At 37.8% G+C, this 57671-nt stretch carries 30 protein-coding genes, 7 tRNA genes and 3 rRNA genes (2 of these 40 cut by a window edge); 29 read left to right on the top strand and 11 right to left on the bottom strand.

Annotated elements, in window-relative coordinates; translation table 11 throughout:
* From FHR29_RS16915 to FHR29_RS16870, 10 genes are all read right to left on the bottom strand, one after another.
* Positions 1–1507, bottom strand: partial view of an ABC transporter permease gene (locus tag FHR29_RS16915; RefSeq protein ID WP_183915926.1) — the 5' portion only. The gene continues 875 nt to the left of window position 1, outside the view; 1507 of the gene's 2382 nt are visible here — the first part of the coding sequence; the start codon lies at positions 1505–1507; its stop codon lies beyond the left edge, outside the window.
* Positions 1508–1643: 136 nt separating this feature from the next.
* Positions 1644–4016, bottom strand: a complete 2373-nt coding sequence (locus FHR29_RS16910; protein WP_183915924.1) for an ABC transporter permease — start codon at positions 4014–4016, stop codon at positions 1644–1646.
* A 158-nt stretch (positions 4017–4174) separates the two neighbouring features.
* Positions 4175–6580 (bottom strand): ABC transporter permease, encoded by a 2406-nt coding sequence (locus FHR29_RS16905; protein WP_183915922.1) that lies wholly within the window; start codon positions 6578–6580, stop codon positions 4175–4177.
* Positions 6581–6632: 52 nt separating this feature from the next.
* Positions 6633–9038, bottom strand: a complete 2406-nt coding sequence (locus tag FHR29_RS16900) for an ABC transporter permease (RefSeq protein ID WP_183915920.1) — start codon at positions 9036–9038, stop codon at positions 6633–6635.
* A gap of 46 nt (positions 9039–9084) precedes the next feature.
* Positions 9085–11484 carry an ABC transporter permease gene (locus FHR29_RS16895; protein ID WP_183915918.1) on the bottom strand — a complete coding sequence of 800 codons (2400 nt, stop codon included), beginning with the start codon at positions 11482–11484 and terminating at the stop codon, positions 9085–9087.
* Positions 11485–11556: 72 nt separating this feature from the next.
* Positions 11557–13956 carry an ABC transporter permease gene (locus FHR29_RS16890; RefSeq protein WP_183915916.1) on the bottom strand — a complete coding sequence of 800 codons (2400 nt, stop codon included), beginning with the start codon at positions 13954–13956 and terminating at the stop codon, positions 11557–11559.
* 54 nt (positions 13957–14010) lie between these two features.
* On the bottom strand, positions 14011–16410 hold the full coding sequence (locus FHR29_RS16885; RefSeq protein ID WP_183915913.1) for an ABC transporter permease: 2400 nt from the start codon (positions 16408–16410) through the stop codon (positions 14011–14013).
* Positions 16411–16503: 93 nt separating this feature from the next.
* Positions 16504–17181, bottom strand: a complete 678-nt coding sequence (locus FHR29_RS16880) for an ABC transporter ATP-binding protein (protein WP_132773513.1) — start codon at positions 17179–17181, stop codon at positions 16504–16506.
* Between the two features lie 49 nt (positions 17182–17230).
* A complete protein-coding gene (locus FHR29_RS16875) occupies positions 17231–19597 on the bottom strand; it encodes an ABC transporter permease (protein ID WP_183915911.1) in 2367 nt (788 codons plus the stop codon).
* A 104-nt stretch (positions 19598–19701) separates the two neighbouring features.
* Positions 19702–20955, bottom strand: coding sequence for an efflux RND transporter periplasmic adaptor subunit (locus FHR29_RS16870; protein WP_183915909.1), 1254 nt, complete (start codon positions 20953–20955; stop codon positions 19702–19704).
* Between the two features lie 312 nt (positions 20956–21267).
* Between FHR29_RS16870 and FHR29_RS16865 the strand changes: the two genes are divergently transcribed.
* The 4 genes from FHR29_RS16865 to FHR29_RS26665 all read left to right on the top strand — a co-directional run bounded on the left by FHR29_RS16865 (position 21268) and on the right by FHR29_RS26665 (position 26254).
* Positions 21268–22575: a TolC family protein gene (locus FHR29_RS16865; RefSeq protein ID WP_183915907.1), complete on the top strand. Its 1308-nt coding sequence runs from the start codon at positions 21268–21270 to the stop codon at positions 22573–22575.
* A gap of 104 nt (positions 22576–22679) precedes the next feature.
* Positions 22680–24041, top strand: a complete 1362-nt coding sequence (locus tag FHR29_RS16860; RefSeq protein WP_183915905.1) for a sigma-54 dependent transcriptional regulator — start codon at positions 22680–22682, stop codon at positions 24039–24041.
* Between the two features lie 3 nt (positions 24042–24044).
* Positions 24045–25364, top strand: coding sequence for a PAS domain-containing sensor histidine kinase (locus FHR29_RS16855; protein WP_132843677.1), 1320 nt, complete (start codon positions 24045–24047; stop codon positions 25362–25364).
* A 362-nt stretch (positions 25365–25726) separates the two neighbouring features.
* Complete coding sequence (locus tag FHR29_RS26665; protein WP_183915903.1) at positions 25727–26254, top strand: hypothetical protein; 528 nt, start codon at positions 25727–25729, stop codon at positions 26252–26254.
* Between the two features lie 72 nt (positions 26255–26326).
* On the opposite strand, the gene FHR29_RS16845 is transcribed toward FHR29_RS26665, so the two are convergent.
* Complete coding sequence (locus FHR29_RS16845; protein ID WP_183915901.1) at positions 26327–27490, bottom strand: BamA/TamA family outer membrane protein; 1164 nt, start codon at positions 27488–27490, stop codon at positions 26327–26329.
* Between the two features lie 458 nt (positions 27491–27948).
* On the opposite strand from FHR29_RS16845, the gene FHR29_RS16840 reads away from it, so the two are divergent.
* The 25 genes from FHR29_RS16840 to FHR29_RS16720 form a co-directional block, all read left to right on the top strand.
* A tRNA-Thr gene (locus FHR29_RS16840) sits at positions 27949–28021 on the top strand.
* A gap of 21 nt (positions 28022–28042) precedes the next feature.
* Positions 28043–28123: transfer RNA gene (locus FHR29_RS16835), tRNA-Tyr, on the top strand.
* A 56-nt stretch (positions 28124–28179) separates the two neighbouring features.
* Positions 28180–28252, top strand: a tRNA-Gly gene (locus tag FHR29_RS16830).
* A 94-nt stretch (positions 28253–28346) separates the two neighbouring features.
* Positions 28347–28418, top strand: a tRNA-Thr gene (locus FHR29_RS16825).
* 56 nt (positions 28419–28474) lie between these two features.
* Positions 28475–29659 (top strand): elongation factor Tu, encoded by a 1185-nt coding sequence (tuf, locus tag FHR29_RS16820; RefSeq protein ID WP_045752394.1) that lies wholly within the window; start codon positions 28475–28477, stop codon positions 29657–29659.
* A gap of 164 nt (positions 29660–29823) precedes the next feature.
* Positions 29824–29894, top strand: a tRNA-Trp gene (locus tag FHR29_RS16815).
* Positions 29895–29913: 19 nt separating this feature from the next.
* The gene (gene secE / locus FHR29_RS16810; RefSeq protein WP_031288930.1) at positions 29914–30108 is read left to right on the top strand and encodes a preprotein translocase subunit SecE; all 195 of its coding nucleotides are present in this window, start codon (positions 29914–29916) and stop codon (positions 30106–30108) included.
* A gap of 18 nt (positions 30109–30126) precedes the next feature.
* Entirely contained in the window at positions 30127–30672 is a 546-nt protein-coding gene (gene nusG, locus FHR29_RS16805) for a transcription termination/antitermination protein NusG (RefSeq protein ID WP_132773503.1), read from the top strand.
* Positions 30673–30858: 186 nt separating this feature from the next.
* Entirely contained in the window at positions 30859–31302 is a 444-nt protein-coding gene (gene rplK, locus FHR29_RS16800) for a 50S ribosomal protein L11 (protein ID WP_045752391.1), read from the top strand.
* Positions 31303–31324: 22 nt separating this feature from the next.
* Positions 31325–32023 (top strand): 50S ribosomal protein L1, encoded by a 699-nt coding sequence (gene rplA / locus FHR29_RS16795; RefSeq protein WP_021191049.1) that lies wholly within the window; start codon positions 31325–31327, stop codon positions 32021–32023.
* 2 nt (positions 32024–32025) lie between these two features.
* Positions 32026–32544, top strand: coding sequence for a 50S ribosomal protein L10 (gene rplJ / locus FHR29_RS16790; protein WP_183915899.1), 519 nt, complete (start codon positions 32026–32028; stop codon positions 32542–32544).
* Between the two features lie 80 nt (positions 32545–32624).
* Positions 32625–32996, top strand: a complete 372-nt coding sequence (gene rplL / locus FHR29_RS16785) for a 50S ribosomal protein L7/L12 (RefSeq protein WP_183915897.1) — start codon at positions 32625–32627, stop codon at positions 32994–32996.
* A 169-nt stretch (positions 32997–33165) separates the two neighbouring features.
* On the top strand, positions 33166–36975 hold the full coding sequence (rpoB, locus tag FHR29_RS16780) for a DNA-directed RNA polymerase subunit beta (RefSeq protein WP_183915895.1): 3810 nt from the start codon (positions 33166–33168) through the stop codon (positions 36973–36975).
* Positions 36976–37049: 74 nt separating this feature from the next.
* On the top strand, positions 37050–41327 hold the full coding sequence (gene rpoC, locus FHR29_RS16775) for a DNA-directed RNA polymerase subunit beta' (protein WP_183915894.1): 4278 nt from the start codon (positions 37050–37052) through the stop codon (positions 41325–41327).
* Between the two features lie 1231 nt (positions 41328–42558).
* A 16S ribosomal RNA gene (locus FHR29_RS16770) occupies positions 42559–44088 on the top strand.
* A gap of 121 nt (positions 44089–44209) precedes the next feature.
* Positions 44210–44286, top strand: a tRNA-Ile gene (locus FHR29_RS16765).
* Between the two features lie 79 nt (positions 44287–44365).
* A tRNA-Ala gene (locus FHR29_RS16760) sits at positions 44366–44439 on the top strand.
* Between the two features lie 223 nt (positions 44440–44662).
* Positions 44663–47550, top strand: a 23S ribosomal RNA gene (locus tag FHR29_RS16755).
* A 93-nt stretch (positions 47551–47643) separates the two neighbouring features.
* A 5S ribosomal RNA gene (gene rrf / locus FHR29_RS16750) occupies positions 47644–47755 on the top strand.
* Together the 16S, 23S and 5S rRNA genes with 2 tRNA genes alongside form the textbook arrangement of a ribosomal RNA operon.
* Positions 47756–47890: 135 nt before the next feature.
* On the top strand, positions 47891–48907 hold the full coding sequence (locus FHR29_RS16745) for a LacI family DNA-binding transcriptional regulator (RefSeq protein WP_021187795.1): 1017 nt from the start codon (positions 47891–47893) through the stop codon (positions 48905–48907).
* 184 nt (positions 48908–49091) lie between these two features.
* A complete protein-coding gene (locus FHR29_RS16740; RefSeq protein ID WP_183915892.1) occupies positions 49092–51683 on the top strand; it encodes an alpha-amylase family glycosyl hydrolase in 2592 nt (863 codons plus the stop codon).
* Between the two features lie 21 nt (positions 51684–51704).
* Complete coding sequence (locus FHR29_RS16735; protein WP_183915890.1) at positions 51705–54689, top strand: TonB-dependent receptor; 2985 nt, start codon at positions 51705–51707, stop codon at positions 54687–54689.
* A 19-nt stretch (positions 54690–54708) separates the two neighbouring features.
* Positions 54709–56265: a RagB/SusD family nutrient uptake outer membrane protein gene (locus tag FHR29_RS16730; RefSeq protein WP_132844687.1), complete on the top strand. Its 1557-nt coding sequence runs from the start codon at positions 54709–54711 to the stop codon at positions 56263–56265.
* Between the two features lie 26 nt (positions 56266–56291).
* A complete protein-coding gene (locus FHR29_RS16725; protein WP_183915887.1) occupies positions 56292–57266 on the top strand; it encodes a SusF/SusE family outer membrane protein in 975 nt (324 codons plus the stop codon).
* Between the two features lie 49 nt (positions 57267–57315).
* Positions 57316–57671, top strand: the start of a protein-coding gene (locus FHR29_RS16720; RefSeq protein ID WP_183915885.1) for a glycoside hydrolase family 13 protein. Its footprint extends 1492 nt past the window's final position; only the first 356 of its 1848 coding nucleotides appear in the window; its start codon is at positions 57316–57318; its stop codon lies beyond the right edge, outside the window.

The raw sequence follows: 57671 nt of genomic DNA, 5'->3' as shown, positions 1-57671 counted from the left end.
TATCACGCCCCAGTCGGATTACATCATTTATTCCTTCGCTTTTTATCAGTTCATTTCTGATGGCATCAAAATGTTCGCCCATTTTTGATCCCATAGGAACCGCGAAAATATGGCTTTTTTCGTAGCCAAGATTTTTGTTGCGGATAAACTCTAATTGACGACCAATAACAATTGTCATGGTTATTAAAACAATAGAAACCGTAAACTGTAATACAACTAATACCTTTCTGGAACTAGATTTTTTCATTCCCAGATTACCTTTTAAGACTTTGATAGGATCAAAAGTTGATAGCAGTAAAGCCGGATAGATGCTCACTAAGAGAAGTGTTCCAATCAGTAAGATGAAAATGTAGACCCATAAATTAATACTGGCGAGATCCAATGCTATTTGTTTTCCAGAGAAGTTATTAAAAGAAGGGAGAAAAATAAAAACGACCGTTATCGCAATGGTCACTGCAAAAAGAAACAACAATGTAGTTTCTATGATAAACTGAAAGAAAAGTTCCCTTTTGCCAGCTCCAATAATTTTTCGAATTCCGACCTCTTTGGCCCGATTTAAAGAACGGGCAGTCGAAAGATTAATATAATTAATACTAGCTATTGCTATAATCATCAGGGCAACTCCCATAAAAATATGTACAGCGCCGATTCCTCCATCACTACCATCCATGTGGTATAAGTGAACTTTAGATAGTGGTTGTGCTACGTAAGGTACAGGTGTATCTTCAGGTTTATTGCGTTCATGTATCTGTTGTAACTTTTTAGTTAAAGCAGTGAGGTTCGCTTGGGGAGTTAGCAGTAGATAAGTTTCAAATGAAAAACTGGACCAATCCATATCCATGGATGACAAATATGTTTTGTTGTCATAAGTGGTTTTATTTTTTACATATGCCTGCTCATTAAACCTAGAAAGGGGAAGAAGTACCTGCAATTGTAAACTCGAATTTTCGGGATATTCTGCGATAACACCCGATACCACACAAAGTTCATCTAGACCTATGGTGACCGTTTTACCAATGGGATCTTCATTTCCAAAATAGCGTTGGGCAGTACTGGCTGTGATGACAATCGAATTGTTGTCTGGAAAAGGTAACTTTTGATTGCCTTGAACCAAAGGAAAATTAAATACAGAAAAATAGCTGGGATCTACAAAAGCAAAGCTTTTCTCGATAAATATTTTCTCTTTATATTTGATGGGACCATCTCCAATTTTGAGGATACGTACGGCGTCTTTTACTTCCGGAATCTCTTTTTTTGCAAAAGTGCCAACAGGGGCAATGATATTCTCAAATATTTTTTTAGTTATTCCAGTTCCACCTTCAATACCAATTTTATAGATCTTACGCTCATTTTTATGGAATCTGTCAAAAGATAGCTCATCCTGAATCCAAAGTAGGAGGAATATCCCTACGACTAATCCCGCCGACAATCCTAAAATATTAATGCCTGTATAGAATTTATTAGCAAAAATACTTCGCCATGCGATTTTTATATAATTCTTTATCATGATTGAGTTGATTGCCAGTAGTTAGATTTAATTGGTCACCATACTTTTTTCGTTAACATAGAAAGCCGTCGATTTCACAAACCGACGACCTTCATTTTCACACTTAATACTTAACTTATAAAAACATGTATGTTAATTATTCATCCCGTAGGCTATTGATCACATTTACTTTTGCCGCACGAATGGCTTGATAACTAATGGTCAGCCCTGCAATTACTAGCGCTATACTTGCGCCGATTAAAAATATCCAAACATTCAATTCTGTTTTAAAGCTGAAATTAGCCAGCCATTCATTTGCAAAATACCAGGCAAGAGGACTTGCAATTAAAATTGCGATGATGAGTAAGCTCACAAACTCTTTACCTAATAACTGAACAATTTGTGGTATGCTAGCACCTAAGACTTTGCGGATTCCGATTTCTTTTACTTTAGTTTGTGCCGCATTGGTAGCCAAAGCTAAGAGACCAAGAGAAGAAACGAAAATAGCAATCGAAGCAAAAATGTTGAAAAGCAATCCTGTACGTAAGTCCGATTTATACATCTTATCAATTTTACTGTCCAAAAATGTGTATTCGAATGGCCTTTCCGAAGGATAGCTGTCATAAATAGTTTTCACCCTCTCAATTGCTTTTTGAGCATTTGAGGCTGTGGTCTTAACATATAAGGTACCTGCATAACGATGAGTCCAAAAGACTAGAGGTTCAATCTTATTCTTCAGATTACTGAAGTTGAAATCCTTTACAACACCAATCACCGTTCCGGGTACCTCATGTAATGACATTTGCGCGCCAACATACGGTTTTTCCAATCCCAATTGTTTTGCCATCGTTTCGTTGATGATATAACTTGATGAGTCGGCAGGTACACCTTTGATATTATTTCCTTCAATCAATTTTAAACCCATTAATGGAATAAAATTTTTGTCTATGGTTGCTTGGGTTACTATGAGTGATTGATCTTTAGTACGATTTGGCCAGTCGATATCTCCAGTTGAACTGCCATAGTCCATTGGATTATATATTCCATTAATGGAATAGGAAACAATGGAAGGATCTTCAGAAAGTTTGGACGCTACAGTAGATTTATTTTCAACGGCTCCTTCATTGAGCTCTACGGTAAAAATATATGAAGTGTCATATCCTAAGTTAAATTCGCGGATAAACTTCATCTGCTTTTCAATAACCAAGGTGCAGATGATTAAAATAATTGATGATACATATTGAAATACAACCAAGCCCTTTCGGAAAATACTATTTGTGGGTTTGGATGATTTGCCTTTAAGTGCTGCAATAGGTTTGAAAGATGACAGTTGAATAGCAGGGTATATGCTGGAAAATAAAACGGTCATTAGTAAAGAAGACCCTATTAAAAGCCAAAGCGTGGGATTATTCAGATTAAAAGCCATTGATTTTCCCGAAATACTGTTATAAGTAGAAAAGGATAATCCAATCCATATAACTGCAACGCAAGTTGCTAAGGTAAATGTCAGGAAGGTTTCGGCCATAAATTGAAAAAATAGTTGTTTACGGCTTGCGCCCACAATTTTTCGAATACTTACCTCCTTAGCACGGTCCATAGCCCGAGCTGTAGCAAGATTAACATAGTTAATAGCGCCAATAAAAAGTAGGAGTAAAGCTACTGCACCAAATATCTGCACCATGCGTAAGGCTGATTTGTTTCCGTCAGGATCGATTAAATGTTTATCAGCAAGTGATCCTAATTTAAAAATGGTATTTTTATTACCTTCTCTAGCTTTAATATAGCTATTATTTATTTGAGCAATTGCTTGATCAGGGTTTGCTTGTGGAGTTAATTTGAAATAGGTATCAAAGGAGTAATTACCCAGATCTTCATCAATTGTTTTCCATGAACCATTCCCTCCATTTTCAGTAAAAATTTTTGCACGATAGGTCATTGGAAAAATTGCATCGTATCTTAATGTTGAATTCTGCGGCATATCAACGAAAACTCCCGTGACGAAAAATGGTGTTTTCTCAAATAAAATCATTTTGCCAATGGCATCTTCTCCTTTAAATAGTTTTTGACTTAGCGCTTCGCTTATGGTCACTTCGTCTATATTTGTCAGTAAGTTTGGCTTACTGGATTGCAGTAGCGGAAAAGAGAAAAAATTAAAGAATGAACTATCTGCATAAGCCATGGATAAACCCGTATAAGAATCTTTTTGGTTCTTTAGGCGAATGATGCCAGAATACTCGCGGGCTATTCTCACAGATGATGCTATTGCAGGAACGTCTTTTGCATAGAATGCAACTGGCCCAGGTGTGTTACTAGAAATGTTTTCTTTACCACCTCCCTTCCAGATGTTATGGACATTGTATATCTGTTTATAATCTTTGTGGAAACGATCAAAACTGATTTCGTCCTGTACCCATAGCAATATCATAATTGCTGTGGCAATACTGATCGAAAGTCCTACGATATTGATGGCGGTGTAAAACTTGCTCTTTTTTAGATTTCGCCAGGCAGTTTTAATATATTTAAAAATCATAAAGGTTTAATTGATTATATTTTTGTTCCTTTTCTAATCTTAAAGTCCAATCCGTGAGCCATAATGTTAATTACCTATTTTACAGTTAATTATATAATTTTGTTTGGTCTTGTAAGTGTACGTTTCCGAACAGTTGGCGTTCGTAAACGTACACTAAATTACTGATCTCTTAAACTATCAACAGGATTCGCCTTTGCAGCTTTTAAAGCTTGATACCCTACAGTTGCTAAAGCAATGAATAATGCGCTCACCCCCGCTATACCAAACATCCACCATTGCATATCAATGTGATAAGCAAAATTATTGAGCCACTTACCCATTGCCCAATAGGCTACCGGTATGGCAATACATATAGCAATAATGACAAGTTTGATGAAGTCAAGAGATAATAATTGTATGATGCCAAAAACACTAGATCCGAGTACCTTACGGATGCCAATTTCTTTGGTACGTTGTTGAGCGGTATAAGTCACAAGCCCCAAGAGCCCTAAACAGGCAATAAAAATTGCAAATCCTGAAAATGTGGTGAAAATTCTTTGGAAACGATAATCTGCTTCATATTGACGTTTAAAACTCTGATCCAAAAATGTATAATTAAATGGAATATGCGGAGCGAGGCCTGTCCAGATCTTTTCGATCCGTGCAATAGTTTCTGGTAGATCAGCCTTTTGCAATTTAATTGTTATGAATCTACTGCTCCACGGTGATAATCGCAAAGCAAGTGGTTCAACCTTATTATGTAAAGACATATAGTTAAAGTCTTTTACAACGCCGATAACCTGTCCCTCTTGTCCCCATTGCGTAAAACGCTTTCCAATAATATCCTGTGGATTATTATAGCCCCAAAGTTTAGCTGCAGCTTCATTGATTATCATGGAGTGCGCAGTGTCGGCAGGAAAATCCCGGGAATAAGCCCGTCCTGCGACCATTTCAATCCCCATGTTCGGGATAAAATCAATATCCACCTCAAAAAGTGCAGGACCCAACATCGTCATTTTCCCTTCTTTAGTCTCTATCTCTGTGCCCGCATTAGGGAAAAATGTACCCGGAACACTGCGCGATGATGATACCGCTATGACGTCCTTATCTCTCTTAAACGTATTTTTAATTGCTTCTAAATTCTTGTTGACCCCATCGTCAAAATTATAATCGATAACCAGCATCTGATCTTTCTGAAAACCAAGATTCGTATGTTGCAGGTGATATAATTGTGAAAAGACAATACAGGTTCCTGCAATAAGTACAATGGATAAACCAAACTGAAAGATTACTAATCCCTTTCGTAAAAATTGCCCTCCAGCAGCAGTTTTAAATGTTCCCTTTAAAACTTCGATAGGTTTAAAACGCGCTAAAATAAAAGCCGGATAACTAGCAGCAACAATACCGGTTATTGTCACGATACCTAGAAAGATACTGAATGTTGTCAAATTGAATAGACTGCTCCATGCAAAATGTTTCCCTGCAAAGGCCTCCATGGAAGGAAGAAGTACGATAACCAATAGCAATGCCAGTAATGCAGCGATAAAAACTAAAGCTAACGACTCACACATAAATTGAAGAATCAAATTACGGTGGTTCGCGCCAATCGCTTTTCGCACACCTACTTCTTTCGCTCTCTCCATGGAACGAGATGTAGCCAAATTCATGAAATTTACACAGGCGATGAAAAGGATAAATAGACCTATGATAGCAAATATGTACAGATTCTGTACGCTCCCCGTTACACCAGGCTGTCTGCCTGCAGACGAATGCATATAGGCATCCAGTATAGGTTCGAGTTGGAAATTATACTTGCCCTCTGCAGAAGGAACATTCTTTTTGAGAAATTGCGGAATTTTCTTATTAAAATTAGAAAGGTTAAATTGATCGGATACCAGTATGTAAGTATAAAAATCGACATATCCCCAACTTTCAAAACGATCTGTAAAAGCTTTTCTAAAGGTACTCATCGAGAGCAAAGCATCAAATGTAAAATGGGAGTTGGAAGGAACATCTTCAATAACCGCTGTGACTTTGTATAGTCCCGGATCTGCCCGTCCGGCGGCAAGTCCCCCTTCTAGTGTTTTCCCAATCGGATTTTCATTCCCAAAATATTTTTTGGCTGTGCTTGCGGTTAAAACAACAGTATAAGGAGCAGTCAAAGCAGTTGTTGGACTACCAGCCAATACTTTCCAGCTAAAAATATCAAATGCCGTTGAGTCCATGAAAAATACACGCTCTTCCTGGAATACCTTTTCCTTATTCTTTAAAGAAATGGAGGTAACTCCTGAAAATTGGACCACATTCTTCACTTCTGGGAAATCAGCTTTTAAAGCTGGACCTATAGGGGCAACCCCCCATACATTTTTTCGGATTAATTTCTCGTTGTCTTCGAAAGAATTAATAACACGGTAAATGCGGTCTTTATTTACATGGTATTTATCATAGGATAATTCATCATGAATATATAAGACGATTAATAAACAGCAAGCTAAGCCTATGGCTAACCCAACGATGTTGATGGAAGAATAACCCTTGTTTTTCCAAAGATTTCTCCATGCGATTTTTATATAGTTCTTGATCATTGTTTATATTTTAGGTCTTTATTTCTTTTGAAGTATGTAAGCTTTAATTGTATTATTCATCTTTTAAACTATTGACTGGGTTAGCAACCGCCGCCCTTATTGCTTGTGAACTGACTGTAAATAGCGCAATGACGACAGCTAAAAATCCTGTAATAGCAAACATCCACCATTGAATGTCGATGCGATAAGCGAAATCTTCCAACCACATGTGCATCATCCACCAGGCAATAGGGGAGGCAATAATGATGGCAATGACCACTAATCGAATAAATTCAAAGGATAACATACGCGCAATATCAGGCACAGAAGCACCGATTACTTTTCGGATTCCAATTTCTTTTTTACGTTGATGCGTGGTGAAAATCGCCAATCCCAATAATCCAAGGCAGGCAACAAAAATGGTCAGTGAAGCAAAGATAGTCAGTAATTGTCCGGTCTTAAGTTCCGACTGATAGGTCTGATTATAACGATCATCAAGAAAAGAATAATCAAAGGGAAGATCCGAAGGATATGCATTGTAATACTGTTTTACTGTTGCCAGTAATTTTTCCATGTCTGTCGCCTTAGTTTTGATAATCAGATTTCCTGCCTGATCATTCAATACCATCACCAAAGGAGCAATAGTTTCATGCAGCGGTTTAAAATGAAAATCTTCAACAACACCGATCACCTGGAAGACTTTATTATCCTTATCGGTTAATGTTCGACCAATGATATTATCTTTCCAACCTAGATTTTTGGCAGCAGTTTCGTTGATCACAACTGATAGGCTATCGTTGCCATAGGTTGTTGAAAAATTGCGCCCTTCTTTCAACTTCATACCCATGGTAGGAATGTATTGCTCGTCAACATCATAACGGAGAGTTTTTACCCATTGGTTAGGGCTCTCTTTTGGATAGATAAAAAAATTGTTATTGTAGGTAGCTCCCGCAGGAAGATAAGACGAGTGTGAAACATGTAGTACGCGGCTATCCTGAGTTAGGCGTTCAGCGAAAGCTTTTTCGTTAGCTCCTAGAGGCCAGCTTTGAATAATGACAACATTTTCCTTGTCATAACCAAGTTTGATATGGCGCATGTAATCCAGCTGACGACTTACCACCACAGTGCTAAATATCAATCCGACTGAAACGATAAATTGAAATACTACAAGACCACTTCTTAATCCCAGACCATTTCCAGAGGCGTTGAACCTGTTTCTTAAGATCATTATAGGATTAAATGATGATAAGTATAAAGCAGGGTAACTACTGGAGAATAATCCGATCAGTAAACCAAAACCAAGTAATAAAGGAATTGTTGTGATAAAGGAAAGCTGTCCGATCTCTAATGATTTTCCAGAAAAGTGGTTGAATAAAGGGAGCGCAAGTAATACAATACCGATTGCCAATAGTAATGCAATATAAGTTGTAAGGATACCTTCTGTAAAAAACTGTATCAGCAATTTTTGTTTTCCAGCTCCTAATACTTTTCTTACGCCAATTTCTTTAAATCTTTTAGACCCACTGGCGGTCGATAGGTTCATAAAATTGATCGTAGCAATCAGGAGCATAAAGATGCCGATGACTCCAAAAATATAAAGGTATCTGATATTGCCAGACGGACTCAGGTCATATACAAAGTCAGAGTGTAGATGGATATCAGTTAAAGGCTGTAGATATAGTCCGATCTTATTCCCGGTTTTTTTGTAATCTTCATAACTCATTCCGAAACCTGCCATAAACTGAGGCCCCACATGCTTGTCAAATAAGGCCGCGAGTTTAGTCTCCACTTGTTTAACTGTTACATCTTTTTTTAATAGCGCATAGGTATAATATTCCGAAGTCATCCAGGAAGTAGATCGTGCATCTTCAAGCGCATCGATGGAAGTGAAAATATCAAAATTAAAATGAGAGTTTTTGGGTATATTTTTCATTACACCCGTTATTTTAAGAATTGTCCCATTTCCCTTTATTGGTAGTTCTTTCCCGATCACATCATTAGTATTGAAGTATTTACGTGCCATCGTTTCAGTAATAATAGCAGTATTCGGCTCCGCTAATGCGGTTAAAGGATCTCCTTTCAATAAAGGTAATGTGAATATCTTGAAGAAGGATGCATCAACGTATGCTAAATTGGCATCGTGAAAAACCTGGTTGCCTATTTGAAATAGCGGAACTCCTCCCATGCGTAAGCGAGCCGTTTCTTCGACATCTGATAATTCAGCCTTCATCGTTGAAGCAACAGGTGGCATGATATGAGCTTCCTTGATATCGCCACCCTTTACTTTTCCTTTAAAAACTACGCGAACGATGCGGTCAGCCTGTTTATTAAAACGATCATAGCTAAGTTCATCTGTGATATACAGACTGATGAGTAAGCAGGTCGCAATGCCTAAAGCTAATCCACATACATTGATTAATGAAATAGAAATATTTCGCTTTAAGTTTCTTATTGCTATTTTAATGTAGCTCTTGATCATGGCTGTAATTATTTAAGATGTTAACATTAATGTCTAAATTTTAGCTTTATTCATCGCGCAAACTCTCAACGGGATTGGCGTTTGCTGCTTTGATGGAATGATAGCTCATGGTAATAAATGCAATAAGCAAAGTAATCACTGCAGGAATTGTAAACATCCACCAGCTAAGCGTAATTTTGTAAGCAAAATCATTCAGCCAATGATTCATCGCCCACCAGGCAATTGGAGATGCTATCAGAATCGAAATGAAAATTAATTTGATGTATTCTTTGGATAGTAATGCAATGATTTCAGAAATTTTGCTACCCAATACCTTACGGATTCCAATCTCTTTTGTCCGTTGGGCTGTAGTAATCGTCACAAGACCAATCAGTCCTAAGCAACTTAATAAAATGGTTATTGAGGTAGACAAATTGATTATTTTTGAAAACTTCGTATCGTTTTCATATTGATTTTTTATTTGCTGATCATAAAATTCGTATTTAAATGGAGCATTTGGATAGTATTTTTTCCATTCCTTTTCAATCTGTTGCAAGGCAGATGGCCATTTTTCCTGATGATCCGGCAATTGAATACTCATATTCTTTAATTGTCCTTTTTTGTTTGAAGGTCTGAGCTCTAAAGGGCCAATTTTACTGTGCATATTTTTACTGTGAAAGTTATCAATCACGGTAACGATTTGTCGATCCTGATCATCTATTTTTACAAAATTACCAATAGCCTCTGATGCAGATTTAAATCCTAGTTTCTCAATAGCCACTAGATTTAGAGCAATACCTGAAGCTGTGTCCGATAGTTTAATCGCTCGACCAGCCAGTATATTGATATTGTATAATTTAAAATAGTCATCATCTATAAACTTAAATTGATGATCCACCCGTACTTCTCCGGTATCACTTTTTACAACGATCGAATTACCCCAATGATCACCGCTCATCGGGAGATGCCCCAAAGAAACGTGTTTGATGACAGAAAGTCCTTCCAAAGCATGCTTATAGGTGAAGGGATCCGTATCAGCATTTTGAAAGCTTTTATATGGAAGCTGTAGCGTAATAATTGCTTCTTTGTTGAAGCCAAGTTTACTATTTAAAGAATGTTTAAGTTGCATTCCGATGATAAACGTGGAGACAACAAATATTTGAGCAATCACAAATTGAAATACAATAAGTGTTTTTCGTAAAGACAGGCCGCCCATTTTCACTTTACTGCCTCCTGTAATTTTGATAACTTCGGAGATTTTAACTCGATTAATGAGCATGGCCGGATACCAACTTGATAGTAGTGTGATTAAAATTGTCGTCCCGGCTATAAATGATAGAACCGTTAAGTTGTCAGCAAAGCTGTACATCTGTTGCGGAATGTAGGAACTTAAACTGGATTGGATAATTTTAACTAGTGGCCATGATAACAAAAGTGCCAATATTGTGATGATAAATGTTTCAAGAAAGAAGATGACGGTTATTCTCTTTTGACTCTCTCCCAACGTTTTTCTGATACCTATTTCCTTTGCTCTATGTGGAACTTGGGCTGTAGTTAAATTGATATAGTTTATGCAAGCAAGTATCAGTAGAAAAATTCCGATGCCAATAATGCCATACATTGTTTTTTTGTCGCTACTTTTTTGTGCAAATGATGTGAAATGTAATTCAGATAGCGGAATTAAGTTTGATGACATACTGAAGCCGTATTTTTTAAATTCTTCATTGGTCATCTCATGGAATTTAGCATTAACCGATTTTAAAATAGGAGCAATAACGTTCGGTGATTTAACCTTAATAAACATCTGCCAATTGGAATTAGAATTTGTCCAAGTGGTACTTGTCCAATCCTTTGCCGGAATCTGCATAAATTCTTTACCGATAAAACTACTTGGGTAAGCTAGATCTTCCACGATTCCAGCAACTGTAAATAACGTACTGTCGTAGGATAAGTTTTTGCCAATAATATCTGCAAACGTGTTTTTCGGGAAATACAATTTTGCTCTTGATGCCGTCAAAACCACTTCATTAGGGTTCTTAAATACGATATCTTTATTTCCCTGCAACCAGCGATAATCGGTGAGTTTGAAATAATCTGGTGTAGTTCCAATAATTTCCTTTGGGTCTTCAAAAACTAATGCTTTACTATTCGGTAAACTGACCTTTTCAAAATATTCACTGAATACAGGAACAGATAATGCTACATCAGAAAAATTATCTTTTACAAAGGCGGGTAGTGGTGCAGGAATACCGTCGAAGTGATCTGTTTTGTTGTTTTCAAGATAGCTTGTGTGGACTTTATAAATCAATTCCTTATCAGGATGTTTCTGGTCAAAACTAAATTCATAATTGACAATACGGAATATCACCCAGCAGGCACTGATACCGATGGATAACCCTACAATATTAAGTAAGGTGAAGAGGCGGTTGCGCCATAATTGTCTAAATATTAATTTAAAATTGTTCATTATCGTAAGGTTTATTATTGATTTTACTAACAGAATCAATAGTGTTTTTTTTTAGTATTGATTAAAAACGGTTTACTCATCTCGCAAACTTTCTACAGGATTTATTAAAGCAGCTTTTAGAGCTTGATAACCTACGGTTACAAACGCGATTATCAGAGCAAATAAGCCAGCAATCGCGAATGACCATAATGGGAATGCAATTCTATCATTGAAATCTTGAAGCCAATGAGAAAATAGCCACCAAGCTACAGGTATTGCAATAAATAATGAAAGTATAATCAAATTTAGAAAGTGGCCGGAAAGCAATTGAACGATTTTAAAAGTACTTGAACCAAGTACTTTACGTACTCCAATTTCTTTTTTTCGCTGCTGAGCGGTAAATGCCGCTAAACCAAATAAACCCAAACAAGCAATAAAAATCGTTAAAATGGAGAATGTTGAAATGATATTATTTGTTCGGTTCTCGGCTGTGTAATATTTCTTGATGTGTTCATCTAAAAATTGATAATCAAATGCTGCCTCAGGAACCTGTTGTGTAAATAATTGTTGGACTTGGGTAATATAGGAAGATACGTTTTGCGTATCGTATCGAATAAGTAAATAACGATAACTTTCATTGGGGTTGTGCATACGGTAATACATATACCCACCAATGGATTCTTTTAAACTTTGAAAGTTAAAATTTCGAACTACTCCTACAATAGTCGTATTTGGAGTTATTTCAGTTGGAATATTTTGTCCTACAGCATCGCTTGGATTTTCATAGCCTAAATAGGCAGCAACGACTTCATTAATCAAAATATAACAGGTAGAATCTGTAGGAGCTAATACTTCCGGTAGATCCTTTCCTGCAATAAGCTGTAGTCCTAGTGTGGGAACTACAGCTCCAAGACTACTTGAAGTATTGATTGGTAGACCTTCATTCGTATCACCTGGTTTATGCATTGTTTTTCCACTTTCACCAAAACCAGGGAATGTTTGTAAAGTAGCGATACTAACAGTGCCTGTTAACTTTTGAATAGATTCTTTAATATTCTTTAATTTGTCCATAGAAGGCACGGAGCGTATTGGAATCGTAACAATGTTAGTCGGCTGATATCCGAGATCTTTTTTAGAAATATGTCTCATCTGTAGCGAAATAATGATAACGCCAATAATCAATATAATAGAGCAGGTGAATTGAAATATAACCAAACCCTTACGTAGGTATTGAGCAATCTTACCTTGTGTGATGACATTTTTCATAAGGGAAAGGCTCGGAATATTGGCCATCATAAAGGCAGGATAACTACCCCCTACAAGCGTTATAATTAACCATATAGTCAGGCAGATGCCTATATTTTCTAGGGTAAATAAATGAGGAACAGCGAGACCAGAGCCAATAATGTGATTAAATGTAGGTAGTGCTACAAGAGCCAAAATTATTCCAACAGTAATAGACAAAAATGCAATAATACCTGTTTCAATGTAAAAACGAAATTTAATCTGGTTGCGATGTGCTCCCAGAACTTTGTTAATTCCTACTTCTTTTGCATTTTTTTGCGAGCGAGCTGTCGCAAGATTCATATAATTAATGCACGCAATCATTATAATAAGAAAGGAAAGAAAAAATACTGTTTTAACAGTTTTTATATTTCCTTCTCGAGTAGACATATTATCGCGTAAATCCTGTGATTGTAAATAAACTTGGGATAAAGGTTGTAAGTAAAATTTTGTGAAATATTGATTGTCCTTTGGTACATACTTATCAATAAGGGCTGTTGCTTTTCTTTCGATTTGAGCAGGATCAGTATGAGTGCTTAATAAACAAAATGTATAGTAGCTTGCATTAGACCAATGCACATTTTTTCCCATCCAGGAATCCATTATATTTAAAAAAATGTCGCCCTCAAATGAACTATTCTCCGGAAAATCCTGAAACACACCCGAAATATTTAAAGTATCTCGTTGATTGATGATTATTTTTTTATTTAATGCAGATCCTTCACCAAATATTTTACTTTTCTTACTAGATGAAATAACAACATTTTTTGGATTTGAAAAGGCAGTAAGACTATTTCCTTCTATAAATTCAACATCAAATACATTAAATAATGAGGAGTCGGTTAGGTAAATATTTTTTTCGATGAGATTATTATCATTAGCACGGACAGAACCAAACCCTGTAAAATCTAGCCTTACCAATCGGGCGGTTGATTTTACTTCAGGAATATCATCTTGCATTGCAGGACCTACGGCATTAGGAAGATTGCTCCATTTCTCATAATTATTTTTCCCGTTGGACTCCAATAGAACACGATATATATTGGCTTCCTTCTTAAATTGCTTATTAAAACTTAATTCTTGGCGACCGTAAGTTATCAATAGGATAGCAACGGACAAGCTTATGGCTAAACCAAATATATTGAGAATACTGAAAAATCTATTCTTCCAAAGACTACGCCATGCGATTTTGATATAATTCTTTAACATAATATTTTTACAACACAGGCTATTAAAACCGGTAAGTACTTTATTTTTTATATACTACTCATTCCTTAGATTATCAGAGATATTTGAACGGGATGCTTTTACAATATGAATGCATATCGTACAGGCTGCGACAATAAGTAAGACAGCTGCCGATAGTACAAATTGCCACACACTAAGAGAGATTTTATAAGCAAAGCCTTGCAACCAAGCATTTGTCGCCCACCAACCAAGCGGGATCGCAATCAATACAGCTAAAGCAACTAGACGTAAAAAATCTTTACCGAGTAACATTCCTAAATCGCTTAAGTCTGCTCCCAGAATCTTACGGATACTGATTTCTTTTGTCCTACGTCCAATTAAAAATGCAGTTAGCGCGAATAGCCCAATAATGGCCATTGCAATGGCTGTAAATCCAAAGAAGGTGACGATGCGTTTTAAGCGCAGATGACTCGCAAATAGTTGTTGAAAATTTTCATCTAAAAAAGAGTGACGAATTCCTAAACCAGGTTCAATATCTTTCCATAGTTTCTCAATCCCTGCAACCGTTTTGTGCGAGTCACTGCCAGAAAGTTTAACCAAAATCGCACCTCCTGACTGAAAAACACAAGCATCATTACCTATAGTGAAGACAGTCGGTTGTATTTCCTGCTCAAAGCCCAGCACATTAAAGTTTTTCACAATTCCTACCACCTCGATTGGAACACTATCACAGTCAGGGTAACTGATATATGCTCCGCCAGCATGTTTAAGACCTAATTTTTGAGCTGCGGCCTCATTGATAATAGCCGATCTTGTATGCTGGTCAGCATGACTGTCATTGAATGACCTTCCGTCAACTAAATCAATGTTGAGTGTTTTAAAATAGTCCTGACTTACTTTGACCGACCCAAGGCGATAGGAAGCTCCTGCATGTTTAAAATTCATTGTCGATGTATCCGATAAAACATCACCAGGAACCTTGGTTGTTTTCGCGACAGATTCTACACCCGGTATACGAAGCAATTCTGTTTTGACCTGTTCAAAATTTTCTTCCCTGTTTTTCATCATTAATGCTTGCACACGTAGTACCTGTTCACTCGAGAACCCTTTGTCTGACTGCTGCATGTAAGTCAATTGCCGATTAACAACTACAATACTGATAATGAAGAAGGTCGCCACCACAAATTGAACCACAATTAATCCGTTTCGTAAAGCAAGTCCTTGTTTTCCGGTTGAGTAATCACCTTTAAGAACTTTTGTGGTGTTATAGCGCGAGAGGAAAACGGCCGGATAAAGTCCGGAAAGCAAGGTGACAGTAACAAGGCAACCGGCAATCTGAGCAATTATTGACCACGAAGATCCTATACCAAATAAATTTAAAGAGACTCCGAATTCCTGATTAAAATAAGGTATGGCTACGCTTAAAAGTAGGAAGGATAAGAATAATGCGATGGTACATTGCAGGGCAATTTCCACCATAAATTGCCAAAATAAATTAGCACGGCTAGAGCCTAGAACTTTTTTGATCCCGACCTCTTTAGCGCGTCTCAAAGAAGATGCGATCGAAAGGTTACTAAAATTAATTGCTCCAGTAAAGAGAAGCAGTATAGCTAAAACCAATAAGATTGAAATCGTGCCAATATTGCTAGTTCCGTGTTTAGGGAAATTATGGATATCATGAACGGCATCGACAAAAAGACTTGTGCGATTGGCAGATTTGATATACTGATCATACGTCTTTCCTGTTTCTTTCATAAGTCTTTCCGTATAATAAATACGGTCTATTGCTGTCTCCAAATCATTTCCAGCTAGGATATTTTTGGTTTTAACATACGTATGGAAGGACCAATTTTCCCAATGATAGTTTTGTTTTTCAAATGGTGAACGGTATACGATTTCAATATTCAGATGAGTCGGCCCTTCTGGATTTTCCATAATTGCAGTCACCTCGAAATCAAATGAATTGAATGTTTTAATACTCTTTCCTATTGGGTTTTCATTTCCGAAAAGTTTATTAGCCATCGATTCACTAATGACCATGGCATTTGGTTTCAGTAGAGGATTTAATGCATCTCCTGCTACAATCTTATATGGAAAGACTGAGAAAAAGAGTGAGTCTGCAGATATGGTACCACTTTGTGAAAATGTTTTTTCTCCTACAGAAAGAGGTATTTCAAAAGTAGCATCTGTTGAGATTTTAGTGCTAGATTCGATTTGAGAACCATTTTCACGCAATAAAGTCGCTAAAGGTGCCTGTGTATTGGGAGAAATATCATTCTCGGCGTCACGAAGCGATACTCTATATACTTTTTCAAGTTCCGGGTCCCAACGGTCATAATTAAGTTCATAGTTGAGGTATAATAAGATCATCAAGAAACTAGTTAGACCTACAGTGAGTCCAAGAATATTAATGGCTGAATACCCTTTGATTTTCCAAAGGCTACGAAAGGTTAGTTTTAAATAGTTCTTTATCATCTTAATTTATGTTGCTTCAACTGGTGTACTTTTTCTAACAGCCCTGATTCAGTTTTTAGACCTGTTATTATAATTATTTATTAAAGTGCTCAATTATAATGTTGCTGTTTCCATAATGACCTGTCCATCTAACATACGGATCACACGATCGGAAAACTTAGCATCATGCTCACTATGTGTTACCATAACGATCGTTGTTCCAGCTTCATTCAGCTCTGTTAATAATTGCATCACTTCGTTACCATTATTGGAATCTAAGTTACCCGTAGGCTCATCGGCAAGAATTAGTTTTGGATTATTGACAACAGCCCGAGCCACTGCAACACGTTGCTGCTGACCTCCAGACAGTTGTTGAGGGAAGTGATTGCGTCGATGCATGATCTGTACTTTCTCCAGCACCTCTTCAACACGACGTTTACGCTCTGCTGCAGGAACATTGGTATAAACTAGAGGTAATTCCACGTTTTCGAATACCGTCAGTTCATCGATCAGGTTAAAACTCTGAAAGACAAAACCAATATTATGCTTACGTAAATCCGAACGGCCACGTTCTTTGAATTTAGCGACTTCGATTTCATTAAATAAGTAGCTTCCTTCATCCAAATCATCCAGAAGCCCGATAATATTGAGCAACGTAGATTTACCACATCCAGAGGGTCCCATGACGGCAACAAATTCCCCCTCCTTAACATGGATATTCAAATTGTTGAGTGCCACGGTCTCTACTTCTTCTGTACGATAGTACTTTTGAAGGTTACTGATTTTGATCATATTTTTTGTGCTCATATCTTTATGTATTGTTTGTAATTGTTCTATTTTATTATTGATCTCTTAATGAGTTTGTAGGGTTAGATAATGCCGCCTTTAAAGCTTGGCCTGAAATCGTTATGATGGCGATAACAAGTGCAAGTGCTCCACTGAGTAAAAATACTAGCCAGGAGATATCAATGCGATAACCATAATTACCTAACCATTGATTCATCATGTACCAAGCTATCGGAAAAGCGATCAGGCAAGATAGAAAGATGAGTATAATGAATTCACGATTGAGCATATTGATCAGTCGCGTAACAGATGCTCCCAATACTTTTCGAATACCAATTTCTTTTGATCGCTGTGCTGTTGCAAAAGCTGACAGCCCAAATAGACCTAGGCAAGAGATGATAATAGAAAGGATGGAAAACACTGAGGCTAGTTTTTGAATAAACAGTTCAGATTGAAATGTATTATTAAAAGAATCATCTAAAAACCGATATTCAAAAGGATAAGAGGGATTATATTTTTTAATAATTTTTTCAATTTGCTGAATAACGACCGGAAAATCAACACCATTTTTAGTTTTAATATTTAAGATTCCATTAGATGCAGAAAAAGGAATAAAAATAAGTGGCATTGGCGATGAATAGACACTGTTATAAAGAAAGTTTTTAACAACACCCGCTATTCGAAAGGATTCTGTTCCATAGGTAATCGTACTTCCTGCAACCATTCCATCTTTTTTGATCATTTTTGCGAGAGTCTCATTTACGATAATAGATGTACTATCTCCTAAAAAGTGTGGATTAAAGTTACGTCCATCGATCATTTTCATGTCCATGCTTGGAATAAAACCATCATCAGTTCGCAACATACTAATTAGAATACTGGATTTGGGATCTTTCCCTTCCCATTCAAAGCCACTTGAATTGCTGCCGATATTTAAAACACTCATATCGCTAAGCCCTACATGTTCAATATTTCCTGTAGCTTTTAGCTGATCTTTTATTAAATCAATATGTTTAGATAAATCACCTTGGAGATTGGTGGTAATGACTTGACTGCGATTATAACCTAAATCTCGACCTTTAGCATGGTTTATCTGTTGATAAATGATAATCGTACTTATAATAAGAACAATTGATGCGGTATATTGCAAAACTACCAATCCTTTTCGAATGAAAATTGACGCACCAGCTTTCTGCTTGTGTCCTTTTAACGTCGAAATAGGATTGAATGACGAAAGATAAAATGCAGGATAACTTCCAGCAAATATGCCACATGATAATACAATAGTGAGTAAAAATAATAGATGGTTTGTACTCAATAGATTTACTTCGAGTTTTTGATTGATAATACTATTAAATGGTCCAATGGAGATGTAAACAAACAGAATAGCCAATAGTGCAGAAAGAAAGGCGAAAATCAAAGATTCTCCTAAAAATTGTGTAATTAGAGAATTTTTAGTAGCTCCAACCACTTTGCGCATACCAACTTCTTTGGCTCTTTTCTCAGATCTGGCTGTAGCCAGGTTCATGAAATTGATACAGGCGATTAGTAACACGATGCCAGCGACAAAACTAAATAGTTTAACATTTTTAATTCTTCCCTCTTTTTCGTTCCCATTTTGATCGAATGCATTGTAAAGACGCCAGCGGATCATCGGATAAAGGAAGTTCTTAGAAAATGTTACTTGACCATTTGTTTTATTTTTAACAAAGTCTAGTAGCTTAGCATTGATCTGATTAACATCGGCATTTTTCTCAAGCTGGATCAAGGTCATGATGCTGTTGTTTCCCCATTCTTTTAACGCTTCTTGTCCAGTTTCAAATTTTTTGAAAGGAATAATCCAATTGAATTTTAGACTGCTATTATTCGGAAAATCTTGGACAATACCAGAAACAATATACGATTCATTGTTACCGATACGAACAGACTTTCCAAGTGCAGGTTCATTACCAAATAATAGCTTCGCACCATCTTCACTGAGAATAATATTATTGGGTTCTTTTAGTGCTTCAGAACGATTGCCCTGTAGAAAATTTATTGATAATAAATCGAGAATTTCGGGTTCGGCATGATAACCATTTAAATAGAGATTATTCTCCCCATTTGAAAACAATAGGGAATTATTCCAACCGACTCTTATTGCATGTTTTATACCTGGAATTTCTTTTTCGATGGCTTGGCTTAAGGGGCCTGGTGTTGATTCGAATACGAAAGTAGCACCGTCATAAGTCTGTTTGGATTTAACAACATAGATGTCATCTATGTTCGTAAAGTTCTTATTATAGTTTACCTCATTTTCTACCCATAGAAAAATTAAGGCCGCTGCGGCAATGCCAATAGCAAGTCCAAAAATATTAAGAAAGCTGTAGCTTTTGGTTTTCCAAAGGTTACGAAAGGTGGCTTTTATAAAATTCTTAATCATGTCTTTAATGTATTAGAATGAGGTGTTAAACTATTGAATAACACCTCAGAATTTTCTCTTTATTTTTTTTGAGGACTAACGCTAGTATCCCACCATAAGTTTTATCAGCGTTTAATATTTAACTCCTGTACTTTATCATAAGTCTCATAGCTGGATACAATTACTTTATCACCAGGTTGTAGACCTTTAATGACTTCATAATATTCAGGATTCTGTCTTCCCAGTTGAATATCCACACGGTAAGCAGTATTTCCATTTTTATCCAGTTTAAAGATCCAATTACCACCGGTCTGCTGATAAAATCCTCCTTTTGCAAGTAATACTGCTTTGGTCTCGTCACTCAAAGCCAATCTGATCTGTAAAGTCTGCCCCCTACGTATACCTTTAGGAACTTCATTGATAAATTCCATATCGACCTGAAACCGTCCATTTGTTACTTGTGTATATACTTTTTTGATTCTTAACTTATATGCTTTATCACCAATTGTGAATTCACCTTGAAGATCCGGGAAAATTCTATTGATATAATGCTCGTCAATATCCGCACGAACCTTAAATCCCGTAAGTACGTCTATCTGTCCAAGACGTTCACCTGCATTTTTATTTTGTCCAATCTCAGCGTCAAATGATGTTAATTGACCATCTACAGGAGAACGAACGATCAAATCGCCGATTTTTCTCTTCATCAATTCAAGAGCACTTTGTGTACGTTGATATGTTTCTTTATCCTGATGCGCTTTTTGATTGGTCGAAACCTCATCCTGTTTTAGGATTTGTTTTGTTAAGTTAACCCGTTCTTTTTGGTAGTTATATTCATTTTTTGATTTTTCAAATTCTTGTGATCCTATCGCTTTTTCATTCAATAATTTTTTATTTAATTGATATACACGTTCGGCTTCTTTATAAGCTTGTTCTACATCTGCCATCTGGTTACGGTTATTGATCGAAACCTGTTGTGCATTGGTTTGAGCGATCTGCGATTGTGTCAAGAGGTTTAATACCTGTGTTTCCTGTTGAATAAGAGTAAGTTCCTGATCCGTATTGGACAACCGCATGATTGGATCTCCTTTTTTTAAAATTGTGCCATCTTCTACATATTTTTCCTCCACACGGCCTCCAACAGAAGCATCTAAATAAATACTGCTAATAGGAAGAACAGATCCATTAATTGGAATGAATTCCTGAAAATTGTCTTTTTTAATCTCAACGATGGAAATACGATCTGCTTCTACATTCAACTTGCTGTTACCGCTTGTAAAATAAAAGCTAGCGGCTATAAGGCCGACCAAACCTGTAATTCCGACTAAGGTTAATATGCGTTTGTTATTCCACTTCTTCTTTTCTAAAGGTCTGTCCATAATACGTTTCAATTTTGTTATTATCTATGAAAGATGTGCCATAAATGTAATGTGTTGATATTCATAATATTATTATCTTTTAGCTGTTTGTTTAGTGTTCGTAATCGAACACTTATTGTTCGGCTACGTACAACTTGATAATTGAGCCGTTTTTTTTCATATAAAATGAGTCTATTATTGAAGTGTTCGCTTTCGAACACCTGAATGTACGAAGATGAACATATATGATTACTGGTTATTGTTATTTGGTTGATAATTAGCGATTTGTTTGTTTGGCATGGCCTGTGGTTAAAGATTTGGAAAATATGAAATATGAAACGAATCTTTATATACGGTTTGTGTTTTCTTTATAGCTTGACTTTTGTCCGTGCGCAAGTTCAACAGCGCTCGTTGAATGAATGCATACAGTTGGCTATAAAAGCAAATCCGGCTTTAATGCAGAACGAACTAGATGTAAGAAGGGCGGACATTAATTTGAAACAGGCAAAAGCAAATCGACTGCCAGATGTCAATGCAGGTTTAAATCATGGTTTTAGTACTGGACGTATTCTGGATAAGGCTGTGAATCAATACACAACTACAAACAACTCTTCGGGAGGAGCTTCTTTAGGAGTAAATGTTCCTGTGTTTAACGGATTTCGAATTTTGCATGATGTACGTATGAAAGCTGATGCAAAAACTGCCAGCAAGTTGGAATTCGATTCGAGAATAAATACGCTTAAACTGGATGTGATCGAATCGTTTATTCAGATTTTGACGGCTCAAGATGTATTGAAACAGTCCGAATTGCAAACTGAGGTGACCAGGGAACAGGTGCGTAGGGCAGAAGTACTTCATAAAGAAGGTGCAATTGCACCGGGAGATTATTTTGATCTGAAAGGACAATTGGCGAATGATATCAATGCGATTGAAAATAATAAACAGATTTTGTATGTCAATAGACTGAGGTTATCTACTTTATTGAATGTAGATGAAACAAGTCTGGGCGAGTTGAAAGCAATCGAATTTAAACAGGATGCCGAAATTAAAACTGCAGCGCAATTGTTTGATGCTGCAAGTGAGAATTTGCCAATTATACCAGCACTGGATTGGCGGATCAAGGCTGCTGAACGCAATATTAAAGTGGTGAAATCAAATTATTGGCCATCCTTGTCTTTCAGTGCAGGTTTATCTACAAATTATTCAAACGGTGCTGATTTTGGTTATTTTAAGCAATTCAACAATAATTTAGGGAAGTCAATTGGACTCAATTTAAACATTCCGATCTTCAATCATCTCGCTGTATATAATCAAGTGAAATTAGCTAAATTAGATTTGGAATCTGCCAAATTTCAAAAAGATGTTAGTCTCAATGAATTACGTACCGAGACTGCTAAGGCTGTTTTTAATTTGAAAAATGTCAGTAATAACATCGTTCAATTGCAAGAACAGCAACAAAGTTATTCGGAATCATTTCGTATTGCACAGGTACATTTTGAGGCAGGAAATAGCAATTCCGTACTGTTCTTAACAGCAAAGAATAAATTGGACAGTAGTCAGATTCAGTTGCTTGTGAAGCAATATGAATGGTTGCTTCAAAAATATATCAATGATTATTATGCAGGCTCGTTGAATTTATAGTTATCTTAGTATCTGAATAAAAGCATGCATGAGTATTCTTTTATAATTATGAACAATAAATTACTCATGATAACCTCATTGCTAGTGCAGAACAAATTATTTTAATGAAAAAGTCAGCAGTTTTAGTCGTCGATGATGACCATGATTTATTAACAGCAGCACGTATATTACTCAAGCCCAAAGTGAGCCATGTGCAAGTAGAATCTAATCCAGAAAATCTCATGGGACATCTGGATAAGATGTCTTACGATCTGGTTTTACTGGATATGAATTTTAAAAGTACAATCAATACGGGTAATGAAGGATTGTTCTGGTTGTCACGGATAAAAGAAAAATATCCAAATATTCGGGTTATCATGATTACAGCGTATGGAGCTGTTGACCTAGCCGTGAAATCGCTCAAACAGGGAGCTTCAGATTTCGTGGTAAAACCATGGATTAACGAACATCTATTGGCTACAATAGAAAGTGCGCTGACAGAAAATAAAAATCAAGACAAAAAAGTTAAAAATTCGCTTTTAACGTTGGACGGTGTTCCCGATTTAATTGGGCAGTCGGTCGTAATGGATGAGTTGCAATATAAGTTAGAGAAGATTGCTCCGACAGATGCAAACATATTGATTTTAGGAGAAAATGGTACTGGAAAGGATCTGATCGCACAGGCCATTCAGAAACGTTCACTTCGTGCCAATGATGTCTATGTGAAAGTAGACATAGGCTCTTTAACGGAAAGTTTGTTTGAAAGCGAATTATTTGGATATAAAAAGGGAGCTTTTACGGATGCACGGGAGGATCGTCAAGGTCGGTTTGAAGCGGCCAATGGAGGGACTTTGTTTTTGGATGAAATTGGAAATATCTCGCTGCAGCAACAGTCTAAATTATTGACCGTCCTTCAAAATCGTTATGTGACGCCATTAGGATCACATCAGATGATTCCTGTCGATATCCGCCTCATAACAGCTACAAATGCAGGATTGAAAGTACTAGCTGATGAAAATAGATTCCGAAAAGATCTGATTTACCGGATCAATACCGTAGAAATACAGGTTCCACCTTTACGACATAGGGGACATGATATTCAGCTTCTCGCAGAACATTTTTTAAACGTTTATGCTAAGAAATATAATAAACGGATTGACGGATTTGAAGCAGATGCCATAAAAAAACTCTTTTCTTATCATTTTCCGGGTAATGTGCGAGAATTACAATACAGCATTGAACGCGCGGTGATTATGGCCGACCAAGCGAGTATTAGCGGTAACGATATCTTTTTTTCCCCAATTGAGCAACAGCCCGAAGAAAGTTCATTTGACACGAGCATTGCTGGTACAAATTTGGAAGAATTAGAAAGAAAAGCGATAAAAGCGGCGATAGACCGATTTAATGGAAATATAAGTAAAGCTGCAAAGGAGTTGGGACTGACACGGGCAGCCTTATACAGAAGATTGGAAAAATATGATATCTAAAGAATGAAAGGTAATCGATTCTTTAATCTAGTTAAATTACTGATTTTGTTGGCAGGATGTGTGATCGATGCCTTTCTGGTGTTTAAGGGTTTTTATACCTATGCTGTTTTGATTTTTCTTCTGCTTGCCTGCTTAGCTTACAGCATCTATCAGCAAATCCACTTTTTATCGCAGCAAGTGGTCGAGTTTTCCGAGGCGGTGAAATACCATGATTTTACACGTAGATTCGTTGTTAAAAATGCGAAATCAACGGAAGGTAGACTTTTTACCTCTTTTAATCAGATTAACGACACCTATAAGGAGATCAGCATGGATAAGGAGATCCAGCATCAATATCTCGATAGGGTTATTAATATGCTAAATTCGGCTATTATTTTCTATCAATTGGATAGCGGAAAAGTGATGTGGGTAAATGATGCTTTTAAGCAATTGTTTCATATGCCACATTTAGGAAATATTTCTGCCCTAAAGAAAAAACACGAAGAATTGTACGAAAAGACCATGCGTTTGGATGTTGGACAGCAACAAATGGAATCTGTACAGTCAAAAAAAGGAAAGATAAAGTTGCTTATTCAGAGTTCTAGCTTTGAAACGCAAGACGCGGTCTTTCGGATTGTCGTCTATCAAAACATCAATGAAGCGATGGATGAGACCGAAACGAAAGCCTGGCAAAAGCTTTTAAGGGTGTTGACGCATGAAATCATGAATTCAATTGCTCCGATCAGTTCGCTAGCAGAGACATTAAACGGAAGGCTAAATCATTTCAGAGGACAGGAAGATATAGAGGATTTAAAAGTAGGAATTTCGACCATCCAACGCAGAAGTCAGGGACTTTTGCATTTCGCTAAAAGTTACAGGATGATCAATAAGGTCGACGAACCTTCGCTGGTTCCCATTTCTGCAGCACAGCTTTTTGAACATATTTACCAATTATTGGAACCAACAATTCTTCAAAAGAATGTGGATGTAGATATTATTTTGAAGAATACCCGCTTGATTCTTCACGCTGATGTTAATCTGATTGAACAGGTTATCATCAATTTGATGTTAAATGCTATTGATGCCGTTAAATTAAATGACAACCCTTATATCAGTCTTTCTGCCATAGAAGCCGATGGTAAGATACAGGTGAGGATTGAAGATAATGGAATTGGTATACCCAGTGATCTGCAAGAACAAATTTTTACACCATTTTTTACAACAAAGAAGACCGGTACAGGTGTTGGCTTGACCCTGAGCAAGCAGATTATGCTGCTGCACAAAGGGACGATTTTTGTTAATAGTGAAGAAGGAAAAGGAAGTGTTTTTATCTTACAGTTTTAGATCATTCCTTGCTATTGACTTATTTTATTGCTAACAGTTCTACGCTGGTTAGCCTTATGCTTCTGTGTTTTATCATCAGTCATTCACGAATGTTCCATGTGAAATATTTCCTGTTTTATACTTTTTTAGAGAAACGAAGGTAGATCATGTTGTTTCTTAATAGGAAATATGTATAGACCATATTGTTATTTTCTAAAGGATTTATAGAGCTTTTATAGAGGTTTGATAGAGGGTTCATAGAGGTAAAGCTCTATAAACCCTCTATTAATGCTAAGTAAAATGAGTATAAAGGCTAAAGAAATATCCAATAAGCTACACAGGTGATCCAAATATGTATAACTCTATGTACATTTGTCCTCGAAATGCAGTTTTATCTAAAATATTTACGTCATTACTTAATTTCTCATAGCCGTCATGGGACTCATTCACCGTTTGTATATAAATTGGTTGATGAAGTTCTTTATCGAAAACCTACTGTTGAAGAATTGAATGCTGTGCCATTATTCTATAAGAGGGCAGGGAAGAAGGCTATCAAAAAATATTTATTTCTAGAACGTTTGTTGCGGACATTTGCCTTTAGAACCTTTAAAGTAAGAGGTAAAATGGTCCAGCAGGATCTTTTAGAATTATTTAGGCAAATAAGAAGTGATGACCTCCCTAGGGTTATTTATTATATTGATACCGATGAGGATTATCTATCTGTATTGGAGGATGTTGATGAACATGCTATTTTAATTATTGAAGAGCCACATGCTTCTAAAAACAATGAAAAATACTGGGACCTACTAAAACAAGCTGAAACGGTAGTCGTGACTATTGATCTTTTCCATTTAGGATTGGTCTTTTTTAAAAAAGGTCAAAGAAAAGAAGATTTTCTCATTCGTTTTTAAGAGAAGAAGTATTTATGAAATTGATCATCTCTTATTCGGAAAAGATGATCAATTAACTATTGGTATGTTATTTTAAAATGCTTCGCTAAGAGAAAGGTAGAATCCCGATTGTCTTTTTTCTCCAGGCCGCTGTTCGCCGTAAGCGTAATCAATTCGAATATTACTATTATGTTCTAAGCTGAAAAAATAACGAAAACCTCCTCCATAGGATGGAATAAATCGAGCATTATATTTCTTTGAAAAGACAGATCCCACACCTGTAAACGCTGCTGCTGCAAATCTGGGATGAAACCGGTAACGTAATTCTGCTTGTGATGCCAGATAGTTTTTATCTTTATACCGACCGATATAGTATCCACGCATCATCATATCACCACCTAAATCTCTATAGGCGTAATATGGAATGGTTTTGCCAAAGGTAGATCTATAAATAGCCTGAGCAGCCAATGTTAGTTTGGGATGAAGAGGAAAAAATGCACGCAGATCAGCGTCAAAATTGCCACCTTCGAAATCTTCTTTTGTCCATAGTTTTGGAGCATAAGCTAGTTTAGCTCTTGCATAATATCCTTGAGTCGTGTAGGATACATTGTTTCTGCTGTCAAAAAGCTGTGAAATACCCAGCAGTAACTGCTGGCCACCTTTTTTTCCTAGTAATAATGCGTCGTCAAAGATACCGTCGATTTCTTTGTCCCTAAATTGTACATAATCATATTGTATATTGACACCAGCGTAATATTTGGAAGCAATTCTTTTTTCTATCTCTAATTTGGCACGAAAAAGTTTCTGACTGATGAGATCTTCATCCGCTTTTTTTGTATCCATACCTATACCATAGTAATTCGAGGGCCAATTGCGGTATCGGAGCTCTGAAATAATGTGATAATCATTATTATCTGTCCAAATATCAGCTTGTAATTTAATATTGGATTGTTTTTTAGTTGTATAGGTACCCATTAATAAAATGTTTGATGACCTAATACTTGAATCTTTTTTGTTAAAATAGAAATTGTAATTGCTGGCGATTCCATATTCAGCACCTGTCTCTTGCGCATATCCCAAAGCCGGCAATACCATGAATACGCCCGATCTTGTTGAGTCCTTTGAGGTTGAAAAAACTTTTTTCGTAACTTTTTCTATTATATTTTGAGCTTTTACAATATGTGTATCGGTGATGAAAACAATGAATAGTATTGAAACTAGTATTTCGATCACTTTACGCTGATCTCGATTTTGCATGGCCAAACTTAGATAAATTTGTTTTATTTACAATTTTAATTGCGTCATATAGATAACAAATTTATCGATTAACATTTATTTTTTAGGCTTTATGATGGAAGCTCTGTTCTGGATCTCGATCTGTCAAGGATAATAATCTAGCCTATGCAATACTGAATTTTGCACCCGTGTTATTAATTGTCTTATTTCGCTTGAAATTTATTTATCTGCGTATCAGTAGTGTTGTGAAAAAGTAGCGTTTTTTTTAAAAAAATATTTTTGTAATGTGGGTTTAGTGTATATCTTTGCATCAGCAAACAAGGAAATAGCGATGCTAACACAGAAAGTTTGATAGTTCTTTTAAGAGTGAAAAAAAATAAAAAAAAGCTTGCAAGTGTCAAAATTAAAATAGATATTTGCACTCGCTAAACAAAAGAAATTGAGTTTAGAGATTAGAAAAAAAGCTTTTAAATAAAGACGCCTCTTTAGCTCAGCTGGTAGAGCAACTGACTTGTAATCAGTAGGTCATTGGTTCGATTCCGATAAGAGGCTCAAACATAACTTTATAGTTATGGGGGGGTTCCAGAGCGGTCAAATGGGACGGACTGTAAATCCGTTACTTCGGTTTCGAAGGTTCGAATCCTTCTCCCCCCACACTAAACAGTTTGCGTACTGTTGGTAGGTGAAAATCTAAATAAAACGCAAACAAAGCGGAAGTAGCTCAGTTGGTAGAGCGATAGCCTTCCAAGCTATAGGTCGCGAGTTCGAACCTCGTCTTCCGCTCAAATTTTTAAGTATTGATTTTTAGTCTCTGTCTTCTTTGATAATATTATATCTAAAGGTGGAGGCATTAATCTGTAAACAGGATTTTCGAAAAGCCGAAGTAGCTCAGGGGTAGAGCACTTCCTTGGTAAGGAAGAGGTCGTGGGTTCAAATCCCATCTTTGGCTCGTACAACATTGTATAACAAGTATAGAAATATTTATAATTACTAATTCGCATAAACATGGCAAAAGAGAAATTTGACCGTAGTAAACCACACTTAAACATTGGTACAATCGGTCACGTTGACCACGGTAAAACTACTACAACTGCAGCTATTACTAAAGTATTAGCAGACGCAGGTTTATCAGAAGCTCGTTCATTTGATTCAATTGACTCTGCTCCTGAAGAAAAAGAGCGTGGTATCACGATCAACACTGCACACGTTGAGTATTCAACAGCTAACCGTCACTATGCACACGTTGACTGTCCAGGTCACGCCGATTATGTGAAAAACATGGTTACTGGTGCTGCTCAAATGGATGGCGCTATCATCGTAGTTGCTGCTACTGATGGTCCTATGCCTCAAACACGTGAGCACATCTTATTAGGTCGTCAAGTAGGTATCCCTGCTTTAGTTGTTTTCTTAAACAAAACTGACTTAGTAGATGATGAAGAATTATTAGATTTAGTTGAAATGGAAGTTCGTGAATTATTATCATTCTACGATTATCCAGGAGATGATGTTCCAGTAATTAAAGGTTCTGCTTTAGGTGCTCTTAACGGTGAGCCTGAGTGGGTTGCTAAAATTATGGAATTAATGGATGCTGTTGATAACTACATTCCAATCCCTCCACGTTTAACTGAATTACCTTTCTTAATGCCAGTAGAGGATGTATTCTCGATCACAGGTCGTGGTACTGTTGCTACAGGTCGTATTGAAAGAGGTGTAATCAACTCTGGAGATCCAGTTGAAATCTTAGGTATGGGTGCTGAGAACTTAAAATCTACAGTAACTGGTGTTGAGATGTTCCGCAAAATTTTAGATTACGGTGAAGCTGGTGATAACGTAGGTTTATTGTTACGTGGTATTGAGAAAACTGATATCAAACGTGGTATGGTTATCTGTAAACCAGGATCAGTAACTCCTCACGATTATTTCAAAGCTGAGGTTTACGTTTTATCAAAAGCTGAAGGTGGTCGTCACACACCATTCTTTAACAAATACCGTCCTCAATTCTATTTCCGTACAACAGATGTAACTGGTGAGATTTCATTAGCTGAAGGTACTGAGATGGTAATGCCAGGTGATAACGTTACGATCACTGTTAAATTGATCTCTCCTATCGCTATGGAAAAAGGTCTACGTTTCGCTATCCGTGAAGGTGGTAGAACTGTAGGTGCTGGTCAGGTAACTGAAATTTTATAGTCTTTTAAGATTCTAAAATCACATATAATAAGCTAATCAGTTCATACTGATTAGCTTATTTTTTCAGTCCAGATTATTGATTAAAAAACAATAAAAAAAGATTAAAAAAATTTGCAGGGAATAGTTTAAAACACTATATTTGCATCATCAAAATAAGATAATACACGGGAATAGTTCAACGGTAGAATAGAGGTCTCCAAAACCTTTGATCAGGGTTCGAATCCTTGTTCCCGTGCTTAATAAATAAACTGAAAATGGCAAAAGTACTTGATTTTTTTAAAGACTCTTATGTCGAAATTACAGAGAAGGTTACTTGGCCTACTTGGGGTCAATTACAGAACTCCGCTGTAATTGTACTTGTTGCTTCTGTTATAATAGCGTTATTGGTTTTTGTAATGGATAAAGCTTCAAGTAACGTATTAGAGTTATTGTACGGTATTGCTTCTTAATTTCATCAAACATTATTTATGGCAGATCAAAGTTTAAAATGGTACGTAGTTCGTGCAGTGAGTGGTAAGGAGAAGAAGGTAAAGCAATATATCGATGCCGAAGTTAGCCGTTTAGGAATTGAGCATTTGATTACTCAAGTGTTGATTCCGATGGAGAAGTACTATTTGATGCGTGATGGAAAGAAAGTGGCTAAAGAGCGTAACTACTATCCTGGGTACGTTTTGCTAGAAGCTGCTTTAGATGGTGAGTTGGAACACATTATAAAAGGAGTTAATAGTGTCATTGGATTTTTAGGGGATAAAGCAGGTAATGCTATTCCGTTACGCCAAGCTGAGGTTAATCGTATTCTAGGTAAAGTAGATGAGATGGCTGAGCAGGGTGAGACAATTAATGTACCATATTACGTTGGTGAGACAGTGAAAGTGAATGATGGTCCATTTAATGGTTTCACAGGTGAGATCGAAGAAGTTCATGAAGATAAGAAAAAACTGATTGTAATGGTGAAAGTTTTCGGAAGAAAAACACCATTGGAATTAAACTACATGCAAGTAGAAAAAGAATAATAAAAAGAGCAAAGTACAACTTTGCTCTTTTTATGTTAAAATAAATTTGCAAATAGATTTAATTCTATATATCTTTGCACCTCATTTGGTGGTTAAACGCAAGTTAATAACCAGGTGAAATAATAAATGTTACGTTATTTGCTTCCAACTTACTAACAAACATTTAATAATTTAATTCAAAACAAGATGGCAAAAGAAGTCAGTGCGTTAGTAAAATTACAAGTTAAGGGCGGAGCTGCGAATCCATCTCCACCAGTAGGACCTGCTTTAGGTGCTAAAGGTGTGAACATTATGGATTTCTGTAAACAGTTCAACGCTCGTACGCAAGACAAACCAGGAAAAGTATTGCCTGTTGTCATTACAGTTTACGCTGATAAATCTTTTGATTTTATCATTAAAACTCCACCAGTTGCTATTCAATTGAAAGAAACTGCGGGTTTAAAAAGCGGTTCAGGTGAGCCTAACCGTAAAAAAGTAGCTTCAGTTACTTGGGAACAAGTAGAAGTTATTGCTAAAGATAAAATGGTAGATTTAAACGCGTTTACTTTAGATGCTGCTATGAGAATGGTAGCTGGGACAGCACGTAGTATGGGTATTACTGTATCAGGTAATGCTCCTTGGAACAATTAATTAAGAAATCAATTTAAGAAAAGTGGCTAGATTAACAAAAAATCAAAAAGCGGCACTATCCAAAATTGAAGCTGGTAAAGCATACTCTTTAAAAGAAGCTGCGGCTTTAGTTAAAGAAATCTCATTGACCAAATTCGATGCTTCTGTGGATATCGACGTTCGTTTAGGCGTAGATCCCCGTAAAGCAAATCAAATGGTTCGTGGTATTGCAACTTTACCTCACGGAACTGGTAAAACTGTACGTGTTTTAGTTTTATGTACTCCTGATAAGGAAGAAGAAGCTAAAGCAGCAGGTGCTGATTTCGTAGGTTTAGATGAGTATATCAGTAAAATTGAAGGCGGTTGGACTGACGTTGATATCATTATTACAATGCCTAGTGTGATGGCTAAAGTAGGTAAATTGGGTCGTATTTTAGGTCCAAGAAACTTAATGCCAAATCCTAAAACTGGTACTGTAACTACAGAAGTAGGTAAAGCAGTAACAGATGTTAAAGGCGGTAAGATTGATTTCAAAGTTGATAAAACTGGTATCATCCATACTTCAGTTGGTAAAGCGTCGTTCGATGCAGACAAAATTTATGAAAACGCATTAGAGGTATTACAAACTATCTCTCGTTTAAAACCGTCTGCAGCAAAAGGAACATACTTTAAAAGCATTCACATTTCATCAACTATGAGTCCTGGTATTCATATTGAGACTAAATCAGTAGCGGGTATTTAATCATGAGAAAAGAAGAAAAACAAGAAATTGTTCAAGCTTTGGCAGAGCAGATTAAATCTTACGGTAATTTCTATATTACTGACACTTCTGAATTATCGGTAGAGAAAGTGAATGGCATTCGTCGCAAATGTTTCGAAAGTGATATTGAAATTAAAGCTGTTAAAAACACTTTAATCAAAAAAGCATTAATCGAAGCTGGTGTTGATTCAGAAGAGATCTTAGGAGCATTGAAAGGTGCCTCTACAATGATGTTCTCTGAAGTAGCAAATGCTCCAGCGAAATTAATCCAAGCTTTACGTAAAGAAGGTGATAAACCTTTGTTAAAAGCTGCTTATATCCAAGAAACTGCATTTGTAGGTGACAATCAGTTGAAAGCATTAGTGAGTCTTAAATCTAAAAATGAACTCATCGCTGATGTTATCGCTGCATTGGAATCTCCTGCTAAGAATGTTATTTCAGCTCTTCAATCGGGTGGAAATACAATTTCAGGTTTAGTAAAAGCTTTAGAGCAAAGAGGTTAACGAATACTCTTTTATAATAAAACATTCGTACTATTATTAATAACAATTTTTCATAACGACATTCAAAAATTCAAAATAAAATGGCAGATTTAAAACAACTTGCTGAGCAGTTAGTAAACTTGACAGTAAAAGAAGTTAAAGAACTAGCTGATATCTTAAAAGACGAGTACGGTATCGAGCCTGCTGCTGCTGCTGTTGCAGTTGCTGCTGCTCCAGCTGAAGCTGCTGCTGCTGAAGAGAAAACATCTTTCGATGTTATCTTGAAAGAAGCTGGTGGTGCTAAATTAGCTGTAGTTAAATTAGTAAAAGATTTAGCTGGATTAGGCTTGAAAGAAGCTAAAGATTTAGTAGATGGCGCTCCTAAAGAAATCAAAACTGGTGTTTCTAAAGACGAAGCACAAGCGTTGAAACAACAATTAGAAGAAGCTGGAGCTGTTGTTGAGATTAAATAATCTTATCTAACAAGCCCTCAAAAGGTTTAGACTCTGACGTAATTTCGTTAGAGTCTATTCCTATTTATGATATTTGACTACTAGTCTATGTGTGTGCTGAACATAGTCGAGATGTAGTAATAACAGCATAGTTAAGCTCAGTTTTTTTAAAACTAAAATTCATATCCCCTTGGCAAACAATAATATTCAACAAGAAAGAGTAAATTTTGCGACAAGCAGGAAAGTTCTGGAATATCCAGATTTCTTAGATGTGCAATTGCAATCTTTCAAGGAGTTTTTTCAATTAGAAACTACTTCTGACAACCGCCATCAGGAAGGGCTGTTCAAGGTATTCTCGGAAAACTTCCCTATTTCTGATTCTAGAAACATTTTTGTGCTCGAGTTTTTGGATTATTTTATTGATCCTCCTCGCTATGATATACAAGAATGTATCGAACGTGGGTTAACTTATAGCGTTCCTCTAAAGGCGAAGTTAAAGTTATCATGTAATGATGAAGAACACGAAGATTTCGAAACTATTGTACAGGACGTATATTTGGGAACTATCCCATATATGACACCGAAAGGTACTTTCGTGATTAATGGTGCGGAGCGCGTAATCGTATCTCAATTACACCGTTCACCTGGCGTTTTCTTTGGTCAAAGTAGACACACAAATGGTACTAAACTATATTCTGCAAGGGTAATTCCTTTTAAAGGATCTTGGATCGAGTTTGCAACTGACGTTAATAACGTTATGTATGCTTATATCGACCGTAAGAAAAAATTCCCAGTTACTACTTTATTACGTGCTATCGGTTATGATTCGGATAAGGATATCTTAGAATTATTTGATCTTGCTGATGAAGTTAAAGTTAGTAAATCTGGTCTTAAGAAATACGTTGGTCGTCGTTTGGCGGCAAGGGTATTGAAAAAATGGATTGAAGATTTCGTTGATGAGGATACAGGTGAAGTTGTATCTATTGACCGTAATGAGATCATACTTGAACGTGAGACTGTTTTAGAAGAAGATCACATTGATTTGATCATCGACGCTGGAGTAAAATCTATTATTTTAGCGAAAGAAGATGCATCTAACAATGCGGACTATTCAATTATATATAACACATTACAAAAAGATACGTCTAACTCTGAGAAAGAGGCAGTAGAGCACATCTACCGTCAATTACGTAACGCTGAACCACCTGATGAGGAAACTGCTCGTGGTATCATCGACCGTTTATTCTTCTCGGACAAACGTTACGATTTAGGTGATGTTGGTCGTTACCGCATTAACCGTAAATTGAAATTAAATACTCCTGATGAAACGAAGGTATTGACTCGTGAAGATATCATCGCTATCGTGAAGTATTTGATTAACTTAATCAACTCTAAAGCTGAGGTGGATGATATTGACCACTTATCTAACCGTCGTGTACGTACTGTAGGTGAGCAATTATACGCGCAATTTGGAGTAGGTCTTTCTCGTATGGCACGTACTATTCGTGAACGTATGAACATTCGTGATAATGAGGTTTTCACACCGACAGATTTAATTAATGCACGTACGTTATCGTCTGTTATTAATTCTTTCTTTGGTACTAACCAGTTATCACAGTTCATGGATCAAACTAACCCTCTTGCAGAGATCACGCACAAGCGTCGTCTTTCAGCTTTAGGTCCAGGTGGTCTTTCTCGTGAGCGTGCTGGTTTCGAGGTTCGTGACGTTCACTATACGCACTACGGTCGTTTGTGTACAATCGAAACTCCTGAGGGACCAAATATTGGTTTGATTTCTTCATTAGCTGTTCACGCTAAGATTAATAATTTAGGTTTTATCGAAACGCCATACCGTCGTGTTGAAGATGGTCGTGTTGTGGTGGAAGAACCTGTACATTATTTATCTGCTGAGGACGAAGATGAGAAAACAATCGGTCAAGCTAATGCACAATATGATGATAATGGTAATTTTATCGATGCTAAAGTAAAAGCTAGATATTTTGGTGATTTCCCGGTAATCGAACCTACACGTTTGGATTATATGGATGTTGCACCTAACCAGATTACATCTATTGCGGCTTCATTAATTCCTTTCTTGGAGCATGATGATGCCAACCGTGCATTGATGGGATCAAACATGCAGCGTCAAGCTGTTCCAATTTTACGTCCACAAGCACCTATCGTAGGTACTGGTCTAGAAGGCCGTGTTGCGAAAGATTCTCGTACATTAATTAATGCAGAGGGTGATGGTGTGGTTGAGTATGTAGATGCGGATGAGATTAAAATTCGTTACGACCGTACTGATGATGACCGTTTAGTGTCATTTGATGACGACGTGAAAACATATAGATTGATCAAATTCAAGAAAACCAATCAGAATACTTGTATGAACTTAAAACCTATTGTAGGTAAAGGGCAACGTGTGACTAAAGGTCAGGTATTATGTGAAGGTTATGCAACTGAAAATGGTGAATTAGCATTAGGACGTAACTTGAAAGTTGCATTCATGCCTTGGCAAGGATATAACTTTGAGGATGCGATCGTAATTTCTGAGCGTGTAGCAAAAGAAGACTGGTTTACTTCTCTTCATATTGAAGAGTTTGAATTGGAAGTTCGTGATACAAAACGTGGTGAAGAAGAATTAACAGCAGATATCCCTAACGTTTCGGAAGAAGCGACTAAAGACTTAGACGAAAACGGTATCATCCGTATTGGTGCTGAGGTTAATGGTGGTGATATCTTGATTGGTAAAATCACTCCAAAAGGTGAATCTGATCCTTCTCCAGAAGAGAAATTATTACGTGCAATCTTTGGTGACAAAGCGGGTGACGTGAAAGATGCTTCATTAAAAGCTTCTCCTTCATTGAAAGGTGTTGTTATTGATACGAAGTTATTTGCACGCGCTAAGAAAATGTCAAAAGAAGTTGAGCGTAAAACATTAGAGAAATTAGAAACAGCACATGAAAGAGCTGTTAAGATTTTGAAAGAACGTTTAGTAGAGAAATTGTTTACAGTTGTAAATGGTAAAACTGCTCAAGGTATCTATAATGTATATAAAGAATTATTAGTAGCGAAGGGAGCTAAGTTTACACAAAAAATCTTAGCTGAATTAGACTACAATAATATCAACCCTACAGGTTGGACAACTGACGAAGATAAGAATGAAATGATTAAAGCTGCTTTACACTTCTATAACATTAAGTTAAACGAAGAGTTAGGTGCTTTCAAACGTGATAAATTCGCAGTTTCTGTCGGTGATGAATTGCCATCAGGTATCGTTCAAATGGCTAAAGTTTATGTTGCTAAGAAACGTAAATTGAAAGTAGGGGATAAGATGGCCGGTCGTCACGGTAATAAAGGTATTGTTGCACGTATTGTACGTGATGAAGATATGCCTTTCTTAGATGATGGAACACCAGTAGATATCGTGTTAAACCCATTAGGTGTACCTTCTCGTATGAACTTGGGACAGATTTACGAAACTGTTTTAGGTTGGGCTGGTCAAAAATTAGGTGTTAAATTTGCAACTCCTATTTTCGACGGTGCTGAAAAAGAAGAGGTAGAAGACTGGGTAGCTAAAGCTGGTTTACCTGCTTCAGGTAGAACTTACTTGTACAATGGTTTAACGGGTGAGCGTTTTGACCAACCAACTACAGTTGGTGTGATCTATATGTTGAAATTAGGACACATGGTTGATGATAAGATGCACGCTCGTTCGATCGGACCATACTCATTGATTACACAACAACCATTGGGTGGTAAAGCTCAATTCGGGGGTCAGCGTTTTGGTGAGATGGAGGTTTGGGCATTAGAGGCATTTGGTGCATCTAATATCCTACAAGAAATCTTGACTGTGAAATCGGATGATGTTGTTGGTCGTGCGAAAACTTACGAGGCTATCGTAAAAGGAAACAATTTACCAACTCCATCTGTACCAGAATCGTTTAACGTATTGGTACATGAGTTACGTGGTTTAGGTTTAGATATCACATTGGATTAATTAAGCAAAGTGAAGTTTTAGTGATCGCTATGATCACTAAAACTTCTTCATAAAGCTTTAACTTTTGAATAAGTATGTCTTACAAAAAAGATAATAAAATTAAAAGCAACTTTACATCAATTACTGTAAGCTTGGCGTCTCCAGAAACAATTTTAGAGCGTTCAAGTGGTGAAGTTGTAAAACCGGAAACGATTAACTATCGTACCTACAAACCAGAACGTGATGGTTTATTCTGTGAGCGTATCTTTGGTCCTGTAAAGGATTATGAATGTCACTGTGGTAAATACAAACGTATCCGTTACAAAGGTATCGTATGTGATCGTTGTGGTGTTGAAGTTACGGAAAAAAAAGTACGTCGTGAGCGTATGGGACACATTTCATTAGTGGTTCCTGTTGCTCATATCTGGTACTTCCGTTCTCTTCCAAATAAAATTGGTTATTTATTAGGTCTTCCTACCAAGAGACTAGACATGATTATCTACTACGAAAGATATGTAGTTATTCAGGCTGGTATTAAAGAGGATGATGGTATCAACTATATGGACTTCTTGACTGAAGAAGAATATTTAGATATTTTAGATACATTACCGAAAGAAAATCAATATTTAGATGACAACGATCCTCAAAAGTTCGTTGCTAAAATGGGTGCCGAAGCGTTAGAAGAATTATTGAAACGTATTGATTTAGATAAATTATCTTATGATTTGCGTCATCAAGCGGCTAACGAAACTTCTCAACAACGTAAAAATGAGGCTTTAAAGCGTCTTCACGTTGTAGAAGCATTCCGTGGTTCTAGAGATCGTATTGAGAATCGTCCGGAGTGGATGATTGTTAAAATCGTTCCTATTATTCCACCGGAATTGCGTCCATTAGTGCCTTTAGACGGTGGTCGTTTTGCGACTTCAGATTTAAATGATTTATACCGTCGTGTTATTATCCGTAATAACCGTTTGAAACGTTTAATTGAAATCAAAGCGCCAGAAGTAATTTTACGTAATGAAAAACGTATGTTACAAGAGGCTGTAGATTCATTATTCGATAACTCACGTAAAGTTAACGCAGTGAAAACTGAAGGTAACCGTGCGTTGAAATCATTATCTGATATCTTAAAAGGTAAACAAGGTCGTTTCCGTCAAAACTTATTGGGTAAACGTGTGGATTATTCGGCTCGTTCGGTAATCGTCGTTGGACCGCACTTGAAATTACACGAGTGTGGTATCCCTAAAGATATGGCAGCAGAACTTTACAAACCGTTTATCATTCGTAAGATGATCGAACGTGGTATCGTGAAAACTGTAAAATCGGCTAAGAAAATTGTAGATCGTAAAGATCCAGTTGTTTGGGATATTTTAGAAAACGTGTTGAAAGGTCACCCGGTATTATTAAACCGTGCACCTACGCTTCACAGATTGGGTATTCAAGCTTTCCAACCTACGTTAGTAGAGGGTAAAGCAATTCAATTACACCCATTAGTGTGTACAGCGTTCAACGCCGATTTTGATGGTGACCAAATGGCAGTCCACTTACCTTTAGGTAATGCTGCAGTTTTGGAAGCACAAGTTTTAATGTTGGCTGCCCACAATATCTTAAATCCTGCAAATGGTTCTCCAGTAACAGTACCATCTCAGGATATGGTTTTGGGTCTTTATTATATTACTAAAGGCCGTAAGAGCACACCAGACCATATCGTTCATGGTGAAGATATGATTTTCTATTCTGCTGAAGAGGTGATTATCGCTTTAAATGAGAAGAAAATTGATTTGCATGCTTTTATTAAGGTAAAAACTAAAATCAGAACAAAAGACGGTAGTATTGTTGATACGTTATTAGATACAACAGTTGGTCGTGTTATCTTCAACCAGGTTGTACCTCATGAAGTAGGTTTCATCAACGAGTTATTAACGAAGAAATCTTTGCGTAATATCATTGGAGAAATTGTGAAAACTACGGGTATGGCTCGTGCTGCACAGTTCTTGGACGATATGAAGGAATTAGGTTTCCAAACGGCCTTCAAAGGTGGTTTATCGTTTAACTTGCAAGATTTGAACATTCCTGCTGCTAAAACTGACTTAATTCAACAAGCTACTAACGAAGTTGAAGAAGTAATGAATAACTATAACATGGGTTTCATTACTAACAACGAACGTTATAATCAAATTATCGATATTTGGACACGTATCAACAATAAGTTGACATCACACGTAATGGATATCTTATCGAATGACAACCAAGGTTTCAACTCTGTATATATGATGCTTGATTCTGGGGCGCGTGGTTCGAAAGAGCAAATTCGTCAGTTGTGTGGTATGCGTGGTTTGATGGCTAAACCTCAGAAATCTGGTTCAGCTGGTGGTGAAATTATTGAGAATCCGATTTTATCAAACTTTAAAGAAGGACTTTCAGTATTAGAGTACTTTATCTCTACCCACGGTGCGCGTAAAGGTCTTGCCGATACGGCATTGAAAACTGCCGATGCGGGTTACTTAACACGTCGTTTACATGACGTTGCACAGGATATGATTGTTATTACGCAAGACTGTGGAGGTTTAAGAGGTATTTACACAACTGCATTAAAAGATAACGATGATATTGTAGAACCGTTATACGATCGTATTTTAGGTCGTGTTTCATTATACAATGTATATGATCCTGAAACAGGTGAATTACTCGTTTCTGAAAATGAAGATATTGAAGAAGCTGTTGCTGAACGTATTGAAGCTTCAGGTATTGAGGGTGTTGAGATCCGTACCGTATTAACATGTGAGTGTAAACGCGGTGTATGTGCTAGCTGTTACGGTCGTAACTTGGCATCTGGTAAACGTGTTCAATTGGGAGAGGCTGTCGGTGTAATTGCAGCGCAATCAATTGGTGAGCCAGGTACACAGTTAACGCTTCGTACGTTTCACGTCGGTGGTACGGCTTCTAACATTGCTGCTGAGTCACAAATCTCTTCTAAATATGCTGGTACTGTAGAATTTGAAAACCTACGTACAGTATCTCAAGAAGGTGAAGACGGTACGCATCAAGTAGTATTGGGTCGTTCAGGTGAGATTAAAATTTTGGATGAAACTAAGAAAATTGTATTCCAACAAAATATCCCTTACGGTTCTCAATTATTTGTAGAAGAAGGAAATCAAGTAGCGAAAGGTGATAAATTAGTAGCATGGGATCCATACAATGCTGTTATTATCTCTGAGTTTGCCGGTAAAGTTGAATTTGATGCAATTGTTGAAGGTGTAACTTTCCGCGAAGAGTCAGATGAGCAAACGGGTCACAAAGAGAAAGTAATTATTGAAACTCGTGATAAAACGAAGAACCCTGCGATTAAAATTTTAGATAAAAAAGGTGAAGTAATTCGTACATATAACATTCCAGTAGGAGCTCACGTTTCTGTATCGGACGGTGTAACTGTTAAAGAAGGTGGTATCTTGGTTAAGATTCCTCGTTCTACAGGTAAAACGCGAGATATTACAGGGGGTCTACCTCGTGTAACGGAATTATTCGAAGCGCGTAATCCTTCTAATCCAGCAGTTGTAACTGAGATTGATGGTGTTGTAACTTTAGGTGGTGTTAAACGTGGTAACCGTGAGATCTCTATTGAGTCACGCGATGGTCAAATTAAGAAATACCTAGTTCCACTTTCGAAACATATCTTAGTACAGGATAATGACTTTATTAAAGCAGGTATGCCTTTATCGGATGGTTCGATCTCTCCAGCAGATATCTTATCAATTAAAGGTCCTTCGGCAGTACAGCATTATATCGTAAATGGTATTCAAGAGGTATACCGTCTTCAAGGTGTAAAAATTAATGATAAACACTTTGAGACGATCGTTCACCAAATGATGCAAAAAGTGAATATTGAAGATCCAGGAGATACACGTTTCTTAGAAAAAGAAGCTGTTAACAAATGGGATTTCATGGAAGAAAATGATTCACTTTACGACAAGAAAGTTGTTGTTGATGCGGGTGACTCTAATGATTTACGTCCGGGACAGATCGTTTCATTACGTAGATTACGTGAAGAAAACTCTAGCTTGAGACGTCGTGATCAAAAACTAGTAGAGGTACGCGATGCTATTCCAGCAACTTCAAGTCCTTTATTACAAGGTATCACTAGAGCTTCGTTAGGAACGAAATCATTTATCTCTGCAGCATCATTCCAAGAGACTACTAAAGTCTTGAACGAAGCAGCTATTGCAGGTAAACGTGATAATTTATTAGGATTGAAAGAGAATGTAATTGTGGGTCACTTGATCCCTTCAGGTACAGGTCTTCGTCAATACGGTAATATTATCGTTGGTTCACGTGAAGAATATGATCAATTATTGGCTTCGAAAGAAGAAGATTAATAATTTATTAATAATACTTACAAGGGTTGCAAATTTTATTTGCAACCCTTTTTTTTTACAATATTATACTACGACTCTTGTATATATACAGGTTGTTGCTGCAACCTGGTTAAAGAATGAATACTATTTGGTTCCTGCTACCTTTTGGTGAATAGGTTTACTACTTTTTGAGAAACATCAGCAAAGCCTTAATCTACGCATAGTATACTGAATTCAGTTGCAACAGAGGTAACCGCTTAGTGTTGATGATCGTTCAACGTCAATTCGAATGTTTCGATGAAATAGTCATCATCAGGAGTGATTGAGTAGGGGAGACCCAAGAAAATAGCACGACATGGTACATCAGATAAATCGATGTGCCGTTCCAGATAAGATTTTCGTTCATTACGTAAAAGTTTTTGTTACGGATAAGCGGTAAGTGAAGATCTTTTGATGGTCCACATATCGGGTGCTAAAAGTTAATTTACCGAAATGTACATTCCTTATTAAATGATCGGATATTTTCCGTTATTGATAAAAGATTTGCATTAAATGCTTACCTGAGCAGATGTGTATTGGATCGCGAATCATTGTTTTTCTCAGATTAGCAATATTTTTTTGAGCATTATACCAATACATATTATGGTATTGCAGCAATTAGTCATTGAAATGGAGTTCAAGTATAGCAGTCCAAAACACCTTATAAAAGAAGGAACCAGTCCTTTTTTATTCCAGATGTCTTGCTATTGATCTATAGCTTATAAATGAATCATCCAATGTTACAGTTAGTTAACCTTATTATGGAGAAATAAGCGAAAAAAGATTAGGAAGTGATTATAAAAAGTCGCTATCTTTGCACCACTCCGCAAGGGAGGAGCGGCTGATCCGAAAGGGGAGGCACTGAAAAAAGAAGGGTTTAATTCAGGTTAAACGCAGAAACAGCAGGAAAACAAAAAAAATAAATTTTCACATTTATTTTGGAGAAACCAAAAAGATTTCTACCTTTGCAGTCCCAACGGAAACGAAGGGAAACAGAAACAAGATCGATACCGGCGCAATGCCGACATCATAAAAGCCGAAGCGAGATGCGGAAGCGACAGAAGTTCTTTAAAAATATAATCATGTAACGTAACGAGTAGTGTTGAGAAACGACGAAAGTTAAAAAAATCAACCTGTTCAATTTTAGAATTAGAAATTAAAATACAAGACAATTCTATTTATTATAAATAGTCTTGATCTTACACTTCATTTTACAATGGAGAGTTTGATCCTGGCTCAGGATGAACGCTAGCGGCAGGCCTAATACATGCAAGTCGGACGGGATTCAGGGAGTAGCTTGCTACGAACTGATGAGAGTGGCGCACGGGTGCGTAACGCGTGAGCAACCTACCCATATCAGGGGGATAGCCTCTCGAAAGAGAGATTAACACCGCATAACATCATTTACCGGCATCGGTTTGTGATCAAATATTTATAGGATATGGATGGGCTCGCGTGACATTAGCTAGTTGGAGAGGTAACGGCTCACCAAGGCTACGATGTCTAGGGGCTCTGAGAGGAGAATCCCCCACACTGGTACTGAGACACGGACCAGACTCCTACGGGAGGCAGCAGTAAGGAATATTGGTCAATGGAGGCAACTCTGAACCAGCCATGCCGCGTGCAGGATGACTGCCCTATGGGTTGTAAACTGCTTTTGTCAGGGAATAAACCTTTCTACGTGTAGGAAGCTGAATGTACCTGAAGAATAAGGATCGGCTAACTCCGTGCCAGCAGCCGCGGTAATACGGAGGATCCAAGCGTTATCCGGATTTATTGGGTTTAAAGGGTGCGTAGGCGGTCCTATAAGTCAGTGGTGAAAGACGGCAGCTTAACTGTCGCAGTGCCTTTGATACTGTAGGACTTGAATCTATTTGAAGTGGGCGGAATAAGACAAGTAGCGGTGAAATGCATAGATATGTCTTAGAACTCCGATTGCGAAGGCAGCTCACTAAGTTAGTATTGACGCTGATGCACGAAAGCGTGGGGATCAAACAGGATTAGATACCCTGGTAGTCCACGCCCTAAACGATGATAACTCGATGTTTGCGATACACAGTAAGCGTCCAAGCGAAAGCGTTAAGTTATCCACCTGGGGAGTACGGTCGCAAGATTGAAACTCAAAGGAATTGACGGGGGCCCGCACAAGCGGAGGAGCATGTGGTTTAATTCGATGATACGCGAGGAACCTTACCCGGGCTTGAAAGTTAGTGAATGATCCAGAGACGGATCAGTCCTTCGGGACACGAAACTAGGTGCTGCATGGCTGTCGTCAGCTCGTGCCGTGAGGTGTTGGGTTAAGTCCCGCAACGAGCGCAACCCCTATGTTTAGTTGCCAGCACATTAAGGTGGGGACTCTAAACAGACTGCCAGCGTAAGCTGTGAGGAAGGTGGGGACGACGTCAAGTCATCATGGCCCTTACGTCCGGGGCTACACACGTGCTACAATGGACGGTACAGCGGGCAGCTACATAGCAATATGATGCTAATCTCTAAAAGCCGTTCACAGTTCGGATTGAGGTCTGCAACTCGACCTCATGAAGTTGGATTCGCTAGTAATCGCGTATCAGCAATGACGCGGTGAATACGTTCCCGGGCCTTGTACACACCGCCCGTCAAGCCATGAAAGTTGGGGGTACCTAAAGCATGTAACCGCAAGGAGCGTGTTAGGGTAAAACCGATAATTGGGGCTAAGTCGTAACAAGGTAGCCGTACCGGAAGGTGCGGCTGGAATACCTCCTTTCTAGAGCATTCGGAATTGAAGCTCGTTACGGATACACATGATTTATATAAGAAACAAAAACATTTGAAGAAATGTGCCCATCCCTGAAAATGGATGGTCCAGAGAGATAGAATGATAAGCTAGTCCCGTAGCTCAGTTGGTTAGAGCACTACACTGATAATGTAGGGGTCAGCAGTTCAAATCTGCTCGGGACTACCATCTAGATGTGAGATGACAGACATGAGATCTGAGACGTAAAGTCTACTTTCTCTGTTCCTGAATCTATAATCTACACCACGGGGAATTAGCTCAGCTGGCTAGAGCACCTGCCTTGCACGCAGGGGGTCATCGGTTCGACTCCGATATTCTCCACACGTATGCCCGGACACTAAGATATTGTGTTCACGATAAGGCTACAAAGAGTTCTTTGACATATTGAAAGAAAAAAAATTACAAGAGAAGACAACAGTAGAGACAATACTGTGATGTGCTTGATGTATTATGAAGACCCTCGGTCAAGGCCGAACGGATTAATGCGTAGCATCACGGTTATATATCAAAAAGCAACCCATAGTAGCAAAAGGGCTATGAGGTGAAGAAAGTAAATAAGGGCACACGGGGGATGCCTAGGCTCTCAGAGGCGATGAAGGACGTGATAAGCTGCGATAAGCTTCGGGGATTAGCAAATGTGAGTTTGATCCGAAGATTTCCGAATGGGGCAACCTAGCATACTGAAGGTATGTTGTAAAATACGCGAACGCGCTGAACTGAAACATCTAAGTAGGCGTAGGAGAAGAAAATAATAATGATTTCCCAAGTAGTGGCGAGCGAACGGGAAAGAGCCCAAACCAATAATGTTACGGCATTGTTGGGGTTGTAGGGCTGCGATGTGGCATTAGCAAACAGAAGTGGAATGGGATGGGAAGCCCAGCGATACACGGTGATAGCCCTGTACACGTATAGAATGCTAGCCTAGCAGTACCCTGAGTACCGCGGGGTCGGAGACGCCCTGTGGGAATCTGTCAGCACCATCTGATAAGGCTAAATACTCCTGAGAGACCGATAGTGAACTAGTACCGTGAGGGAAAGGTGAAAAGAACCTCGAACAGAGGAGTGAAAAGAACCTGAAACCGTGTGCTTACAAGCGGTCGGAGCTGGCAGGTCCAGTGACGGCGTGCCTTTTGCATAATGAGCCTACGAGTTACTCTTGTCTGGCAAGGTTAAGTGGTTCAGCCACGCAGCCGAAGCGAAAGCGAGTCTTAATAGGGCGCATAGTCAGATGAGGTAGACGCGAAACCTTGTGATCTACCCTTGGGCAGGTTGAAGTTGCAGTAACATGTAATGGAGGACCGAACCGATAAACGTTGAAAAGTTTCCGGATGACCTGAGGGTAGGGGTGAAAGGCTAATCAAACTGGGAAATAGCTCGTACTCCCCGAAATGTTTTTAGGAACAGCGTCGGCATCGAGTCTTATAGAGGTAGAGCTACCGATTGGGTGCGGGGGAGTCAAATCCTACCAAATCCAGACGAACTCCGAATGCTATAAGATATGGCCGGCAGTGAGGCTTTGGGTGCTAAGGTCCAAGGCCGAGAGGGAAAGAACCCAGACCATCAGCTAAGGTCCCTAAATATACGCTAAGTTGAACTAACGAGGTCCGACTGCACAGACAGCTAGGATGTTGGCTTGGAAGCAGCCATTCATTTAAAGAGTGCGTAACAGCTCACTAGTCGAGCGGTCGGGCGTGGATAATAAACGGGCATCAAGTGTATTACCGAAGCTATGGATTCATGCATTTAGTGCATGTCTGGTAGGGGAGCATTCTATTTACGGAGAAGCGGTCTGGTAATGGGCCGTGGAGTTGATAGAAAAGCAAATGTAGGCATAAGTAACGATAAGGCGGGTGAGAAACCCGCCCACCGAAAGACTAAGGTTTCCTGATCAACGCTAATCGGATCAGGGTTAGTCGGGGCCTAAGGCGCATCCGAAGGGAGTAAGCCGATGGACAACTGGTTAATATTCCAGTACTTTTTATAACTGCGATGTGGTGACGGAGTAGTGACACTGCCGCGAACTGACGGAATAGTTCGTTAAAAGGCGTAGGTATAGGGACGGTAGGCAAATCCGCCGACCCTGCTGAAACCCAATAGTACAGCAAAGCTTCGGCGGCGCTGATAGAGCAGGTAAACAGACTTCCAAGAAAACCCGCTAAGCTTCAGGTTATAAAAACCCGTACCGTAAACCGACACAGGTAGTCGAGGAGAGAATCCTAAGGTGCTCGAGTGAATCATGGCTAAGGAACTCGGCAAAATGGCCCTGTAACTTCGGGAGAAGGGGCGCTTCCTCCAGCGATGGAGAAGCCGCAGTGAAAAGGCCCAGGCGACTGTTTAACAAAAACATATGGCTTTGCAAAATCGAAAGATGAAGTATAAGGCCTGACACCTGCCCGGTGCTGGAAGGTTAAGAGGGGATGTCATCGCAAGAGAAGCATTGAATCGAAGCCCCAGTAAACGGCGGCCGTAACTATAACGGTCCTAAGGTAGCGAAATTCCTTGTCGGGTAAGTTCCGACCTGCACGAATGGTGTAACGATCTGGGCGCTGTCTCAGCCATGAGCTCGGTGAAATTGTGGTATCGGTGAAGACGCCGATTACCCGCAACGGGACGGAAAGACCCCATGCACCTTCACTATAGCTTAACATTGAAATTGGGTACAGGATGTGTAGGATAGGCGGGAGATGTTGAAGTGGCTTCGCCAGGAGTCATGGAATCAACCTTGAAATACCGCCCTTTCTGTATTCGGTTTCTAACTCGATCATGTCGAGGACATTGTTTGGTGGGTAGTTTGACTGGGGTGGTCGCCTCCAAAAAGGTAACGGAGGCTTTCAAAGGTAAGCTCAGTACGCTTGGTAACCGTACGAGGAGTGCAATGGCATAAGCTTGCTTGACTGTGAGACCAACAAGTCGAACAGGGTCGAAAGACGGACATAGTGATCCGGTGGTTCTGTATGGAAGGGCCATCGCTCAAAGGATAAAAGGTACGCTGGGGATAACAGGCTGATCTCCCCCAAGAGCTCATATCGACGGGGAGGTTTGGCACCTCGATGTCGGCTCGTCACATCCTGGGGCTGGAGAAGGTCCCAAGGGTTGGGCTGTTCGCCCATTAAAGTGGCACGCGAGCTGGGTTCAGAACGTCGCGAGACAGTTCGGTCCCTATCTGTTGTGGGCGTTGGAAGTTTGAGTGGATCTGTCCTTAGTACGAGAGGACCGGGATGGACTGACCGCTGGTAAACCAGTTATGCCGCCAGGTGTACGGCTGGGTAGCTACGTCGGGAATAGATAAGCGCTGAAAGCATCTAAGTGCGAAACTAGCCACGAGATGAGACTTCCTTATAGGGCCGTAGTAGACTACTACGTTGATAGGTTGCAGGTGTAAAGGTAGAAATACCATAGCTGAGCAATACTAATCACCCGAAGCTTTCTCAAGCAACGCAAACACTGTTGTCTTCCTCTTTTAGTTTTTCTTTCAATTGTCTATAGATAATGCTTTTTATAGAGCATATATCACATAAAAACATTTTAGGTGCCTATATCGGCGGTGTCTACCTCTTCCCATTCCGAACAGAGAAGTCAAGCCCGCCAGAGCCGATGGTATTGCCGTAACAGGTGGGAGAGTAGGTCGGTGCCTTTTTTTATACAGAAGCCTTTGCTATACAGCAGAGGCTTTTTTGTGTTTTTACCTTTTTATACCTGAGCTATTCTTACTTTAAGCTTCATTTAAATCCTAAATTTGTTCTATATTTGAGATGCTTTTATTTCAGCAACAATGTCACATATAACAATTATAGAATTAGCGGAACGTTTAGGTCTATCCAAGTCTACAGTATCACGGGCTTTCCGCGATGGTAATGATATCAATCCAAATACAAAAGCACGTATTTTAAAAATGGCTGATGAATTAGGCTTTTCACCTAATATGTATGCGAGCAATTTAAGAGCTAATAAAAGCAGTACCATCGCTATTATAATACCTGAATTTGGAAATAAATTTTTTAGTCAGGCGATTAAAGGAATTGAATTGGTTGCCCGTTCAAAAAATTACCATACTTTAATTTATGTAACAGACCACCGCGTGGATAAAGAAGCTTCTATTATACGATCGTTGATCAACGGACGAGTAGATGGGGTTATTATGTCTGCTTCTGGTGAAGGCCATGATCATAGCCATCTTCAGGTACTAAAAGATAATAATATACCGGTTGTTTTCTTTGATAGAACTTATGATGATGTGAATACCAGCTATGTAACTGGAAACGATTTTGAAGCAAGTTTTGCTGCTACAGAGCATTTAATAGAGAACGACTGTAGACGAATTGCTTATTTAGTAATTAATCAAAATGTCTCTATTGGTAAGGTACGTATGGCGGGTTATCAGGCTGCTTTGGAAAAATATAAAATTCCTTTTGATGCTAATTTGGTGCTTGATACCGTGAATGAATCAGAAGGTAATATGGAAGACATTAAGAATTTGTATAAAATACAGAAACCTGATGGTTTATTTGCTTCCGTTGAACGTTTGGCTATTTCGGCAATGCGTGTTGCCAAAGATCAAGGAATTAATATTCCTTCTGAATTAAAGTTGATCTGCTTTTCATGTTTAGATATTGCAGATCTTCTAGAACCTGGATTAAGTGTTGTTAAACAACCCGCTTATGAAATGGGAAAAACTGCTACAGAATATCTGTGTCAACTGATTGCTAAACCGATTAGCTTCTCTAATCAAGAAGTAACTTATCTGGAATCTTCTCTAATTTTTCAGAAATCTAGTAAAAAAAATCATTAAAAAGTTTGGATTTAAGCCTTTAGCTTTTTATCTTAGATAAATATTGGGAACGTTCCCAGTATAGGATTACCAATTGTAAAGGGATTTTAGCTTTGAATTCATAGTATATTTTTAGCGTACAAGATGCTTTAATGCATCATTATGGGAACGTTCCCATAAATTATATTGCCAATTGTAAGGAGTTATGAGACATTATTTTATCTGTATATTTTTTAGTATATCGGTTATTTTTTTTAGTTGTAAAAAAAGTAATCCTGCCACTATAGCGATAGAAAGTGAAGTGTCTCCTAGTGATATTGGTTTAGTCACAACGAATAAGCTGTTTAATTACTGGGATGAGTCCATTACATTTATGTTTGATGTAAATAAGGGGAATCGGGCACTGGTATCGGCAGATGGACCATTGTTTTTACATATTGGGCTAATTACTGCTATAAGTAAAGATGAAAATGATTGGAAAGAGGTTGCTACGGATTGGACAAAAAATGATGATGCCTTTAAGCTAAGCCGTCAATCTGATGGACGGTATAGCATCACGTTAAAACCGAGTGAAGTTTTTAAAGGAATTGCTGGAACTGACGTGATTAAAATTGCGTTAGTAGTACGCAATGGTTCAGGAACAAAAATTCAGAGGAATAGAGATGGGTCTGATATTTATGTAGATGTTGCTACAAAAGGGGAAGTTCATCTTTCATTTTTAAAACCTAGCACACAGCCTACTTATATTTTAACATCGGAAAAAGAAGCTTATTTATTGAATGAAGAGCTCGCTATCGAAGTTTTTTCTACGGTAGCGGGCAAACTTTCACTACGTATTGATGAAGTTGAACAGGAAACTGTAAGCAATTCATCGCAGCACACATTTAAATGTAAGTTTGGAACTTTAGGTGTACATCTTATTACTGCTCGCATAGAAGTTAATGGAAATAGCTACGAGAAGAAGTTACGGATATTCGTTAATGATAAGCCTGAAATTGCAGCACTTCCTATCGGCGTCAATAAGAACGGTGTAACGATCGACAAGGAAAAGAAAACAGTGAGTTTCGCGTTAACTGCTCCTGGAAAATCAACTATTTTTCTATTAGGTAGTTTTAATAATTTTCAGGCAGAATCAAAGTATGTCTTGAAACAGACGCCTGATGGAAGTGCATGGTGGTTAACAGTAGCAGATTTGGATTTTTCAAAAAAGTATACCTATCAATTTCTAATTGATGGTCAGTTAAGAATAGGGGATCCTTACAGCAAGTTAGTATTGGACCCAATCTATGATAGCAATTTAGGAAGTTCGGTCGCTGAGTTGCCAGCATATCCGATACAGCAGACTACAGGTCAGGTGAGTGTATTGGAATTGAATGGTACGGACTATCCTTGGAAAGTTCAAAACTTTAACAAACCAAATGCTTATGATTTAGTGATTTATGAATTGCTTACACGTGATTTTTCAAAACAGCATAATTTTAATGCGATACGCGATTCCATTCCATATTTAAAGCGTCTAGGTATTAATGCCGTCGAACTGATGCCTGTTCAGGAAAGTGAAGCCAATTCTACTTGGGGTTACAATCCTTCTTATCATTTAGCCGTGGATAAATATTATGGTCGTGCAAATGATTTAAAAAGTCTCATCGATAATCTTCACCAGTCAGGAATTGCGGTGATCTTAGATGTGGTACTTAATCATGCATTCGGACAATCACCTCTCGCTCAACTGTATTTTGAAGGGCAAACGACGAGCTCTAACAATGTTTGGTTTAATATGATGCCAAGACATCCTTTTAATGTCGGATATGACTTTAATCATGAAAGCCCTTATACACAAACTTTTGTGAAGGATGTTCTCAAGTATTGGATTACAGAATTTAAGATAGACGGCTTCCGTTTCGATTTATCAAAAGGATTTACACAGAAAAATACGGGTACTGCAGAAACTAACGTTGGGTCTTGGTCTGCTTATGATGCTAGCCGGGTTGCGATCTGGAAAAATTATCATGATTATCTTAAAATTCTTGATCCAAGTTGCTATGTCATTTTAGAACATTTCGGTTCTGATCAAGAGGAACAAGAATTAGCTGCTGAAGGAATGTTACTGTGGAATAATTTAAATGGGAATTTTAATGAAGCGACTATGGGCTATAATAGCGGATCTAAATCGGATTTAAGTAGATTATTTGCGGAATCACATGGTTTTAAGACAGCTAATATGGTGAGCTACATGGAGTCTCATGATGAAGAAAGAATCCAATTTAAGAATGCTCAATATGGTTATGCTGACGGTTCTTATTCTGTTAAGAATCTTGCTAATGCTTTAGATAGGATTCAAGCAGCAGCAACGTTTTTGTTAACTAGTCCTGGTCCAAAAATGATCTGGCAATTTGGTGAATTCGGTTACGATATCTCGATAGATGAAAATGGTCGAACAGGGGAAAAACCATTGAAATGGGATTATTTGTCCAACATTTCTCGTAAGCATTTATTTGAGCACTATGCAAAATTGATCAGGTTGAAAAAATTAAATTCAATTTTTAGAAAAGCAACTTTATTATCGTCCTCACTGCAGGATGGATTGAAATACTATACCATGTCTGATGGAAATCAAACTGTATTTGTTATCGGAAATTTTGACATTGTAACGAGAGCGTTTCACATTACATCAGATTTAGGGGGGAGCTGGTATGATAATATGACTCGATCGAATCTAAATTGGGATCAAAATAGTCAGATTACAATTAAGCCTGGTGGATATTACCTTTTAAGTAAAACTAAATTAATAAACTAAACATATAAAATCAATTACATTATGAGCAAATTTACATTACGTGCTGTAATGACCTTTGGTCTTTTGATGATGCTTTGGATTACTGCTTTTTCACAAAATTCTTCACTTTCTGGTAAAGTGGTGGATGATAAGGGAGAAATTGTGATCGGAGCTACTATTGTAATCAAAGGAAGTCCAATTTCAACAGCAACAAATCAAAACGGGGAGTACACAATTAATCAAGTGCCACTAGGAAAGACGACTGTTACGGTCAATATGATCGGTTACAGTTCTATGGATTTACCGATCCAAATTGTCTCCGGTGCAAATGTGTTGAATTTCAACTTGAATTCAAGTACCAATGATTTAGAAGAAGTAGTTGTGATCGGTTACGGTGTGGCCAAGAAAAAGCAAATTACAGGTTCTATATCAAGTGTCGGTCCAAAGGAATTTAATACTGGAGTAGTGAGTTCGCCTGACCAGTTATTGGCAGGTAAAGTTGCAGGTTTGACGGTGAATAGATCAGGTGGTGACCCTACTGCAGGATCCACTATCCAATTGCGCGGACCATCGTCATTGACTGCTAGTTCTTCACCATTGTATGTGATTGATGGGGTAGTCGGTGCAAACATTGAATTGGTAGCACCAGATGATATCGTATCGATGGATGTTATGAAAGATGCTTCGTCCACTGCAATTTATGGGTCACGTGCTGCAAATGGAGTTATTTTCGTGACGACAAAACGCGGTAAAGCAGGTAAGCCTGTCTTATCTTATAGTGGTTATGCTGCTATTGAAAGAGTTGCAAATCGTGTCAATGTGTTAAGTGCAGCTGAGCACAAGCAATTTGTTGCAGACAATGGTTTGACTGTAGCTGCCTCTGAGACTGGTTTTGATACTGATTGGCAAGATGAAATAACTCGGACTGGGGTTTCTCATAATCACAATCTCTCGCTAACAGGTGGTTCTGAAGGAACTCGCTATAATGCTTCTGTAAATTACTTTAATAACCAAGGTATTGTGAAAAGAAGTGATTTAGAAAGGGTCGTAGCGCGGGTTGGAATTGATCAAAATGCTTTTGATGATCGCTTGAAATTAGCGCTTAATGTTGCGAATAGTATGAACAAATCCAATCATGTAGACTACGGGATTTTTAATGGGGCAGCTCGTTATCTGCCTACTTCACCGGTTCGTTCTGATGATGTTGCTTATGCACCATATAATGGTTATTTCCAAGTACCTGGAAGAACAAACTATTTCAATCCTGTAGCCATGTTAAATCAACGCGATGAAGAGCGAAATAACAATACTTTGCTAGCTAGTTTAAAAGCGGATCTGACGATCTTCAAGGGATTGACCTGGACTAACGTGATATCGTATCAGCAAAATCAATTTGATAAAAAATACTATATGCATCGTACAGACTTTGATTCGAAAGCATTGGGAAGAGGATTTGCTGAACGTTCAAACTTGAAAAATATAGATAAGATTTTTGAGTCTTATGTTAATTATAATGTCACTAAGAATCTTCATTCTTTTGATGCAATGGCTGGTTATTCGTATCAGAAAACTAAAAATAATGATGGTGTTGTTGCTTCTTCTGTCGGTTTTATGTCTGACGATCTAGGAGGCAATAACCTTAATTTAGGAACCTTGCCAGATGGTTATAATCCTTATAGTACATATCCTTATATTTTAGAATCTTTATTGATTTCGGTTTATGGTCGTGTGGGATATAATTATGATGAAAAATATTTGTTAAGTGCATCTGTACGTCGTGACGGTTCATCAAAATTTGGAAAAAATAATAGATGGGCAACATTTCCTTCAATTTCCGGAGCTTGGAGAATAAGTAGGGAAAGTTTCATGCAAGACCAAGATTTATTTAGTGAATTAAAGTTACGTATGGGGTATGGTGTTTCAGGAAATCAAAATATAGATCCATATCGACAGATCATTATTTTCGGTCCTCAAAATGGTCAATTTCTATATAATGGTAATTGGATGAATGCCTATGGCGTTAACCAAAATGAAAACCCTGATTTAAAATGGGAAAGTACATCAATGTTTAATGCTGGATTGGATTTTGAATTATGGAGAGGGCGTTTTGGAGGTACCATTGAATATTATAATAAAGAAACTAAGGATTTATTGTATGAGTACGACGTTCCTTCGCCACCTTATCAGTTCAATCGTTTATTAGCTAATGGAGCAAGCATGAGTAATAAAGGTGTTGAGATCACTTTAAATGCCGTCGTTTATCGCAATAGTGATTTTTCATATAATACAACTGTCAACTTCGCCCGTAATATCAATAAGGTTGGTTCATTAGCTTCTAATATCGAAAATATTGGCGTATCGCAGCGTTATGAAGGAAGTATTGGTCTTGACGGCTGGACCGGTCAAACGGCAGCAATTGTTTTACCAGGTCATGCATTAGGAACATTCTATGTTGCTAATTATATGGGCTACGATGAAGTTGCGAAGAAAACGATTTATCAAAAACCAACAGGTGAACTTGTCACACAGGATCAGATTTCGGCACCAGATGATTATATGGTCATGGGGCAGGCGCTTCCTAAATTTACTTATGGATGGAATAATAGTTTTCAATATAAAAACTGGGACTTAAACTTCTTCTTACGTGGTATGTATGGCAATCAAATTTTTAATGCTACCCGTGCCGATTTAAGCCGTCTTCAACAAGCAAATGTGACGAATATTTCTAAAGATGCAGTTGAAGAAGGCATCTTTGAAACGCCACTAATTGCTTCTAGCAGATTTATTGAAGATGGTTCATTTTTAAGACTAGATAATGCAACATTGGGTTATACATTTAGTACCAAAGAATCTAAATATTTAAAAAATGCTCGGTTATATGTATCTGGACAAAATTTATTTACGATAACCAAATATTCGGGTGTAGACCCAGAGGTAAGTTTAGGTGGTTTAGCACCTGGTGTTGATAATAGAAATTATTATCCGAAAACAAGATCTTTCTTGTTAGGTGTGAAATTAACTTTTTAACCCTTATTCACAATTAGTTATGAAAAAGAGATTCAGTAAAATTCATTTATTCTTATTTGCCGGGTTACTGGTTGCAGGACAGTCTTGTACCAAATTTGACGATAAGATGTATTCAGCATATACAGAAGATACATTTCCCAAGACTCCAGAACAATTTATCGCCTTAACAGGGCCTGTATATACCAGTGCAAGAGGTTATTTTGATAATTATTTTAGTCTGCAAACAGCGGGATCTGATGAAGTTATTATCCCAACAAGAGGAGGAGATTGGTTTGATGGTGGAAAATGGCGGGACATGCATTACCATACTTGGTCAGCGTCACATGAAGTTGTTCAAAATAATTGGGATTGGGGTTTCAATGCAATAGGTACTTGTAACCGTGTGCTTAGTATTTTAGAACAAGCTCCAGAATCAACTACAAAAGCACAGACAATTTCTGAAATAAAAGCCATGCGCGCTTGGTATTATTTTATGATGATGGATGCTTACGGAAACATTCCGCTAGTTACCAGCTTTGATACAGGAACAGAGTTACCGGCAACTACAGCTCGGGCAGAAGTCTATAAATTCATTGTAAAAGATTTAGAAGATAATCTAGCAAATTTAAGTGAAGAAAAAACAGAAGCTACTTATGGTCGACCAACAAAATGGTTTGCACATACCTTATTAGCAAAACTGTACTTAAATGCACAGGTTTATAGTGGCACTGCAAATTGGAATAAGGTGGTTGAACATAGCAATGCTGTAATTAATTCGGGGAAATATGCGCTAGAAAATGATTTTTTGACGCAATTTAAACCTGATAATGGCGCTTCAAATCCTGAACCAATATTTTCAATTCCTTATGATGCTTCCCGTGCTACAGGGAATACTTTATTCAACCGTGTACTACATTATGCACATCGTCAAACCTTTGAATTGAGCATTAATCCGTGGAATGGATGGAGTGCACAACCGGCCTATTTTGACTTGTTTGAAAATGCGGATAATCGTAAAAAACAATGGTTATATGGTCAACAGTATAATTCTACGGGTCAACCTCTGAATTATAACGGACTTAATGTCGTCTTAGATCCATATAATTATAAATTAATACCTGGATCTGATTTTGACATTGGAGGAGCGGATGATGGAGGACGTTTAGCAGGTGCACGTTGTATTAAATACTATCCGGATAAGAACCAGATTAGTAATAATGCCGGCAATGATGTGGTTGTATTCCGCCTAGCAGACGTGTTGCTGATGAAAGCCGAAGCTGTTTTAAGAGGAGCTACAGCAGCAAGTGTTTCCCAAGCTGTTGATGCAGCTAATCAGGTCCGTAAACGTGCATTTCCAGTTAATCCGGAGAAACATTTTACGGCTAGCACATTAACTTTGGACGCTATTTATAAAGAACGTGCCTTAGAATTTACGTTTGAATTGACCAGAAGAACAGATATGATTCGTTTTGGTAGATGGGAAGATGCTCAGTTATTTAAACCAGCAAATGCTGGAGAAACTTACAAACGTCTATTTCCTATTCCCGCAAGAGCAAGAGCTAATAATAATAAATTGGATCAAAATCCTGGTTATTAATCTTTAAATGAATAGAAATTATGAAAATGTCTAATATATTTCGATTACTATTAGTTTTATTTGTTGGTATTACTTCCCTTTTGTTCTCTTGTAAGAAAGTGGAGCACGGTACGGACGTTCCAATATTGTCGATTAACGAAAGTACAGTTTCGACCATTCAAGTCGGGAAAAAATTAAAAGTTAGTTTTATTGCTAATCAGGTTACGGATTTTACATTCTCTATTGTACCCGTAAGTGCAGGCGAAGCTTTGATCACAGAAAATATTACTGTTGATCCCAATACATTTATTTTATCAAAAGAATTTGATATTCCTAATCAAGCATCATGGATAGGAGAGGCTTTACTCAAAATCAGTTATAATTCTTCAGGACAGATTATTGAAAAAACAAGACCAATTACTTTCACAGAGAGTAATCCACAAATGTTTCTTGTTGGAGGCTCAGTTGCCGCTGGTTGGGAACCAACTTTAGCGCTTCCGATGAGTTTGTACGATAAAGAAAGTAAAACTAAGTTTGAGATTTATGAGTACGTTACCGTAGATGGTTCTGGATTTAAATTTTTACCGACTAATGTTGACTGGACAGATGCTTTTGGTAAAGGAGCAACAGACGGAACATTATTACAAAGCGGTGATGCTGGAAATATTACTGTTTCTTCGAATGATTTTTATAGAATTCGGATGGATGCTGAAGCTAAAACCTATGAAGTGTCAAAATCAACCTGGGGCGTTATCGGTAGTGCAACTCCTAAAGGTTGGGATAGTGATACAGATTTAACTTTTGTAGGTAGCAAGGGAGTATATACCTGGAAAGTAACAGTAAACCTGGTTGCGGGTGAATTAAAATTCCGAATGGACGATGATTGGGCTGTGAATATCGGAGGCGACTTATCCGCTCTACAACAAGATGGTGCCAATATAGCAATTGCTACTGCTGGTAAATACGATATTGAACTGTCACGAACAGCTTCAGGTTATTCTGCAAAAATTTCTAAAAACTAATTTAATAGGGAGCATGAGGCTCCCTATTTCTTCAAACTTTTTTTGAACGATGATACGTTTATTGTTAAGTGGTGTTTTTATGCTACTTCAGCTTTTTTATGCCTTCTCTCAAGGTAAATTTTCTATACAAAGAGTCGAACCTTTGCATTGGTGGGTTGGTATGAAATCTTCTGATTTGCAGTTGATTATTTATGGAAAAGGCATTGGGAAGAGTACTGTTAAAATCAAGAAGCAAGGCTTAACCTTAGTCAAAACTAATCCGGTTGAAAATTCCGATTATTTATTTCTAGATCTATCGGTTGACTCCGACGCAACTGCTGGCTTTTATCCAATTGAATTTTATGAAAATAATAAGCTATTAGGAAGCTATAAATATGAATTAAAAAATAGAGAAACATCTTCTGT

Origin of the sequence: Sphingobacterium sp. JUb56 (assembly GCF_014191365.1) — a bacterium.
In the GTDB taxonomy this organism is placed as follows: Bacteria; Bacteroidota; Bacteroidia; order Sphingobacteriales; family Sphingobacteriaceae; genus Sphingobacterium; species Sphingobacterium anhuiense.
Note: the sequence above shows the minus strand (reverse complement) of the source record. Positions and strands in the feature narration are given on the sequence as shown.

Excerpts from the sequence above, each read along its gene's own strand:
- FHR29_RS16725 (WP_183915887.1), top strand. The coding sequence starts at position 56,292 with ATGTCTAATATATTTCGATTACTATTAGTTTTATTTGTTGGTATTACT.
- nusG (WP_132773503.1), top strand. The coding sequence starts at position 30,127 with ATGGCAGATCAAAGTTTAAAATGGTACGTAGTTCGTGCAGTGAGTGGT.
- FHR29_RS16900 (WP_183915920.1), bottom strand. The coding sequence starts at position 9,038 with ATGATCAAGAGCTACATTAAAATAGCAATAAGAAACTTAAAGCGAAAT.
- tuf (WP_045752394.1), top strand. The coding sequence starts at position 28,475 with ATGGCAAAAGAGAAATTTGACCGTAGTAAACCACACTTAAACATTGGT.
- FHR29_RS16845 (WP_183915901.1), bottom strand. The coding sequence starts at position 27,490 with ATGCAAAATCGAGATCAGCGTAAAGTGATCGAAATACTAGTTTCAATA.
- FHR29_RS16745 (WP_021187795.1), top strand. The coding sequence starts at position 47,891 with ATGTCACATATAACAATTATAGAATTAGCGGAACGTTTAGGTCTATCC.
- secE (WP_031288930.1), top strand. The coding sequence starts at position 29,914 with ATGGCAAAAGTACTTGATTTTTTTAAAGACTCTTATGTCGAAATTACA.
- FHR29_RS16855 (WP_132843677.1), top strand. The coding sequence starts at position 24,045 with ATGAAAGGTAATCGATTCTTTAATCTAGTTAAATTACTGATTTTGTTG.
- FHR29_RS16885 (WP_183915913.1), bottom strand. The coding sequence starts at position 16,410 with ATGATAAAGAACTATTTAAAACTAACCTTTCGTAGCCTTTGGAAAATC.
- FHR29_RS16870 (WP_183915909.1), bottom strand. The coding sequence starts at position 20,955 with ATGGACAGACCTTTAGAAAAGAAGAAGTGGAATAACAAACGCATATTA.
- rplK (WP_045752391.1), top strand. The coding sequence starts at position 30,859 with ATGGCAAAAGAAGTCAGTGCGTTAGTAAAATTACAAGTTAAGGGCGGA.
- FHR29_RS16875 (WP_183915911.1), bottom strand. The coding sequence starts at position 19,597 with ATGATTAAGAATTTTATAAAAGCCACCTTTCGTAACCTTTGGAAAACC.
- FHR29_RS16735 (WP_183915890.1), top strand. The coding sequence starts at position 51,705 with ATGAGCAAATTTACATTACGTGCTGTAATGACCTTTGGTCTTTTGATG.
- FHR29_RS16860 (WP_183915905.1), top strand. The coding sequence starts at position 22,680 with ATGAAAAAGTCAGCAGTTTTAGTCGTCGATGATGACCATGATTTATTA.
- rplL (WP_183915897.1), top strand. The coding sequence starts at position 32,625 with ATGGCAGATTTAAAACAACTTGCTGAGCAGTTAGTAAACTTGACAGTA.
- FHR29_RS16905 (WP_183915922.1), bottom strand. The coding sequence starts at position 6,580 with ATGATCAAGAACTATATAAAAATCGCATGGAGAAATCTTTGGAAAAAC.
- FHR29_RS16880 (WP_132773513.1), bottom strand. The coding sequence starts at position 17,181 with ATGATCAAAATCAGTAACCTTCAAAAGTACTATCGTACAGAAGAAGTA.
- FHR29_RS16910 (WP_183915924.1), bottom strand. The coding sequence starts at position 4,016 with ATGATTTTTAAATATATTAAAACTGCCTGGCGAAATCTAAAAAAGAGC.
- FHR29_RS16740 (WP_183915892.1), top strand. The coding sequence starts at position 49,092 with ATGAGACATTATTTTATCTGTATATTTTTTAGTATATCGGTTATTTTT.
- rplJ (WP_183915899.1), top strand. The coding sequence starts at position 32,026 with ATGAGAAAAGAAGAAAAACAAGAAATTGTTCAAGCTTTGGCAGAGCAG.
- FHR29_RS16890 (WP_183915916.1), bottom strand. The coding sequence starts at position 13,956 with ATGTTAAAGAATTATATCAAAATCGCATGGCGTAGTCTTTGGAAGAAT.
- FHR29_RS16865 (WP_183915907.1), top strand. The coding sequence starts at position 21,268 with ATGAAACGAATCTTTATATACGGTTTGTGTTTTCTTTATAGCTTGACT.
- FHR29_RS16895 (WP_183915918.1), bottom strand. The coding sequence starts at position 11,484 with ATGAACAATTTTAAATTAATATTTAGACAATTATGGCGCAACCGCCTC.
- FHR29_RS16730 (WP_132844687.1), top strand. The coding sequence starts at position 54,709 with ATGAAAAAGAGATTCAGTAAAATTCATTTATTCTTATTTGCCGGGTTA.
- FHR29_RS26665 (WP_183915903.1), top strand. The coding sequence starts at position 25,727 with ATGCAGTTTTATCTAAAATATTTACGTCATTACTTAATTTCTCATAGC.
- rpoC (WP_183915894.1), top strand. The coding sequence starts at position 37,050 with ATGTCTTACAAAAAAGATAATAAAATTAAAAGCAACTTTACATCAATT.